Origin of the sequence: Pyramidobacter porci, from assembly GCF_009695745.1 — a bacterium.
Lineage (GTDB): Bacteria > Synergistota > Synergistia > Synergistales > Dethiosulfovibrionaceae > Pyramidobacter > Pyramidobacter porci.
On sequence record NZ_VUNH01000005.1, the window covers coordinates 1 to 57671 of the forward strand.

Annotated in this window: 45 protein-coding genes and 1 tRNA gene (1 of these 46 running past the window's edge); 2 read left to right on the top strand and 44 right to left on the bottom strand. The window is 60.9% G+C overall.

Translation table 11 applies throughout. The annotated features are described in order from the left end of the window. From FYJ74_RS05470 to FYJ74_RS05520, 11 genes are all read right to left on the bottom strand, one after another. Window positions 1-199 (bottom strand): GTP-binding protein (locus FYJ74_RS05470; protein ID WP_229769351.1); only part of this gene is annotated, 199 nt, incomplete at its 3' end. 31 nt (window positions 200-230) lie between these two features. Then, a complete protein-coding gene (gene fusA / locus FYJ74_RS05475; RefSeq protein ID WP_154528584.1) occupies window positions 231-2330 on the bottom strand; it encodes an elongation factor G in 2100 nt (699 codons plus the stop codon). Window positions 2331-2350: 20 nt separating this feature from the next. Further along, window positions 2351-2821 carry a 30S ribosomal protein S7 gene (rpsG, locus tag FYJ74_RS05480; RefSeq protein WP_078017087.1) on the bottom strand — a complete coding sequence of 157 codons (471 nt, stop codon included), beginning with the start codon at window positions 2819-2821 and terminating at the stop codon, window positions 2351-2353. A gap of 19 nt (window positions 2822-2840) precedes the next feature. Then, window positions 2841-3212 (bottom strand): 30S ribosomal protein S12, encoded by a 372-nt coding sequence (gene rpsL, locus FYJ74_RS05485; protein WP_009165707.1) that lies wholly within the window; start codon window positions 3210-3212, stop codon window positions 2841-2843. Between the two features lie 414 nt (window positions 3213-3626). After that, window positions 3627-8756 (bottom strand): DNA-directed RNA polymerase subunit beta', encoded by a 5130-nt coding sequence (gene rpoC / locus FYJ74_RS05490; protein ID WP_154528585.1) that lies wholly within the window; start codon window positions 8754-8756, stop codon window positions 3627-3629. Between the two features lie 115 nt (window positions 8757-8871). Next, window positions 8872-12561 (bottom strand): DNA-directed RNA polymerase subunit beta, encoded by a 3690-nt coding sequence (gene rpoB, locus FYJ74_RS05495; protein WP_154528586.1) that lies wholly within the window; start codon window positions 12559-12561, stop codon window positions 8872-8874. 247 nt (window positions 12562-12808) lie between these two features. Further along, a tRNA-Leu gene (locus FYJ74_RS05500) sits at window positions 12809-12895 on the bottom strand. A gap of 125 nt (window positions 12896-13020) precedes the next feature. Beyond that, the gene (locus FYJ74_RS05505; RefSeq protein WP_154528587.1) at window positions 13021-13989 is read right to left on the bottom strand and encodes an L-threonylcarbamoyladenylate synthase; all 969 of its coding nucleotides are present in this window, start codon (window positions 13987-13989) and stop codon (window positions 13021-13023) included. Beyond that, window positions 13976-15103, bottom strand: coding sequence for a tRNA guanosine(34) transglycosylase Tgt (gene tgt, locus FYJ74_RS05510; protein WP_326830879.1), 1128 nt, complete (start codon window positions 15101-15103; stop codon window positions 13976-13978). Before tgt ends, FYJ74_RS05505 begins: the two co-directional genes overlap by 14 nt. Beyond that, entirely contained in the window at window positions 15096-15887 is a 792-nt protein-coding gene (locus FYJ74_RS05515; RefSeq protein ID WP_154528588.1) for a TatD family hydrolase, read from the bottom strand. Before FYJ74_RS05515 ends, tgt begins: the two co-directional genes overlap by 8 nt. Further along, on the bottom strand, window positions 15884-16600 hold the full coding sequence (locus FYJ74_RS05520; RefSeq protein WP_154528589.1) for an alpha/beta hydrolase: 717 nt from the start codon (window positions 16598-16600) through the stop codon (window positions 15884-15886). The genes FYJ74_RS05515 and FYJ74_RS05520 overlap by 4 nt, the downstream gene beginning before the upstream one ends. Before the next feature lie 403 nt (window positions 16601-17003). On the opposite strand from FYJ74_RS05520, the gene FYJ74_RS05525 reads away from it, so the two are divergent. Continuing rightward, a complete protein-coding gene (locus tag FYJ74_RS05525) occupies window positions 17004-18053 on the top strand; it encodes an alpha/beta hydrolase (RefSeq protein WP_154528590.1) in 1050 nt (349 codons plus the stop codon). A gap of 101 nt (window positions 18054-18154) precedes the next feature. On the opposite strand, the gene FYJ74_RS05530 is transcribed toward FYJ74_RS05525, so the two are convergent. Beyond that, window positions 18155-18985 (bottom strand): pyridoxamine kinase, encoded by an 831-nt coding sequence (locus FYJ74_RS05530; RefSeq protein ID WP_154528591.1) that lies wholly within the window; start codon window positions 18983-18985, stop codon window positions 18155-18157. 380 nt (window positions 18986-19365) lie between these two features. Between FYJ74_RS05530 and FYJ74_RS05535 the strand changes: the two genes are divergently transcribed. Continuing rightward, complete coding sequence (locus tag FYJ74_RS05535) at window positions 19366-19881, top strand: GNAT family N-acetyltransferase (RefSeq protein ID WP_154528592.1); 516 nt, start codon at window positions 19366-19368, stop codon at window positions 19879-19881. Between the two features lie 126 nt (window positions 19882-20007). Here FYJ74_RS05535 and metG read toward each other — a convergent pair whose 3' ends face one another. The 32 genes from metG to FYJ74_RS05695 form a co-directional block, all read right to left on the bottom strand. After that, entirely contained in the window at window positions 20008-21963 is a 1956-nt protein-coding gene (metG, locus tag FYJ74_RS05540; RefSeq protein ID WP_154528593.1) for a methionine--tRNA ligase, read from the bottom strand. 118 nt (window positions 21964-22081) lie between these two features. Continuing rightward, window positions 22082-22897, bottom strand: a complete 816-nt coding sequence (gene rsmI, locus FYJ74_RS05545) for a 16S rRNA (cytidine(1402)-2'-O)-methyltransferase (protein WP_154528594.1) — start codon at window positions 22895-22897, stop codon at window positions 22082-22084. Between the two features lie 176 nt (window positions 22898-23073). Then, window positions 23074-23841 (bottom strand): tRNA1(Val) (adenine(37)-N6)-methyltransferase, encoded by a 768-nt coding sequence (locus FYJ74_RS05550; RefSeq protein ID WP_154528595.1) that lies wholly within the window; start codon window positions 23839-23841, stop codon window positions 23074-23076. Then, window positions 23832-27233: a chromosome segregation protein SMC gene (gene smc / locus FYJ74_RS05555; protein ID WP_154528596.1), complete on the bottom strand. Its 3402-nt coding sequence runs from the start codon at window positions 27231-27233 to the stop codon at window positions 23832-23834. The genes FYJ74_RS05550 and smc overlap by 10 nt, the downstream gene beginning before the upstream one ends. Beyond that, entirely contained in the window at window positions 27208-28710 is a 1503-nt protein-coding gene (locus FYJ74_RS05560; RefSeq protein WP_154528597.1) for an Rne/Rng family ribonuclease, read from the bottom strand. The genes smc and FYJ74_RS05560 overlap by 26 nt, the downstream gene beginning before the upstream one ends. A gap of 259 nt (window positions 28711-28969) precedes the next feature. After that, window positions 28970-29581, bottom strand: coding sequence for a TIGR03936 family radical SAM-associated protein (locus tag FYJ74_RS05565; RefSeq protein WP_154528598.1), 612 nt, complete (start codon window positions 29579-29581; stop codon window positions 28970-28972). Further along, entirely contained in the window at window positions 29578-31395 is a 1818-nt protein-coding gene (locus FYJ74_RS05570; RefSeq protein WP_154528599.1) for a TIGR03960 family B12-binding radical SAM protein, read from the bottom strand. The genes FYJ74_RS05565 and FYJ74_RS05570 overlap by 4 nt, the downstream gene beginning before the upstream one ends. 88 nt (window positions 31396-31483) lie before the next feature. Beyond that, window positions 31484-32638, bottom strand: a complete 1155-nt coding sequence (rodA, locus tag FYJ74_RS05575; protein WP_154528722.1) for a rod shape-determining protein RodA — start codon at window positions 32636-32638, stop codon at window positions 31484-31486. Further along, window positions 32638-32934, bottom strand: a complete 297-nt coding sequence (gene minE / locus FYJ74_RS05580) for a cell division topological specificity factor MinE (protein ID WP_154528600.1) — start codon at window positions 32932-32934, stop codon at window positions 32638-32640. The genes rodA and minE overlap by 1 nt, the downstream gene beginning before the upstream one ends. 18 nt (window positions 32935-32952) lie before the next feature. After that, complete coding sequence (gene minD / locus FYJ74_RS05585; RefSeq protein ID WP_154528601.1) at window positions 32953-33753, bottom strand: septum site-determining protein MinD; 801 nt, start codon at window positions 33751-33753, stop codon at window positions 32953-32955. Window positions 33754-34156: 403 nt separating this feature from the next. After that, window positions 34157-34825, bottom strand: a complete 669-nt coding sequence (locus FYJ74_RS05590; RefSeq protein ID WP_154528602.1) for a septum site-determining protein MinC — start codon at window positions 34823-34825, stop codon at window positions 34157-34159. Window positions 34826-34859: 34 nt separating this feature from the next. Further along, window positions 34860-36638 (bottom strand): penicillin-binding protein 2, encoded by a 1779-nt coding sequence (gene mrdA / locus FYJ74_RS05595; protein WP_154528603.1) that lies wholly within the window; start codon window positions 36636-36638, stop codon window positions 34860-34862. Beyond that, entirely contained in the window at window positions 36619-37101 is a 483-nt protein-coding gene (locus FYJ74_RS05600) for a hypothetical protein (protein ID WP_154528604.1), read from the bottom strand. The genes mrdA and FYJ74_RS05600 overlap by 20 nt, the downstream gene beginning before the upstream one ends. Continuing rightward, a complete protein-coding gene (locus FYJ74_RS05605) occupies window positions 37098-37874 on the bottom strand; it encodes a rod shape-determining protein MreC (protein ID WP_154528605.1) in 777 nt (258 codons plus the stop codon). The genes FYJ74_RS05600 and FYJ74_RS05605 overlap by 4 nt, the downstream gene beginning before the upstream one ends. A 12-nt stretch (window positions 37875-37886) precedes the next feature. Then, entirely contained in the window at window positions 37887-38933 is a 1047-nt protein-coding gene (gene mreB, locus FYJ74_RS05610) for a rod shape-determining protein (protein ID WP_320634256.1), read from the bottom strand. 46 nt (window positions 38934-38979) lie between these two features. Further along, on the bottom strand, window positions 38980-39699 hold the full coding sequence (locus FYJ74_RS05615; RefSeq protein WP_154528606.1) for a JAB domain-containing protein: 720 nt from the start codon (window positions 39697-39699) through the stop codon (window positions 38980-38982). A gap of 4 nt (window positions 39700-39703) precedes the next feature. Beyond that, the gene (locus FYJ74_RS05620; RefSeq protein WP_154528607.1) at window positions 39704-40333 is read right to left on the bottom strand and encodes an MBL fold metallo-hydrolase; all 630 of its coding nucleotides are present in this window, start codon (window positions 40331-40333) and stop codon (window positions 39704-39706) included. Next, window positions 40330-40788, bottom strand: coding sequence for a D-aminoacyl-tRNA deacylase (gene dtd, locus FYJ74_RS05625; protein WP_154528608.1), 459 nt, complete (start codon window positions 40786-40788; stop codon window positions 40330-40332). The genes FYJ74_RS05620 and dtd overlap by 4 nt, the downstream gene beginning before the upstream one ends. Window positions 40789-40791: 3 nt before the next feature. Further along, window positions 40792-43239 carry a RelA/SpoT family protein gene (locus tag FYJ74_RS05630; protein ID WP_154528609.1) on the bottom strand — a complete coding sequence of 816 codons (2448 nt, stop codon included), beginning with the start codon at window positions 43237-43239 and terminating at the stop codon, window positions 40792-40794. A gap of 72 nt (window positions 43240-43311) precedes the next feature. Further along, entirely contained in the window at window positions 43312-44970 is a 1659-nt protein-coding gene (locus FYJ74_RS05635) for a DHH family phosphoesterase (protein WP_326830892.1), read from the bottom strand. 63 nt (window positions 44971-45033) lie between these two features. Further along, entirely contained in the window at window positions 45034-45375 is a 342-nt protein-coding gene (locus FYJ74_RS05640; protein WP_154528611.1) for a lipopolysaccharide assembly protein LapA domain-containing protein, read from the bottom strand. Window positions 45376-45661: 286 nt separating this feature from the next. Then, on the bottom strand, window positions 45662-46540 hold the full coding sequence (gene secF / locus FYJ74_RS05645; RefSeq protein WP_154528612.1) for a protein translocase subunit SecF: 879 nt from the start codon (window positions 46538-46540) through the stop codon (window positions 45662-45664). Window positions 46541-46555: 15 nt separating this feature from the next. Next, the gene (gene secD / locus FYJ74_RS05650; protein ID WP_154528613.1) at window positions 46556-47959 is read right to left on the bottom strand and encodes a protein translocase subunit SecD; all 1404 of its coding nucleotides are present in this window, start codon (window positions 47957-47959) and stop codon (window positions 46556-46558) included. A gap of 86 nt (window positions 47960-48045) precedes the next feature. After that, on the bottom strand, window positions 48046-48495 hold the full coding sequence (gene yajC, locus FYJ74_RS05655; RefSeq protein ID WP_154528614.1) for a preprotein translocase subunit YajC: 450 nt from the start codon (window positions 48493-48495) through the stop codon (window positions 48046-48048). 97 nt (window positions 48496-48592) lie between these two features. Continuing rightward, window positions 48593-49264 carry a redox-sensing transcriptional repressor Rex gene (locus FYJ74_RS05660; RefSeq protein WP_154528615.1) on the bottom strand — a complete coding sequence of 224 codons (672 nt, stop codon included), beginning with the start codon at window positions 49262-49264 and terminating at the stop codon, window positions 48593-48595. Between the two features lie 16 nt (window positions 49265-49280). Next, the gene (gene eno, locus FYJ74_RS05665) at window positions 49281-50561 is read right to left on the bottom strand and encodes a phosphopyruvate hydratase (RefSeq protein ID WP_154528616.1); all 1281 of its coding nucleotides are present in this window, start codon (window positions 50559-50561) and stop codon (window positions 49281-49283) included. 216 nt (window positions 50562-50777) lie between these two features. Beyond that, window positions 50778-51074 (bottom strand): S4 domain-containing protein, encoded by a 297-nt coding sequence (locus FYJ74_RS05670; protein WP_244389511.1) that lies wholly within the window; start codon window positions 51072-51074, stop codon window positions 50778-50780. An 88-nt stretch (window positions 51075-51162) separates the two neighbouring features. Next, a complete protein-coding gene (gene dnaG / locus FYJ74_RS05675; protein WP_154528618.1) occupies window positions 51163-52902 on the bottom strand; it encodes a DNA primase in 1740 nt (579 codons plus the stop codon). A 111-nt stretch (window positions 52903-53013) separates the two neighbouring features. After that, window positions 53014-55092 carry a sodium-translocating pyrophosphatase gene (locus tag FYJ74_RS05680; RefSeq protein WP_154528619.1) on the bottom strand — a complete coding sequence of 693 codons (2079 nt, stop codon included), beginning with the start codon at window positions 55090-55092 and terminating at the stop codon, window positions 53014-53016. 167 nt (window positions 55093-55259) lie between these two features. Beyond that, on the bottom strand, window positions 55260-56336 hold the full coding sequence (locus tag FYJ74_RS05685; protein ID WP_154528620.1) for a M24 family metallopeptidase: 1077 nt from the start codon (window positions 56334-56336) through the stop codon (window positions 55260-55262). Between the two features lie 90 nt (window positions 56337-56426). Further along, window positions 56427-56702 carry a GNAT family N-acetyltransferase gene (locus tag FYJ74_RS05690; protein WP_326830881.1) on the bottom strand — a complete coding sequence of 92 codons (276 nt, stop codon included), beginning with the start codon at window positions 56700-56702 and terminating at the stop codon, window positions 56427-56429. A gap of 500 nt (window positions 56703-57202) precedes the next feature. Next, a protein-coding gene (locus FYJ74_RS05695) for a biotin transporter BioY (RefSeq protein ID WP_154528622.1) crosses the window boundary here: on the bottom strand, window positions 57203-57671 show its 3' portion. It continues 89 nt past the right edge of the window; only the last 469 of its 558 coding nucleotides appear in the window; its start codon lies beyond the right edge, outside the window; it ends in the stop codon at window positions 57203-57205.

Below are 57671 nucleotides of genomic sequence, written 5' to 3' on the forward strand. Positions count from 1 at the left end.
GGGAGATGTTGATGGTGATGCCGCGTTCTTTCTCTTCCGGCGCTTTGTCGATCTGGTCGAATTTGGTCTCTTCCGCGTAACCGGCTTTCGACAGGACGTGCGAGATCGCTGCCGTCAGCGTGGTCTTCCCGTGGTCGATGTGCCCGATCGTGCCGATGTTCAGATGGGGCTTGCTGCGTTCGAATTTCTCTTTTGCCATTGTTTTTTCCTCCCTAGGTTTTCCTAGAAACTTACTTCTTGCCAGCGGACTCAGCGCCGCTGGGGTTCAAGATCGTCTCGGCAACATTCTTGGGAACCGGCTCGTAGTGGTCGAATTGCATGGTGTAGTTGGCGCGTCCCGAAGTTTTGCTTCTCAAATCGGTGGCATAACCGAACATCTCGCCAAGGGGCACATACGCTTTGATGGCACGGGCATTCGCTCTCATTTCCATACCGTCAACACGGCCGCGACGGGACGAAAGATCGCCCATGACGTCGCCCACGTAATCCTCGGGGGTCACGACTTCGACCGACATAATGGGTTCCATCAGCGTAGGACTGGCCTTTCTCATGGCTTCTTTGAAAGCCATTGAAGCAGCAATCTTGAAGGCCATTTCCGAAGAGTCGACTTCGTGATAGCTTCCGTACACCAACTCAACCTTCACGCCGATGACGGGAAATCCGCCCAGAACGCCACTGCCCATGGCCTCTTCGAAACCCTTCTGACAGGCAGGGATGAACTCGCGCGGAATGACACCGCCAACGATATCGTCCTCAAACACAAAACCTTCCTGCCCGTCAGGCAGGGGCTCCATGTTGATAACGCAATCGCCGTACTGCCCGTGACCGCCGCTCTGACGGACGAATTTGCCCTGAACCTTTTCAACACGGTTCTGAATGGCTTCGCGGTAAGCAACCTGAGGACGGCCAACGTTCACGTGAACGCCAAACTCACGGCGCAGGCGATCGACGATAATGTCAAGGTGAAGTTCGCCCATGCCGGAAATCGTCGTCTGCCCCGTTTCTTCGTTGTCCTTGACGACGAAGGTTGGGTCTTCGTCGGAAAGAGCAACCAACCCCTTGGCCAGTTTGGCCTTGTCCTCGGTCGTCGCGGGTTCAACCGCCAGGGTGATGACAGGGGCGGGAAACGTCAGACTCTCAAGAACCACGGGATTGTTCTCATCACAGAGCGTATCGCCGGTGCGGGTGTTCTTGAGGCTTGGCAGGGCCACGATCATACCGGCACTGGCGTCATCAATGTCAATGCGCTTGTTGGAATGCATCAGAAGGATGCGGCCAATACGCTCGCGCTTGCGGCTTGCGGGATTGTAAAGAGTATCACCGGTATGAAGCGTGCCGGAGTAAATACGACAAAACGTCAGACGCCCGACAAAGGGATCAACGGCAATCTTAAAAGCCAAGGCCGAGAGCGGCTCGTCCATTTTAGGATGGCGTTCAATCACCTTGGCCTCATCATCAGGCGAAGTTCCCTCGACTGCGGGGATGTCAACAGGACTGGGCAGATAATCGATAACCGCATCAAGCACGGGCTGAATTCCCTTGTTTTTAAAAGCGCTGCCGCAAAAACAGGGCACAAACTTCAACGCAATTGTCTGACGGCGGATAGCTGCCTTCAGCTGTTCGACCGTCGGCTCCTGCCCTTCAAGATACATGTTCATGATCTCATCGTCGACGTCGCCCAGCTGCTCGATGAGGTTCTCACGATACATTTTCGCGTCGTCGAGCATGTCGGCGGGGATGTCGCGAAGCTCGGGATGCGCCCCCGACTCGTCGACATAAACGAGCTCCTTCATCTGAAGAAGATCAACGACACCCTGGAACGAATCCTCCGCGCCAATAGGCAGAACCACGGGAACAGCGCGGGCACCGAGACGATCATGAATCTGGCTCACAACGCCAAAAAAGTTCGCACCGACGCGGTCCATCTTGTTGATAAACGCGATACGAGGAACCTTGTACTTGTCGGCCTGACGCCAGACTGTTTCCGATTGAGGCTCGACGCCGCCGACCGCACAGAAGACGGAAACAGCGCCGTCAAGAACGCGCAAAGAACGCTCCACTTCAACTGTAAAATCCACGTGGCCGGGAGTGTCAATAATATTGATAAAACAATCCTTCCACTGGCAGGTAATAGCTGCGGAAGTGATCGTAATCCCGCGCTCGCGCTCCTGGGCCATCCAGTCCATGGTCGCGGTGCCGTCGTGAGTTTCGCCGATTTTGTAGTTCACGCCCGTGTAGAACAGGATACGTTCCGTGGTCGTGGTCTTTCCGGCGTCAATGTGAGCGGCAATGCCAATGTTGCGGATTTTTGTCAGATCTTTAGTCAGCATGAAACGTCACCAGAAGCCGACTACCAACGGTAATGAGCAAAGGCTCTGTTGGCCTCGGCCATCTTGTGAGTGTCTTCGCGCTTCTTGACGGAGCTGCCTTCGTTGTTGTAGGCGTCCATCAGCTCGCGTGCAAGACGCTCAGCCATAGGCATGCCTTTTTTGCTGCGAGCGTAAGAAATGATCCAACGAATGGCCAACGCCTGCGCCCGCGCGGGAGCGACTTCGACGGGAACCTGATAGGTCGCGCCGCCGACACGGCGGGAACGAACCTCGACCGCGGGCTTGACGTTTTCCATAGCCTTCTCAAACAGAGCCATGGGCTCGACTTTCAGCTTCTCGGAGGCCTTTTCGAGAGCGCCGTACATAATGCCTTCGGCAATGCTCTTCTTGCCGTCAAGCATCAGAGTATTGATGAACTTCGTGACGACAACGCTGTTATAGGTCGCATCAGCGATGGTTTCACGTTTTTTGATATGCCCTTTACGCGGCATGGAATTTCCTCCTTAATACTTACTTGGGGCGGCGAGCGCCGTACTTGGAGCGGCTGCGCTTGCGATCGGCAACGCCACCGCAGTCAAGAGCTCCGCGGACAATGTGATAACGGACGCCGGGAAGGTCCTTGACGCGACCGCCACGCACGAGAACCACCGAGTGCTCCTGCAGGTTGTGTCCGACGCCCGGAATGTAAGACGTAACCTCAATGCCGTTGGTCAGGCGGACACGAGCCACCTTACGAAGGGCCGAGTTGGGCTTCTTGGGAGTCACGGTGTAGACACGGGTGCAGACGCCGCGACGAACGGGCGAGTTCTGCAGCGCGGGAGACGCCGACTTGTAAGTCGCAGCGACGCGTCCCTTGCGCACAAGCTGATTGATTGTTGGCACGATATTTCCTCCTTCTTCCTTCCGAAAAAATTCTATTGAACTTCGCCGAAGAACGACTTCTCCGGCTGTCTTCCGTATGATGTACACCGGTCCGGGTTTGTCTGGATAAGTTCCGCGCGGGGAAGAAAACCAGCCTCTCTCGAGAGCATTCGTTTGCTCAAGCCCTAGGGCTCGATCCACGGCAGATTAAACCAAAATGGTCCCAGACGTTCACCTTTCCCGAGGGAAAGAGCGCGCATCCTTGGAATCATCGCGGTTCCCGATAAAAGGACACAGTTCACCCTCGCACGAAAGACACCAAGTGATAATAGCAATGGGGCGCGCTAATGTCAAGCTTTTAGCACGCCCCGCATCGAGCATTTTAAACCGATTCTTTCAGTATTTTAAACTTATAGATTTGTTTTCCTTAAATTCTTACTCGTCCGCCGGAACCTCAGCGCCCTCAGGCAGCTGTTTTTCCGCAGCGTCATCGGCGTTCTCCGCCTCGGAGGCAGGCACGAATCTGCTGGAAACCTTAAGACTCTGAAAGCGTTCGATCCCCGTTCCGGCAGGAATCAGATGACCAATGATGACGTTTTCCTTGAGCCCCATCAAATGGTCGACCTGACTGCGCACAGCGGCGCCGGCAAGGATCTGGGCGGTCTGCTGGAAAGACGCGGCGCTCAGGAAACTCTCTGTTGCCAAAGCGGCCTTGGTGATGCCGTGGATGAACTTTTTGCACAGAGGCGGAACGCGCAGCTTGCGCACATAGGACACGCGTGAAATCAGCGTCACTTCCTCGCTCTGCGGCGAGGCGGGGCGCAGACTCAACTTCGGCACGCGGCTGGCAATGATGCGGGCGGCGTGTTCTTCCGCGAGCGTAACGCCGGCAGGAATGCTGCCCCTACCTTCGCCAAGTTCGACGGCATCCAGAGTGACTTTGCCGACAACGGCATTGATGAGCGCCTGGGCCAGATACTCGTCAAGATGAACGGGTTTGTCGCTGTCGTGCAATGCCAGTGTCTTGATCTTGCCCTGCAGAATGGCCCGAATCACCGACGCGTCGACAATCCTGGGCATGTTGGGCACGGGGTTGCCTTCGGCGTCGAAAGCGGCAGTCAGAAGTTTGCCCCAGTGAGTGCTGATCAGGCGCTCCTGGAGGTAATCGATGACGTCGATGTGCTGGACGTTCTTCCAGATGCGGATGCTTCTGACGGGGTTGCTGCTGAGTTTTTGCACCAGCTCGCCGCTGACCAGATCGTTCGTTCTGGCGATCACCTTGCCGCTTATCGAGACGTCCTTGGCCAAATAGGCCGCGTCAGTAAGCTTGCGCAAAGTTTCTACGTCACGATAGAAATGGGGCTCTGAAGGCGTGGCCGTGATGCGAGTCAAGTCCTGCAGCGTCAACTCGCAAGAGTTGGGGATCACCGTGCCGTCGGCGCAGGTGATGGGCTCCACGGGCTGGAATCCTTTCAGACGCGCGCGGAAAGAAGCTTCGCCGACAATAACGTCCAGCGGACAGTCGTCGTCAAGCAAATGAAGCTTGGTCATCGGCGTGCCGGCTTTGAGAAGTTCCTCGACCAGCGGACGGTCGATGACAGTCTTCTGACGGCTTGTGATCTCCGACGTAGGATGGACGCCTTCCTGCCCAAGAAAAATCTTGCCGGAGAGCGTTCTGACGGCCTCTTCAAGATTGCGCTCGTTCTCCGCCGTCAGCTCGTCGATCTCTTTCTGCACGTCGGCAGCCCAGACCAAATCGCCCGCCACCAGCGAAGTGTCGCCTTCGTCGATGACGCGCAGACGATTGATCGGCGCGACTTTGCGCAAAATAACCTCGATGTGCTTGTTGTTGATGGAGACGCCCTGCGAACGGTAAACTTCCTGGATGCTGTCCACCAAGTATTTCTGCACGGCTTCCTGCCCCTCGACTTCGAGCAGCTGCTGGGGGTCGATGTAGCCGTCGGTGATCAGGGTATCCGATTTGACTTCATCCCCCTCCTCCACCAGAATGCTCTGAGAAGCGGGGATGCTATAGGTAACCTTTTGCACAACGTCACTGTCGTTGGGAGTGCCTTCGATAATGACTTTGCGCTTGCCCTCGAGCTCGCGCACTTCGGCCACCTTGCCGTTGAGCCCCGCCAGATAGGAGACCTTTTTGGGCCGGCGCGCTTCGAAAAGCTGTTCGATGCGAGGAAGCCCCTGGGTGATGTCCTCTCCGGAAATGCGCACGCCGCCGGTATGAAACGTGCGCATGGTCAGCTGAGTGCCCGGCTCGCCGATGGACTGCGCCGCGACGACGCCGACCGCTTCGCCGATGTTGACCATCTTGCGGCTGGACAGATCGACGCCATAGCATTTTTGGCAGATGCCGTAAGGCGACTCGCAGCTCAACGGGCTGCGGACCCAGATGTGTTCGCGGATGTTCTCGATTTCAAGGGCCTTGTCCGGCGGAATCAGTTCGTTCTTGCTGATAATACGTTCGCCGCTGACGGGATCGTCAATGTCTTCAAGGCTGGTGCGCCCGGCAATGCGTTCGCTCAGCGGGATGACGACCTTGCCGTCGCTCTTCATCGGCTCGATCTTGATGCCCTTGCCGGTGTGGCAGTCTTCTTCGAGGACGATGATGTCCTGAGCGACGTCGACCAGACGGCGGGTCAGATATCCCGATTTGGCCGTGCGCAGAGCCGTATCGGCCAGCCCCTTGCGGGCTCCGTGGGTGGAAATGAAATATTCCAGCATGTTCATGCCTTCACGGAAGTTCGTGGTAATCGGATAGTCGATAATGCGTCCCGTCGGGTCGGCCATCAGGCCGCGGATGCCGGCCATCTGCGCCAGCTGCCCTCTGCTGCCTCGGGCGCCGGACTCGACCATCATGCGGATGGGATTGGTAACGGCCATGTGATCCATGATGGAGTCGCCGATCTTGCCGGCAGCGCCGGACCACAGTTCTTCCTTCTGACGCAGATACTCGTCTTCGGTGAGAATGCCCATCTCGTATTGTTCGCGGATGCGTCCGTCGATATCCAGCGACTCGTTGACGAGCTGCTGCTTTTCGGGCGGAATGACGATGGCCTGCATCTGGAAGCTCAGGCCGCTGAGACAGGCCCAGTGATAGCCGAGGTTCTTGATCGAATCGAGCGTGTCCACCATCTCGATGTGGCTGAGGTAATCGTAGGCCTTGTCGAGCATGGCGCTGAGGTCTTTCTTGCCCATCTGGAAGTTGACGAAGCGCAGGCGCGGATTGAGGTGCAGATTGAAAAGGGCGCGCCCTGGCGACGTGATCAGCCACTTACGGGTCTTGGGATCGAGGAAATCGCTGTCCTCCATGCCTTTTTTGGTGAGCGGCTTCCATTCGGGATCCCAACGCAGATAGATGCGCGTGTTGACGTGCACCGCACCGTGATCGAGGGCGGTCATCACATCGTCGAGACTGTCGTAATAGGTGTTCTCGCCTTTGAGGCCGGACACCATGTTGGTAATGTAGTACACGCCGAGCAGAATGTCCTGGGTGGGCGAAACGATCGGCTTGCCGCTGGCGGGGGAAAGAAGGTTGTTGGCAGCCAGCATGAGCATGCGGGCCTCGGTCTGCGCCTCGATGGACAACGGCACGTGGACGGCCATCTGGTCGCCGTCGAAGTCGGCGTTGAAAGCCGTGCACGCCATGGGGTGCAGGCGGATGGCCTTGCCTTCCATGAGAATCGGCTCGAAAGCCTGAATGCCCAGACGGTGCAGCGTCGGGGCGCGGTTGAGCATGACAGGATGGTCCTTGATGATCTCTTCGAGGATGCCCCAGATCTCTTCGTTGCCGCGCTCGATCATGCGCTTGCCATTTTTGACGTTCGTGGCGATGCCTTTCTCGACCATCTTCTGGATGACGAACGGCTTGAACAACTCCAGCGCCATTTGCTTGGGGAGACCGCACTGATACAGGCGCAGGAATGGGCCGATGGCGATAACGGAACGGCCGGAATAGTCGACGCGCTTGCCCAGCAAGTTCTGGCGGAAACGGCCCTTCTTGCCGCGCAGCAGGTCGGTGAGGCTCTTGAGGGGGCGGTTGCCAGCGCCGAGCACGGCTTTGCCCATGCGGCCGTTGTCGATCAGGGCGTCGACGGACTCTTGAAGCATGCGCTTTTCGTTGCGGACGATGATCTCGGGGGCCTTGAGCTCCTTCAGCTTGCTGAGGCGGTTGTTGCGGTTGATGACGCGGCGATACAGATCGTTGAGGTCAGAGGTGGCGAAGCGGCCGCCGTCGAGCTGAACCATGGGACGCAGATCGGGGGGGATAACGGGCAGCACTTCGAGCACCATGGACTGAGGCGCGCAGTCGCCTTTGCGGAAATCCTCCACCACCTGAAGACGCTTGACGATCTTGCGGCGCTTCTGTCCCGTCGTTTCGGAAAGTTCCTCGCGCAGCTCTTGGACGAGATGGTTCAGATCCATGGCACAGAGTTTTTCGCGCACGCCTTCGGCACCGATGCCGGCCTTGAATTTGGGATCGTAAGCTGAGCACAGGTGCTGTTCGCGCTCGATGATGATGTCGGAATCGGAGAACGGCGATTCGCCCTCGTCGATGACCAGATAGCAGGGATCCTCGACGACGACGCTCTCAAGCTGCGAGGTGAAGCGGTGCGGATATTTTTCCTGGAACAGCGTGTGTTCCGACTGGGAGAGAATCTGTCCCTTACTGTAGGGCAGACGAGTCACCGAGGTGACGATGTAGCTGTCCTGAGTGCCCGTTTTGCGGCGCTCGGCCGCCACTTCGCTGCCGCCGCGCAGGGCAGCCAGATCGGACTCGGAAATGCTGTCGCCGGGCTTCCACTTCATTTCGCCTGCGGACTCGGCGGCGAGGCCTTCGGCCGTCAGAACGGGAACTTCGTCGGCCGTGACGCCGTCGAGAGAGACGATCGTGTAGGCCGGCTCCGCCGAGAAGGATTCTCCCCCCCATTCAGACTGGTAGCGGGCCAGCTGGTTGGCGCTGATCACGTCGCCGACGGAAAGCGGCACGTCGTCGGTGGAAAGGATGCGGTACGCTTCTTCGGCCTTGAATTTGGGGTCGTAATGAGTGTGGACGCGCATCTCCGATTCGGAGATCACGTCGTCCTTGGCGGCCAGGTCGGGGCGCTTGCCCTCGATGACGACCTTGTACGCCGCCTCGCGCTTGCGCAGCGGCGCGAAATAGACAACACGCTCCAGCATTTTGGTGGGAGTGCCCAACAGCAGGCTGAGGCGGCTGGGAATGCCGCGCAGATACCAGATGTGCACGACGGGGGCCGCCAGCTCGATATGCCCCATGCGCTCGCGGCGCACGCGGTTGTCGGTGACTTCGACGCCGCAACGGTCGCAGACAACGCCCTTGAACTTGGGGCCGCTCTTCTTGTATTTGCCGCAGGCACACTCGTAGCTTTTGGTCGGTCCGAAGATACGCTCGCAGAAAAGGCCGTCGCGTTCGGGACGCAGCGTACGGTAATTGATCGTTTCGGGCTTTTTGACTTCGCCGTGGGACAGATCCCGGATCTGCTCGGGAGTGGCCAGGCGCAGACGGATTCCGACGATTTCTTTATTCATAAGGAGAATCACTCCATTTCTATCCAATAAATGACGAAAAGACGAATACGAAACCGAAAAAACGTTCGGAAGCGGAAGGAAAAGCAGCGGCGTCTCTGCCGCTCTTTTTTGCCGTTTATTCGTTCAGATTGGGCATTTCCTGCGCTTCGGGATCCGCCGCGTTTCCGCCGCCGGCGTTCTCTTCATCCGCATCCGGCAGCACCCCGAACTCATCCTCGCCGTCGGGCTCTTCGGCATTCCGCTCTGCCGGCTGAGCGGGCAGATCCCCTTCGGCGGCAAACATCATGTCGTTGGCGGTGATGTTGTCGATGTCACTGGGACGGCGCGGGCCATCGTCATCGTCATCGATCGGAAGCGGCCCGGAGGTGCCGTCGCTGTAATCGATGGAAACGGTCAGGCCAAGCCCTTCCAGTTCTTTGACGAGCACCTTGAAGCTCTCGGGCACGCCGGGCTTGGTGAGGTTCTGTCCCTTGATGATCTTCTCGTAGGTCTTGAGGCGGCCGCGGATATCGTCGGACTTGACGGTGAGCATTTCCTGAAGCACGTGCGCGGCGCCGTAGCCTTGCAGGGCCCAGACTTCCATCTCGCCGAAGCGCTGGCCGCCGAACTGGGCCTTGCCGCCCAGAGGCTGCTGCGTGATCAGGCTGTAGGGGCCGACGGAACGGGCGTGCAGCTTGTCGTCGACGAGGTGGTTGAGCTTGAGCATGTACATGACGCCGACGGTGCTGGGCTCGGCCATCAGGTCGCCGGTGCGGCCGTCGCACAGGCGGATCGTGCCGCCCGACGACAATTTGCCGCGCAGGCCGGGATCGCGGTCGGAAATTTCCTGCAGCATCTTGTAGATCTCCTCTTCCGTGGCGCCCTCGAACACGGGAGTGCCGACGTGCCAGCCGTTCTTGAGCGCCACGAAGCCGAGGATGACCTCGAGCACCTGGCCGAGGTTCATGCGGCTGGGAACACCCAGAGGATTGAGGCAGACGTCAACGGGCGTGCCGTCGGGAAGGTAGGGCATGTCCTCCACGGGCAGGATGCGGGAAACGACGCCCTTATTGCCGTGACGTCCCGACATCTTGTCGCCGACGGTGATCTTGCGCCACTGGGCCACGTAAACTTTGATAACTTCGTTCACGCCGGGGCTGAGCGACTCGGGGTTGTCGACGTGGTTCAGGCGTTTGACGGAAACGACTTTGCCGCGCGTGCCGTGGGGCAGGTGCAGCGACGTGTCGCGCACTTCGCCGGCTTTCTCGCCGAAAATGGCGCGCAGCAGTTTTTCCTCGGGGCTGTGGTCAGCTTCGCCCTTGGGCGTGACCTTGCCGACGAGGATGTCGCCGGGGTTGACCTCGGCGCCGATGCGCACCACGCCGTCCTCGTCGAGGTTGCGCAGCGCGTCTTCACCGACATTGGGAATGTCGCGGGTGATCTCCTCGGGGCCAAGCTTGGTGTCACGGGAATCGATCTCGTACTCTTCGATATGGATGGAAGAAAAATAGTCTTCCTTGACAAGTTTTTCGCTGAGCAGGATGGCGTCCTCGTAGTTGTAGCCTTCCCACGGCACGAACGCAATGAGGACGTTGCGCCCCAGCGCCAGCTCGCCGCCGTCGACGGATTGGCCGTCGGCCAGCAATTCGTCGGCCTTTACCTTGTCACCCACGTCGACTGTGGGACGCTGATGGATGATGGTGCCTTGGTTGGAGCGCAGGAACTTGTCGAGTTCGAATTCGTGACGGGCGCCGCTGTCGTCGGTCACTTCGATGCGGTCGGAATCGACATAGGTGACGGAGCCGTCGCAGGAAGAGTAGACGCAGCAGCCGGAATCGCGGGCCACGCGCTCTTCGATGCCGGTACCGACAAAGGGAGCCTTGGGCAGCAGCAGCGGCACGGCCTGACGCTGCATGTTCGAGCCCATCAGAGCGCGGTTGGCGTCGTCGTGCTCGAGGAACGGGATCAGCGCGGCGGAAGCCGACACGACCTGTTTCGAGGATACGTCGAGGAAATCCACCTGTTCGGGAGCGATCTTGACGATATCGCCCTTGTAGCGGGCGTACACAGCGTCTTCCGTGAGGCGCCCCGTTTCCGGATCGAAGGGCGTGTTGGCGCGGCCGACGTAATAGTTGTCCTCCTCGTCGGCGGACAGATAGACGACGTCTTCCGCCTTCGTGGAGACCGCGCCGTTTTTGACGGGGCGGCGCGGCGTGATCAGAAAGCCGTACTCGTTGAGGCGCGCGTAGGTGCCCAGCGAAGTCACCAGACCGATGTTCGGACCTTCGGGCGTTTCGATGGGACAGATGCGGCCATAGTGAGTGTAGTGAACGTCGCGGGCTTCGAATCCGGCGCGCTCGCGACTCAGACCGCCGGGACCGAGGGCCGAGAGGCGGCGGCGGTGCGTCAGCTCCGAGAGAGGATTGTTCTGATCCATGAACTGCGACAGCTGCCCCGAACCGAAGAACTCGCGCAGAGCGGCCGCCAGCGGACGCACGTTGATCAGGTCGCGAACCATGGCCTTGCTGAGGTCGGCCACCGTGGTCATGCGTTCTTTGGCGATGCGTTCGAGGCGCAGCATGCCGATACGCAGCTGGCTCTGCAGCAGTTCACCGATGGAGCGGACGCGGCGGTTGCCGAGATGGTCGATGTCGTCGGTATATTCCTCGCCGATTTCGGGGAACGTCACGTCGTCGCGCTGCTCTTCCGTGTCGCGCAGGGCGACCAGCCCCTTGACGATGCGGATCAAATCGTCGAGCGTGAGCAGGTACTCGTCTTTTCTCAAATTCAGGCCCAGGCGGCGGTTCAGCTTGTAGCGGCCGACACGCCCCAGCGTGTAACGGCGCACGTCAAGGAACAATTCGTCGAAGTATTCGCGCGCGCCCTCGATGCGCACGGGCTCGTTCGGCCTCATGCGCCGCAAAATTTCCAGCAGGGCTTCGTCGGTGCTGTTGGTGTTCTCCTTCTCGAGGGCGGAGACAAAGATCGGGGCTACGTTCCACACCTTGAGCGACGTGCGTCCCTGCTCCCAGAGCAGCTCGAGTCCGTCTTTGTCAAGTCGGGTCCCTTCATGGAGCAGCACCTGTCCGCGGGAATCGGTAACCGACTCGGCCAGCAGGCGGCCGGCCGCTTCTTCCGTGACGATGTCCAGATCTTCCACAACGCCGCCGAACGCCTTGAGCAGCTCCTCGTTCGTGCCCAGGCCGAAGGCTTTGAGCAGCAGAGTAGCGGGCAGCTTGCGGCGGCTGTCGATGTTGACCGACAGCGAATCGCCGGCCATGACGAACTCCACCCAGGCGCCGCGCTCGGGAATGATCTTCGCCGAATAGTTCTGCGCGCCCGAGGCGCCTGGCTCGGACTTGAAATAGACGCCGGCGCTGCGGGCCAACTGGTTGACGACGACGCGCTCGGTACCGTTGATGATGAAGGTGCCGCGCGGAGTCATGACGGGAAAATCGCCGAGGTAGATCTCCTCCTCGCGCACTTCCTGCGCACGGTCGTTGTGCAGGCGCACTTTGGCCCTGATAGGACGGTGCCACGTGCAGTCGCGGCGTTTTGCCTCCTCCTGGGACATGGAAGGTTCGTCGATCTCGTAGCCCAGAAACTCAAGACGAAAACTGCCGTCGAAATTGCTGATCGGGGAAATCTCGTCGAGAAGCTCCTGAAGGCCTACGGACTCGCGATCCCCAGGCGCCGCGCCTTCCTGGAAAAAACTGCGGTAGGACTCGCGCTGGACTTCCACCATGTCGGGAAGCGGAATCACATCGTGTCCGCTGCCGAAAATCAGACGCTGACGCCCCTTGCTCACCGGAACAAACTCAGCCATGCGGTGCTCAACCTCCACACATTCAGAATAAAAGTCTCACTAGAAAGAAAATTTCGACATGAATTTCTTCACTTTCGGCGTTCAGTGAACTTAAGTGGTTAATCTGTCGTTCGCAGACTTCGCCGCCGTTTACAAAAAGGGCGACACGGCGCAAAAAAGGCTGCGCAGAATACAAAAAAAGGCTGCACCAAGCAATGCTTGATGCAGCCCTCGCGTATCGGTGACATTGCCATCTTCAAAAAAAAGATGGTGCCCGAGGGGAGACTCGAACTCCCACAGGCTCGTGCCCACTAGAACCTGAATCTAGCGCGTCTACCAATTCCGCCACCCGGGCGTTTCCTGAACACGTGGTTATTATACAGATCTTTTCGATTTTGACAAGCCCCCAAAATTTTTTTGCCGGGTTTTTTTCAAAAAAATTTCTGACTCCCGCACGGGAGGTCGGAAATTTTTTTCGCTTCAGAGCAGCCCCGCGGCGCGGGAAATGCGGTCGCGCAGGGCCCGGCCGATGCCGCCGAGCGGCGGCCACTGGGCGACGATGGGCAGACCGTCCTTTTCCAGCTCGCGCAACGCCGTGAAAAGTCCGTGGGCGTACGCTTCGAAGCTGTCGAAATGGATCCGGCGCGCCGGCGTTCTTTCGGGAAGCGCCACGCCCATGTACGTGAACTTTTCCGGCCAGTCGAACGCCGCGCCCGGCTCCCAGACGCGCACTTCCACGACGGGCGCGTAATGGCGGTAGCGGGTCCCCGGCGAGCGCTTCAATTCGTTGACGCCGACGGGCAGCGCCACTTCGCCGAGAAATTCCCGCAGCTCTTCCATGGCGACGCCGCCGGGGCGCAGCAGCACCGGCACAGCGCCGCTCACGTCGAGCACGGTCGATTCGACGCCGACGCGGCACTCGCCGGCGTCGAGGATCATCGCCGCGGCGGAGCCGATGTCTTCGGCCACGGTCCGCGCGTTCGTGGGGCTGGGGCGGCCGCTGCGGTTGGCGCTCGGACCGGCCACGGGTACGCCGCAGGCGGCGAAGAACGCCAGCGCCGCGGGATAGTCGGGCATGCGGCAGCCGACGGTCGCCAGCCCGCCGCGCGCCTCCTTCGACACGCAGTCGCGAGCCGGCAGCACCAGCGTCAGCGGCCCCGGCCAGAAGCGCTCCATCAGGCCCCGGGCGCGATCGTCGACGTACGCCGCCGTCTCCGCCGCTTCGGGGCCGGGAAAATGCAGGATGAGCGGATTGTCCGAGGGACGCCCCTTGGCGGCGTAAATTTTCTTCACCGCTTCGCCGTCCAGCGCGTTGCCGCCGAGGCCGTAGACCGTCTCGGTGGGAAAGGCCACCAGCTCGCCGGCGCGGATCAGCGCCGCGGCGCGGGCGATCACTGTCGGATCGGGGTTCCAGAAATCGACGGGAACGATGTTGTCATACTTTTTCAAGATAAGCGCCGCCTTCGTACCGCGTCATAAACTCGCGCCGGTATTCGCCGAAGCGTCCCTCGACGATGGCCTGCCGCGCGCCGGCCACGAGCTGGACGAGGAAATGGACGTTGTGCCACGAAAGCAACCGCACCGCCAGGATCTCGCCGGCCCGATAGAGATGGCGCACGTAGGCGCGCGTGAAGTTGCGGCAGGCGTAGCAATCGCACTCGGCGTCGATGGGCGAAAAGTCCTCGGCGTAGCGCCGGTTCTTGACGTTCATCCTGCCGTCGCGGGTGAACACGGTGCCGGTGCGGCCGTTGCGCGTCGGCAGCACGCAGTCGAACATGTCGACGCCGCGGGCGATGCCCTCGATCAGATTGGCGGGATGGCCGACGCCCATCAGATAGCGCGGCTTGCGCTCCGGCAGATGCGGCATCAGAGCGTCGAGGCAGCGGTACATCTCCGCGTGCGACTCGCCCACCGACAGGCCGCCGACGGCGTAGCCGGGGAAATCCATCCGCGCCAGCTCGTCGGCGCAGGCGGCGCGCAGGTCGTCGAACAGCGCCCCCTGCACGATGCCGAACTGCGCCTGGTCGGCGCGGGTATGAGCGGCTTTGCAGCGCGCCGCCCAGCGCAGCGTGCGCTCCACCGCATCCTGCGCCTGTTCGCGCGAGCAGGGCAGCTTGACGCACTGGTCGAAGCACATGGCGATGTCGCTTCCCAGCTTTTCCTGAACCTGCGTGGCCAGCTCGGGCGTCATCAGGTAGCGCGTGCCGTCCAGATGGGACTGGAACTCGACGCCGTCGTCCATGACCTTGCTGATGCCCGCCAGCGAAAACACCTGGAAGCCGCCGCTGTCGGTGAGGACGGGGCGGTCCCAGTTCATGAAGCCGTGCAGCCCGCCGGCCTTGGCGATCAGGTCGGGACCGGGGCGCAAAAACAGATGGTAGGTGTTCGACAGGATGATCTCGGCCCCGATCTGCTTCAGTTCGTCGGGGCTCATGGCCTTCACCGTGGCCTGCGTGCCCACGGGCATGAAAACCGGCGTGGGGATCACGCCGTGCGGCGTGACGAACTCGCCGGCACGCGCCCCCGTCTCCGGGTCCTGGGCGATCAATCGGTATTCAAACACGTGTTTTTTCCTCCAGACCGAAAAATTCCGCGTTGTTGCGCCAGACCTGGGCGGTCAGTTCGTCCAGCGCCATGTTTTTCACTTCGGCCACCTTGCGGTAGACCAGCGGCACGCGCGACGGCTCGTTAACCGTGCCGCGGAACGGCTTCGGCGACATCCAGGGCGAATCGGTCTCGCACAGGATCGCTTCCGCCGGCAGCTCGCGCACGACGGCGCGGATATCCTCCGCTTTGGCGAACGTGACCATGCCGGTGACGCCGATCTTCCAGCCGCGGTCAAGCGCCCTGCGCGCGTCGTCGAGCGAGCCGGTGAAGCAGTGCAGCTCCGCCTTTTCCGGCGCGCGTTCCGCCGTCACCAGCGGCCAGAAATCGTCGTAGGCGTCGCGCACGTGGAAGACCACGGGCTTGTTCAGCGCTCGGGCCGCTTCCAGCTGCTGCGCCAGCTTGTCGATCTGCGCGGCGCGCGGCGACAGGTCGTAATAGTAGTCGAGCCCGATCTCGCCCCAGGCTTTCACTTCGGGAAGCGCGGCCGTGTCCAGCAGCTCCCGCGGCAGTTCGCCCGCCGGCAGATCCTTGACTTCGTGCGGATGGATCCCGACTACGGAGAACAAACCGTACGGCTTGTACCGGCGGCAGATTTCCAGCGCCTCGGCGCTGTCGGCCAGCGTGCTGCCGATCACCGCCATGCGAACGACGCCCGCGCCCCTCGCCCGCTCCAGCACCGCGGGAATGCCGCCGCGCAGCTCCGGCGAGTTGAGATGGCAGTGGCTGTCGACGTAGTTCATGATAAAACCTCCAGCCGGGCAAGCGCTCGTTCTTCCCAGCGATGCATGAAAGCCGTTTGTTCCGGCGTATGGAACCAATGTTCTCCTGTTTCCATCACCGTCACGCGGGCACCCGAAGCCGTCGCGAACTTTTCCACGGCGCCGCGGTCCGTCAATTCGTCACGGCCTGCCAGGAGAATTTCGCACGGTTGACGCCAGACGCTTGCCGGATGCTGACGCGCGTATTCGTAATACAGCCATGAAAGCTCCTCCCCCGTCGCCGTGCGGATGATTTTTTCACGGCGCAGACGCTCCTCGCTCACTCCGGCACGCTGCATCATCCTGCGGATCAAGCCGGCCATATCAAGCAACGGCGAAACGAAAAGGGCGCCCGCCAGTTTCTCGTCGGCACAAGCCAGCATGCCAAGCCACGCGCCGATGCTAACCGCGCGCAAAGCAAACGATTTCCACCGGCAGCGCGCCCAATGCGTCACAGTCTCAAGTTCCGGTACAGCCTTCCAGGGGACAAGGCCGTCCCGTTCTCCACGCCGCTCGCCGTGCCCCGTCAGATCGAGCGCCGCCGTCTGCCAGCCCCGGCTCGCCGCCAATTCCGAAAAATCGCGGCACTCTTCTTTGCAGCCGTCCCGGCCGTGGATCATCACAAACGCCTTTTCAGCCGTCTCTCCGCGGATCAAAACGGGAATGCCGCCGATCTCGAGCCGTTCTTCTCTCATCCTCGCGTCCATCGTTCCGTCCATTTCTTTTCGCAAAATATTCCACGCAGGACATTCATCGTTAAATAAGGCCGACGTCGGCCATCGCCGCTGCACGTCAAAAATCGGATGCTTATCGTTCATTGTACCCCAAACGCCGTCAAACCGAAAGCGGAGCGAACGAACGGCTTTCGTGCGCGCGTTCAAAAAGCTTCACCCTCCGCTTTCCCCGTGAAGAACGGAGCTCGTCGAACGTATTATGCTTCAAATGAATTGCCAGCCATGAAACCAAGGTATTTGCTATATATTCGCGACATCCCTATAATGCAACCGTACGCTCGGCAGGAAATGACGCGCACCGCGCGGTCCGGCGGCGTACGATGCGCCCGGCGCAGCGCGCCGGCATACGAAAGGAGAAAACGTCATGAAAATCGGTAAAAAATTCACCTTGGGCGCGCTCTTCGGCGCCATGTCGCTGGCAAGAGCCGCCTTCGCGGCGGAAGCAACGGCCGCCGCGCCGCAGCTGGAACAGGAATGGGACAAGGTTTTCCCCAAAAGCGAGAAAGTGGAGCACAAAAAAGTCCTCTTCAAAAACCGTTACGGCATCGCTCTGGCCGCCGACATGTACATTCCCAAGGACAGCAGCGGCAAAAAGCTTTCCGCCCTCGCCGTCTGCGGTCCCTTCGGCGCCGTCAAGGAGCAGTCCAGCGGGCTGTACGCCCAGACCATGGCCGAACGCGGATTTCTGACCGTCGCCTTCGATCCGTCCTTCACCGGCGAGAGCGGCGGCGAACCCCGTTATGTGGCTTCGCCCGACATCAACACCGAGGACTTCTCCGCGGCCGTCGATTTTCTGTCCGTTCAGGACAACGTCGATCCGGAACGGATCGGCGTCATCGGCATCTGCGGCTGGGGCGGCATGGCGCTGAACGCGGCGGCCATGGACACCCGCGTCAAGGCCACCGTGGCTTCCACCATGTACGACATGAGCCGCGTCACCGCCAACGGCTACTTCGACCAGATGGATGCGGAAGGCCGCTTCAAGCTGCGTCAGCAGCTGAACGCCCAGCGCACCGAAGATTACCGGAACGGAAGCTATGCCCTGGCCGGCGGCCTGCCCGACGTCCGCCCCGCCGAGCCGCAGTTCCTCGTCGATTATTACGATTATTACAAGACGCCGCGCGGCTATCACAAACGCTCCCTCAACAGCAACGGCGGCTGGAACGTCACGTCCGCGCTCTCCTTCCTCAACATGCCGCTCCTCGCCTACGCTTCCGAGATCCGTTCCGCCGTGCTGCTCGTCCACGGCGAAAAGGCGCATTCCCGTTACTTCAGCGAGGACGCCTTCAAAAAACTTACCGGCGGCAACAAGGAGCTCATGATCATCCCCGGTGCCAGTCACACCGACCTGTACGACCGCCCCGAAACGATCCCCTTCGACACCATCGAGGCGTTCTTCAAAAAGAATCTGTAAAAAAACGCGACGCAAAAACGCCGCCCGCTCCGAAGCATCCTCCGAGGCGGGCGGCGTTTTTTGCCGCGAGGCCAAGAAAACTCTGCCGAAACGTTCCGGCGCTACTTGAGCCGTTCGGTCAGCTCGCGCAGGAGCGGCTCGAACTTGACGCCGTACCAGTGCGAAGGATCCTGCGAGGTGAACCGAATGCAGTGCAGCGTGAAGTCGGCGGCGGCAACGGCCGCGTCGTAGGCGGATTTTCCGCCCGTCAGCGTGCCGGCGAACACGGACGCGAAGACGTCGCCGGTGCCGTGGCAGCCCTTCGGCAGCTTTTCGTGGCGGTAATAGAGTTTCTGCACGCCGTCGTCCACCACGACGCCCGTCGTCGCGTCGTCGTAACTGACGCCCGTCAGCACCACGGTTTGGGCGCCGGCTTCGCGAAGCGCGGCGAGCAGGGCGTCGACGTAGCTTTCGTCGTACCGCTCGCGGTATTCCATGCCGGAAAGCAGGGCCGCCTCAGTGATGTTGGGCAGGATCAGATCGGCGGCGAAGACGAAGCCGCGCATGGCCTCCACGTAGGCCGCGTCGAAGCCGGGATAGAGCCGTCCGTTGTCGGCCATGGCCGGATCGGCGATGCGCAGGCCGCCGGGCTGAAGCAGCGTGCCGTAAATTTCCTTGAGGTATTCGGTCTGCGAAGCGTTGCCCAGATAGCCGCTGTACACCGCGTCGAAACGGATCTGTTCGCGCTTCCAATGTTCGACGATGCGCGGCATTTCCGCCGTCAGGTCGTGGAACGTGTAGCCCGTAAAACCGCCGGTGTGCGTGGAAAGCACGGCGGACGGCAGGATCGCCGTTTCCAGCCCGCAGGCGGACAAAATGGGCAGGGCCACGGTCAGCGAGCACTGCCCGACGCAGGAGATGTCCTGCACCGTCAAAATCCTTTTGTACGACATGTTCCGTTCTCCTTTTTCCATTTTATTTCCTTCTGCCGGAAACGCAAAAAAGCACTCGAAGCTTTCCGGCGCGAAACGATCTTGAGACGCGGTTCATATTATAGAATATGGGGAAACGCCATGCAATAATAAAATTGAATGGCGAACGCTTTTGTTTCTATCCCATACTCTCCTATGTAAGTTTGCATTGAAAAGTGTCATTGAACATGCCGGGCGCCGCCAACTTTATGCAGTTTTTGACACAACATCAAAAAGGACTGGAGAATCCCGGGCCCTTTTAACGAAAACCCATCAGGCGTCATATTTCACGCAATCCATCCTTCATCATGTATAATCGGCAGTACAAGTCATAGATGTCGGAAAGGAGGATCAATGAGCACATGATATTTCTAGAAACGCCGCGATTAAGACTGCGCAATGTCACAGAAAAAGACGCGGACATAATGCACGAGTATCGAAATAATAAAATATGCAACCGATACCAGCGCGGTCAGACAAAAGAACGAACTGGAATAATCGCTTTGATTAAAAGGCGAAAAGATGACGAAATGACGCTGTCAGCCCCATTTATGATAGCGGTTGCTTTAAAAGACAGCGATGAAATGATTGGCGAGATTGCAGCGATTCCCAAAGACGATTCAATTTCACTCGGATACACTTTTTCCTGCAAACACCATCGAAGAGGCTATGCATTCGAATCATTAAATGCCTTGATAGAAACACTCCATAAAAGATACCCTGAATGCGTTTTTATCAGTTATACAGACACAGAAAATAAGCCGAGCATGGAACTGCTCAAAAAACTCGGCTATAAAGATATGGGGTATTCTTCTCAGTTATCATCGCGGATCTTCAGCAAATACGCAAAAGAAGAAAAATACCGGAAAAGCCAATAGCCGAATAACGGCTATTGGCTTTTCCGGCGTTTTCTCCTAGTTCCCATCAGGAATCAGCGTTGCGTTGAGATTGGGGTTTCGAACTCCTCCAACGCTTTGCCACAGAGGTTATTTCAATAAAAATCCCTAGTGCACGCGGCTGCCCAGCGGGATGTCCTCCACGGGGGCGAGCAGCGAGAGCTTTTCCTCGGGCGTGTGGGGCGCGCCGGAGCCGGCGGCGAGGAGCATGCCGTTGCTCATGACGCCGCACATCTTGGCGGGTTTGAGGTTGGCCACGACGACGATGCGGCGGCCTTCCAGATCCTCGGGCTTGTAAAAATCCTTGATACTCGACACGATCACGCGCTTTTCGTAGCCGAGGTCGAGGTCGAGCTTGTAGAGCGAACGCGACTTGGGGACAGGCTCCACGTGGACGATCTGCGCGACGCGCAGCTCCACCTTGGCGAAGTCGTCGATGGAAATTTCCGGCTCGTGTTCGCCGGGGTCGGCGGCAAGGCCTTTTTTGGCGTTCGCGCGCGCTTCGGCCTGCTTCTTCCACTCGTCGAGGTCGATGCGGGGATAGAGCACGCCTTCGCCGCGGCGGACGGTCGGGCGCGCTTCGCCCATGCCGCCCCAGCGGTAGTCGCCGAAGCGCTGGTCTTTCACGTCGCCGCTCAGGCCGAGCTGCGCCCAGATCTTGACGGCGGTCTTGGGCATCACGGGGGCCAGCATCAGCGCGGCGAGCTTGAGTTCTTCGGCCAGCGTGGCCAGCACGGTGTCGAGACGGTCGGCCAGCGATTCGTCCTTGCCGAGTTTCCACGGCATGGTCTCGTCGATGTACTTGTTGGCGCGCCCGATCATGCTCCACAGAGCCTTGAGGGCGTCGTCGAACTGATAGTTGTCCATGAAGGCGCGGTACTCGGCGAAGGCCTCCAAAGCCTGATCGCGCACTTCCGCGTCGAGGGGTTCGAGCGCCGCGGGCGCGGGCACTGTGCCGCCGCGGTACTTCTCGATCATGGTGACGGTGCGGCTGAGCAGGTTGCCGAGGTCGTTGGCCAGATCGGAGTTGATGCGCTGCACAAGCGCGAGTTCGGAGAAATCGCCGTCGAGGCCGAAAGTGACCTGGCGCAGCAGGAAGTAGCGGAACACGTCGGACCCGTAGAGAGCGACCATCTCGTGCGGATCGACGACGTTGCCCTTGGACTTGGACATCTTCTCGCCGTCGCGGGTCCACCAGCCGTGCGAGTACACGCAGGCGGGCGGCGTCAGGCCGAGAGCGAGCAGCATGATCGGCCAGACGATGCAGTGGAAGCGGATGATGTCCTTGCCGACGAGGTGGTTGACGACGGGCCAGAACTTTTTCATCTTCGCCTCGTCGCTGCCGTAGCCGCAGGCAGTGAGATAGTTGATGAGGGCGTCGAACCAGACGTAGATGGTGTGCTCTTCGTCGCCGGGAACGGGGATGCCCCACGGCACGCTGGTGCGCGAGATGGACTGGTCTTTCATGCCCATGCGCAGAAAGCTGACCACCTCGTTGTAGCGGACTCTCGGCTTGATGGCGTCGGGATGTTCTTCATAGAACTTGAGCAGCCGGTCGGCGTAGGCCGAGGTGCGCAGGAAATAACTTTCCTCCTCCATCTCCTTGAGCGGGCGGTGGCAGTCGGGGCAGGTGTGGTTCTCGCCCTGGCTGGCTTCGGGCACGTAGGTCTCGCAGGGCACGCAGTACCAGCCCTTGTACGTTCCCTTGTAGATGTCGCCCTGATCGAGCAGTTTTTTGAAGATCTGCTGTACGACTTTGACGTGGCGCGCTTCGGTGGTGCGGATGAAGTCGTCGTTGCTGGCGTCGATGAGCGGCAGCAGATCGCGGAAATTCTGCGCCAGCTCGTCGGTGAGCTGCTGCGGCGTCATGCCCTTTTGGGCGGCGCTTTCGCTGACTTTCTGGCCGTGTTCGTCGGTGCCGGTCAAAAAGAACACGTCGCAGCCGTCCATGCGCTTGTAGCGCGCCATGGCGTCGGCGGCGATGGTCGTGTAGGCGTGCCCGATGTGGGGCACGTCGTTGACATAATAAATCGGCGTGGTGATGTAGAAATTCTTTTCAGCCATTGTTCATGCCTCCATTGCCTGTAAAAAATGCGGCCGTCGGGGCCGCTTCATCCCGCGACAAAAAACATTCCGCCGCGATTCCGTACGCGGCGGAATGTTTTATTATTGTAACAGATTTTCAGCTATGCGGCTCAAGAAGCCACGATTTGATTTTGTTCTTCGGCATGCCGAACCGCGATGCAAGCTCTTCGGCGATCCGCTTCACGGGGGCCCCTTCGGCGCGCAACCGCAGCGCCTCTTCCCGCCAGGCGCCGTCGGACGGCGGCGTTTCGGCGGCGCCTTCGACGACGAGGACCAGCTCACCCTTCACGCCATCGGATACCGAAGCGATGATCTCGGAGAGCGCGCCGCGGCGCGCTTCCTGATAGACTTTGCTGATCTCGCGCACCAGCGCGGCGCGGCGGTCGCCGAGCACGGCGAGGAAGTCTTCGAGCTGCTTCGCGGCCTTGTGCGGCGAGAGGTAAAAGACCATCGTGTAGGGATGGCCTTTCAGTTTTTCCAGCGCCGCGACGCGCTCGCCCTTTTGGTCGGAAAGGAAGCCGACGAACGAAAAAGGATGCGGCTCCAGCCCCGACAGCAGCACGGCCGGCACGAAGGCCGTCGCGCCGGGCAGAACGTCGACGGACAGCCCCGCTTCGACGGCGGCTTTCAAAACGACGTAGCCTGGGTCGGACATGCCGGGCGTGCCGGCGTCGCTGATCACGGCGATCTTTTCGCCGTTGGCGAGGCGCGCCAGCAGTTCGTCCACGCGGGACTGTTCGTTGAACTTCTGATAGCTCATCAGCGGGCGCTTGATGCCGTAATGGTTCAGCAGCAGGCCGCTGCGGCGCGTGTCCTCGCAGGCGATCAGGTCGGCGGACTTGAGCTCTTCCAGCGCGCGCAGCGTGATGTCGCCCATGTTGCCGATGGGCGTCGGGATCAGGATCAGCGGCATCGTTCCAGCTTCCTTTCTCTGTCGTAAAACAAAAGCCACCGCGGAGACACAGAGAAAAACATCGAACTTAAAAAGAACGCATGGGACAAACGTCACATTTTTCAGGTTTTTCTTCGTGTCTCCGTGTCTTGGCGGTAGCCTTCGTTTTTCTCCGCTCCGCCGCGGTGGATTTTGTTTTACGGCAGCGGCGGCGCGGGCGCGTAAAAGCGCCTCAGCTCGGGGGTGTAGTCGCCCTTTTCGTCGTAAATGAACAGCGGCGGCGGCACGGTCACGGCCGCCCCTCCGCTGCGCCGCGCCTCGACGAGGAACACGGAGGCGTTTTTGCCCGGCGCGGGATGGACCATCAGCAGTTCGCGCGGTTCGAGGCGGCGCGCCCGCAGCAGCGCCAGCGTTTCGGCCAGGCGCAGCGCGCGCATGACCATGAAGAGGCGGCCGCCGTTTTTCAGCAGGAAGCGCGCCGCGTCGCACACGTCGGTCAGCAAGCACATCTCGCCCTGGCGGGCCAGCCGGTTCGTTTTCGCCTCGGCGCGGCGGCCGAAGCCGGGGTCTTCATAGGGCGGATTGACGACGACCGCGTCGAAGCTCTGGTGATCGTAGAGGCGGCGGTGCTCGCGCAGGTCGCCCGTCTCGAAGCGGGCGTTCGCCGTCAGTCCGTTGCGCGCGGCGTTTTCCCGCGCCAGTTCGATCAGCCGGGACTGAACGTCCAGCCCTTCGAAACGGCTTTGCGGGAAACGTTTTGCCAAGATCAGCGAAACGCCGCCGTGGGCGCAGCCCAGTTCGAGCACGCGCTCGCCGGCGCGCGGCCGGGCGAAGCCGGCCAGCAGCACCGTGTCCATGTTGACGCGCGGCCCTACGTCGGGCTGACGCATATGCAGAAATCCGTAGAGAATCGCCTCGCCGTCCGCAGGCGGGGCGATCTCTTTTTTAACGCGGTCTAGTCCCATTGGTCTACCTTGACGGAAACGATCTGCGACAGCCCGGGTTCGGACATGGTGACGCCGTACATCACTTCGGCGTGTTCCATGGTCTGGCGGCGGTGGGTCATGGCGATCACCTGCAGGTTCTTCGAGTAATCGGCCACCATCTGTGCGAAGCGCGTCAGATTGGCCTCGTCGAGCGCCGCGTCCACTTCGTCGAGCACGGCCAGCGGCACTTTGGCCACTTCCATAGAGGCGAACAGCAGCGACAGCGCCGTCAGCGACTGTTCGCCGCCGGAAAGCTGGGCGAGGAACAGCGGCTTCTTTCCGGGCGGACGGGCGACGATCTCCACGCCGGCTTCCCAAAGGTCCATTTCTTCCTGCGCTTTCAGATGGGCTTCGCCGCCGCCGAAAAGGCGCTGGAACAGTTCGTCGAAGCGGCGGTCGATCTTCACGAGCGCGCCGTTGAACATCGTTCCCGCCTGTTTGTCGGTGCCGGCGATCAGGCCGCGCAGTTCGTCCATGCCCTGCTGCACGTCCTTGAGCTGGCCGCCGAGGAAGTCGAGGCGTTCGGCCAGCGACTGCTCTTCCGACAGCGCGCCCATGTTCACGTCGCCGAGTTCCTTGAGCGAGCGCTCCACGTAGCGGCAGCTGTTCTCGAGCTTGTCGACGCTCTCGTCGCCGGGGACGAAATCCGCCGGATAGGGATATTTCTCCTCGTTGTCGGCGATCAGGCTGTCAAGGCGCTCGCGGGACTTTTCGATCTCATTGCGGGCCATCAGCTCGTCGCGGGTGAGCGCGTCGAACGCGGTCTGGGCGCGTTGGCTGCGCAGCAGCTGGCGCTCCATGCGCCGCGCCGCGTCAGCGTTGTGCTTGTCCAGCTCGGCGATCTGATCTTGCACGGCTCGTTTTTCGGCCTCGCGCCCGGCCTTTTCCTTCAAGATCGTTTCCTGCCGCCCGGCCAGTTCGGCCAGCTTTTGCACGATGCGCCGCGACTCCTCGGAGTTGGCGCTGAGCGCGCGGCGCAGGTCGCTCACGGCGCGCACGCTCTTTTCCAGTTCGCCCTTTTTGGCCGTCAGGCGTTCGCCGGTCAGCAGCCCCTGCGTGCGCAGCTCGGCAAGGCGGGCGCTTTCGGCGTCGTCGCCGGCGGACAGCGGCAGGGCGTCGATCCCGGCGCGGGCCTGGGCGGCGCTTTCGCGCATCTTTTTCGCCTCGGCGCGGCAGTGGTCGATGCGCTCCGCCGAATTGCTGTCTTCCTGAAGCAGAGCGTTCAGTTCCTCGGTCTGCTCGCGCAGGGCGCGGCGCAGCGCTTCGGTCCGCGATTTCTGTTCGGAAGCGGCGGCGCGCTGTTTTTCCAGCGCTTCTCCGGCTTTCGCCTCGGCGCGCTCGGCCGCTTCGAGGGCGTTGGCGATCTCCGACTGCGCTTTTTTGTCGGCGGCGATCCGTTTTTCCGTCTCGTCGATCATGTTGCGCAGCGTGATCGCTCCCGCGGAACGGGCGTTCTTGCCGCCGCTGACGGTGCCGGAAGGCGAAAAAACTTCGCCGTCGAGCGTGACGATCGGGTAACGCGCCGTCGCCGCCAGACGCGCGCCGGTGTCGTAATCCTTGACGACCAGCAGGTCGCCGAGCAGGTGCTCCATGGCTGGCAGCCAGCGTTTGTCCGGAGCGACCAGATCGATGGCCCAGCCCAGCACGCCGCTTCCCGCGGGCGCTTTCCCCGGCCGGGGACTGCGGCAGCGCTCCAAAGGCAAAAATGTCGCGCGCCCGCCGCTGCGTTCTTTGAGCAGATCGATGCCGACGCGGGCCTGCGCCATCGTGTCGACGAGCAGCCAGTACTGGCGGCCGCCCAGATAGGCTTCGAGGCAGGGAGCCAGCGAGCCGTCGCAGGAAAAGCCTTCGACGGCGGGGATCGTCTCGATCTTCAGACGCCCGAGCTTGACGGCGGAGAGCACCATCTGCACGGGGCGCGGATAAAGCCCCGCTTCGGCGCGCTGCAAAAGGCTGTCGAGTTCGGCCTCGCCCTTGGCGATGGAGCGGCGCACGCTCTGGGCGCGGATCGCCATCTCCTGGCTCTGGGCCGCCGCCTCGCCGCGTTTTTTCTCCAGCTGTTCGAGCGCGTCTTCGAGCGCTTCCAGCGCCTCGTCGGACTCGGTCATTTTCGAGACCATTCCGTCGCGTTTGGCGCGCAGGTCGTCGAGCACGGCGGAGCGCTCGCGGCTTTGCAGGCCCAGCGTTTCGGCGCGGGCTTCCATCTGCCGCGCTTCTTCCAGCAGGCCGGCTTCGCGTTCCAGCAGTTCCCGACGTTTGCGGCGCGTCTCTTCCAGCGCGGCGTCGCGGCTTGCCAAGCGGTCTTCCAAATCGTGGATCTGCACGTCCAGCGACGACGACTCCTGCGTCAGCCGGCCGGCCTGGACAGCCAGCTCGCTGCGCAGAATTTCTTCTTTTTTCAGCTGTTCTTCAAGACGGTCGCGCTCTTCGCTGGCGCGGCGCGCCGCGAATTCGCTCTCGCTCTTTTCCGCGTTGAGCGCCATCTCGCGGCGCAGCGCGTCGTCGAGGCGCGGCGTCAGTTCCTCCAATTCGTCGTTCAGCTCGCCGCGGCGACGCGCGTATTCGCTGCCCCGGGCGCGCAGGCGTTCGAGGGCGTTTTTCCACAACGACGCCCAGCGTTCCGCCGACTCGAGCTGCGAGGCGGCCTCTTCATGCTTCCGTCCGAGCGTTTCTAGCCGCGTTTCTTCGTTGCAGCGCCGATAATGATACAGAACGCGGCGCAGGTCTTCGAGGCGTTCCTGATAGTCTTTGGCCTTGCGCGCGCTTTGAAGATCCGGCGCGATCTCCTCGCGGCGCGCCCGCAGCTCGCCCATCAGTGTGTGCAGGCGCAGCAGCTCGTCGCCGGACTGTTTCAGCTCGTCGAGGGCGGCGTCGCGTTTTTTGCGGTACAGGTCGATGCCGAAGAGTTCTTCCAGCTGCAGGCGGCGCTGGAACGGCTTCTGCAGGACGGCCGCGCCCACTTCGCCCTGACCGATGAAGGCCGAACGGTCGCCCTCGAGACGCCACTGCTGTTTGAACTGCGTCAGATCCTGGATGCGCATGCGGGCGCCGTTGACGTAAACCGTCCCGCCCGCGGCGTCAAGATGGCGGCGCAGACTGCCGCGGGCGCCGCCGTCGTTGAGATCGAGCGTCACGTCGGTCTCGGACGCCTCGGAAAGGCCGGCCGATCCCTGAAAGATCAGGTCGCTCTGGCGGGTGATGCGCAGACGGGCCGCACCGCTCTCGCCGAGAACCCAGCGCAGCCCGTCCAGAATGTTGCTCTTGCCGCTGCCGTTCGGGCCCACGATGGCCGTGAAGCCCGGCGCGAAAGGAAGCTCGTGCGTGCCGCCAAAACTTTTGAAATTTTTAAGGGTCAGTCGTTCGATAAACAACGCTGGTATCTCCTCTGCTGCGCATCAGTTCGAGGCGCGATTCAATGCTGTTCAGCGAGCCCTGCAGGTCGAGGCGGAATTTTTCCAGCGGCATGTCCAGCCGCCCGCGCAAAAAAATTTTCCGGCCGAACGTCTCTTCCCACAGACTCAGGTAGACCTGCGCCGCGTAAGCCGCCACCGATTCGTTGACGTCCACGAGCACGGCCTCGGCGCGTCCGGAAAGGAAGACCTTGCGGATGAAGCGCTTCAGCATCAGCGCCAGCGAATCCTCCTTCAGCACCCGCGAACCGGAGCCGCACAGCGGGCAAGGACGCGTCAGCACCGATCTCAGATCGGCCCGTGCGCGCTTGCGCGTCATCTCCACCAGGCCAAGCTGAGAGATCCCGTAGACGCGCACGCGGCAGCGATCCGCCGCGAAGACCTCGTCAAGTTTCGCCAGCAGCGCCTTTTTGTCCTCTTCCGGCTCCATGTCGATAAAATCGACGACGACGATGCCGCCGATGGAGCGCAGCTTCAGCTGCCAAGCGATCTCTTCGGCCGCTTCGAGGTTAGTGGCCAGCACCGTCTCGCGCAAATTATGCCCGCCGGTGTACTTGCCCGTGTTCACGTCGATCACCGTCAGCGCTTCCGTCTGATCGACGACGAGATAAGCGCCGGACTTGAGCCAGACCTTGTTGTCCAGCAGCGCGTCGATTTCCTTTTCGACGTCGTAATATTCGAACAGCGGGATGTTGCTGCGGTGGAATCCCAGCGCCGGCGTTTTCTCCGCGGCGCTGTAACGTTCCAGATAATCGCCGACGCGGTCGTATTCCTCCTGATTGTCGACGACGATCTGCGACACTTCGGAGCTCAGCTCGTCGCGCAGCACGCGCCCGACCAGTCCCATGTCCTTGTAGAGCAGACAGGGAGCCGTTTGCTTGGCGGCGCTGTCCTCGATGTCGCGCCAGAGCTTTTTCAGCCGCTCGAAATCGTCGGCCAGCGCGTCGGCGTCTACGCCTTCCGAGGCCGTGCGCAAAATCACGCCGTAACCGGCCGTGTCCAAGGCGCGGATTGCCTCCTTGAGACGGCCTCGCTCCTCTTCCTTGACGATGCGTTTGGACACCCCCACGTCGCGGCCGCCGGGCACGAGCACAAGATAGCGCCCGGGCAGCGAAATGCGCGCAGTCACGCGGGCGCCCTTGTTCTTGCGCGCCGTCTTGACGACCTGCACCAGCACTTCGCCGTTCTGCTGCACCTTCACGCCGCGCGCGTCGTTCAGATAAAGAAAACCGTTCCGTCCGTCGCCGAGGCCGACGAACGCCGCGTTCATGCCGGGCAGAACGCTTTCCACGCGCGCTTTGTATATTTCCCCGCTCTTCTGGCATTCCCACATCCGTTCGACGAAGAGCTCGCTCAGGCGGCCGTTTTCCACGATCGCCACGCGGGCTTCTTCAGGGTCGATGGTGTTCGCCAGGATGAGTATATCCGGCTGGTTCATTTCCACGCCTCCGAAAATACAGGATTTTATCGAAAACCGCCTGGAGCGAAAGCCGCCGCGGCGCGAAAAAAGCGCATGAAAATTTGCGCCCGCGTCCGGCCGGATTTTCCGCGCGTCATGTTCCACGTGGAACGTTACGCCTCAAAACGAGCCGCCGAGACCGTTCATGCTATGTGCTTTTTGTTTCATGCCGTCGCCGGCGCTCCGTTTTTCGCCGCGGGAATTTTTTCAGGAAGCGGAGGTCTTCGTTTCCGGCGGTTCACAGCAACGGCGCGATCTCGCCCTTGTCGGCGCGCCAGCGCCCCAGACAGAGCCGGGCGATGCAGATCTCCGGCCAGCCGGAGATCGCTTCGCGGGCGACCAGCGCCTTGACGAGCGCGCCGGGACCGGTCTGCGACGGATCGTGCATGACCAGTTCGAGTCCGTCGCCGCATTCGTGCAGCTCCAGCAGAATCTCCCCGCCGAACTCCTCCGACAGGACGCGCTTCACCGCCGGCAGCTTGTCCATATCGCGCGGACAGAGCCAGTAAGAAGCGGCGTCAAAACACTTGTTCAGCGACATGGCGTCGGGCGCAATGCGGACAGCCCTGAGAAAACGGAACCCCGTCGGCGCCTGGGCGTTCATTTTCTCCAGCGCTTCCTCGGGCGAGACGTTCTCTTCGAACCAGATCTCCGCCGCTTCGCACAGCGAAATCACGCCCACCGGCAGCGCCGGCCCCATGACGATGTGCGGATGCGGCGACATGCCCTGCGTCAGGGCGACTTTCAGCCCGGCGCGGCGGGCGATGCGGCCGAAAAGCTGCGGCAGTTCCACGTGGCGCACGAAGCAGGCAAAATTCCGCTTCTCGAAAATCACGCGGAGGCGGCTCATGCGTTCGCCTCGCTCCACTCGCAGCCGCGCCGCTCCCAGCCGCAGGCGTTGCAGCCGAAAGAGCGGCAGTCGCGGGTGACCTTCGCTTCCCGCGCGCGGCGATATTCGCGCAGCAAAAACGATTTGGACACGCCGGTGTCGATATGGTCCCACGGGAACGCCTCGTCTTCGGCGCGCTCTCGCTGGGCGTACCACGCCGGATCGATGCCGGCGCGGGCAAACGCTTCCATCCAGCGCTCGAGACTGAACGTCTCGCTCCAGCTGTCGAAGCGCTCGCCCAGCCGCCACGCTTCGAGGATCGCGCGGCCGACGCGGCGGTCGCCGCGCGCCAGCACGCCCTCGATGAAGGACTGCTCCGACTCGTGGTATTTAAAGCTGATCGCGCGCGATTTGACCTGCTTCTTCATAAAAGCGCCCTTGCGCGCCAGCTCCTCGCGCGTGTTCTGCGCCGCCCACTGGAACGGCGTGTGCCCCTTCGGCACAAAACCGGCCACGGACACGTTGATCGCCGCGCGTTTGCTGTGGCGGCGGCCGATCGAAGCGGCGCGTTCGGCCAGATCGACGATGCCCCGCAGGTCGTCGTCGGTTTCCGTGGGCAGCCCCATCATGAAGTAGAGCTTGATCTTCTGCCAGCCGTGCTCGAACGCCGCGTTCAGCGCCGCGTCGAGATCGGCTTCGGTCACGCCCTTGTTGATTACGTCGCGCATGCGCTGCGACCCGGCCTCGGGCGCCAGCGTCAGACCGCCCTTTTTCATCACTTCCAGCCCCGCCGCCAGGCCGACGGAAAAATTGTCCACGCGCAGGCTCGGCAGACTGACTTTGATCCCGTCGTCGTGAAGGTTCGACAGCGATTGGAGCAGCGTTCCGATCTGCGGATAATCGCAGCTGGCCAGCGAGACCAAGCTGCACTCTTCCCAGCCCGTCTGACGGATCAGCGCGCGGATGCACTTGTCGACGACTTCCGGACTGCGCTCGCGGATGGGCCGGTAGATCATGCCCGCCTGACAGAAACGGCAGCCGCGCGAACAGCCGCGGAACAGCTCCACCGCCACGCGGTCGTGGATGATGCCCGAAGCGGGGACGATCATGCCCTCCGGCGCGATTGCGTCCATGTCGCGGCAGATCAGGCGCTTTCGCGGCAGCGGGAACTTCGATGCAAAATGCGCGCCCGACTCGTCGTAAGTACACGACGTCAGCGCGGGCACATATGTGCCGTCAAGCTCGGCCGCGGCGCGCAGCCGCTCGATCCGCGCCCGTCCTTTCGTCTTTTTCAGCAGATCGAACAGCGGCGGGTTGACGACCTCGCCGTCGCCGAGGCAGAAAATATCGATAAAATCGGCCACAGGTTCCGGCACCAGCGCCGCCGGTCCGCCGGCCATGACGATCGGATCAGCGTCCGCCCGGCGTGACGCCAGCAGAGGCACGCCGCCCAGATCGAGCATGGTGAGGATGTTCGTAAAGCTCATCTCGTGCTGAAGCGTAAAGCCCAGCCCGTCGAAATCTTTCAGCGCCCGCCCCGATTCGATCGACCCAAGAAGCAGCCGCGCTTCGCGCAGCGACTGCTCCATGTCGATCCACGGACAGTACGCGCGTTCCGCGTCGACGCCGTCCATGTTTTTCGTACAGGGATAGAGCAGCTGAAAGCCGAGATAGCTCATGCCCACCTCGTACACGTCGGGGAAACAAAAGCACACGCGAAAATCGGCGTTTTCCTTCGGCTTCGTGCGCCCCCATTCGGAGCAGGCGTACCGCGACGGCCATTTCGCCCCGGCGATCAATGGCCAGCGCGGATCGTCAAATTCTTCAAATCGCAAAATCAATCATCCTTAATCGAGTAAAGAAGCTCACGGCGCGGCGGCAAAAAAGAATCTCCGCGCTCTGAATCGCAAGTTCATAAGCGCGTCAGGAACGACGCACCGAATACGGCGTCCGCGAATCCGGCACCGCGTTTTCGCGGCGGCTGATCTCGTTTTGTGCGCCCAGCTTCACCGTCACGCCGATCGCCAGTACCGTCGCCAGCAGCGAACTGCCGCCGTAGCTCATCAGCGGCAGAGGCAGCCCCGTCACGGGAAGCAGCCCCATGCTCATGCCGATCGCTTCGAAACTGTGAAACCACAGTGACGCCGACAACGACGCCACAAGGATCTTGACCGTCACGCTGCGCGCCCTCAGGGCAACGCGGATCATGCGCCAGAGAATAAACGACAGCAGCGCCAGCACAAAAAGCCCGCCCACCAGACCGAATTCCTCGGCAAAAACGCTGAAGATGAAATCGGTATGCGGCTCCGGCAAAAAGCGCAGTTTGCTCTGCGCCCCCTGCATGAACCCCTTGCCGAAGAAACGCCCCGACCCCACGGCGATGCGCGACTGGATCACGTTGTATCCGGCGCCGAGAGGATCCAGCTCCGGATTGATGAACACGAGAATCCGCTTCTTCTGATACTCCTTCAGAAACATCCAGCCCAACGGCAGCAGCGCCGCCGCGCCACCCACCAACGAGAGCAGATAGCGCTTCGGCGCGCCCGCCACCAACAGCGCCACAAAGATCATGACGCCGTAGACCAGCGCGCTGCCGAGATCGGGCTGCACGAGTACCAGCAGCGCGGAAACGCCTCCGAGCGCCAGCGCCCCGGCAAAATTTTTCAGGTTGTACGGCGGAAAAAGCGTCAGATGATGCGCCATCACAAAGGCCAATCCCAATTTGACAAATTCCGCCGGTTGGATTTTGAAGAATCCCAAGTTGATCCACGACTGAGCGCCCTTGGCCCGATGTCCCATCACGAACAGCAGCAGCAACAGCAGACAGCAGCAGCCGTAGAGCCAATAGGAAGCGTCGAGAAAAAACTCGTAATCCAGCCGCAGCATCACGGCCAGCATCACGGCCGCCACGGCGCCCCAGATCAGCTGACGCCCGGCATAAAATCTGCCCAGGCCTGCCGGTCCGCCGGCAGCGCTGTAAATCGTCGCCACGCCGGTCAGATACATGAGTCCGACGGCGATCAGCAGCGGATAATCCAGCGCACCCAGCGTATCCCGCCAGGAACCATGGTCGTTCATCACGCGTTGTTTTTCTCGGCCACCCTGCCTATGGCCGTAGAGGCCCGCTTCATGCCCTTCACGGGCACGGAAACTTCGAGCGCCACCATGTTCTCGTCATCGTTCAGGTCGATATCGATTCCTGTGTTGTCAACGTCCATGTATTTGCTGATGACTTTAAGAATGTCCTCGCGGATCGCCGCCATGATCTCGGGAGAGATATCCTTGCGGTCGTGCATGAGCACAATCTGCAGACGTTTTTTGGCGTTGTCCTTGGATTTCGTCCGTTTGAAGATCCGGTTCAGAAAATCAGTCATAGATGCCATCGCGATCACCTACTTACGGCCAAAGAAATGGCGAAGGCTGGCAAGGAAGCCTTTGTCCATGTTCTCCACGTCGAGGAAGGGGACTTCCTCGCCCAGCAGACGGCGTGCAATGTTGGTAAAAGCCGTCGCCGCCGGAGAGTTGGGCGAAAGCGTCAGAGGCTCGCCGTTGTTGGACGAACGCAGCACCAGGTCGTCCTCGGGCACCACGCCGACCAACGGGACGGAAAGGATGTCGAGCACGTCGCTGACCCCGAGCATGTCGCCTTTGCGCATCATCTTCGGCACCAGACGGTTGATGATCAAATGGATTCGCTCTTTGCCCTGGGCCTCGAGCATGCCGATGATGCGATCGGCGTCGCGCACGGGAGCCACGTCGGGCGTGGTCACCACCAGGGCTTCGGAGGCGCCGGCGGAAGCGTTTTTGAATCCCGATTCGATGCCGGCAGGGCAGTCGAAAAGGACGAATTCAAAGTCCTTCTTCAGCTCGTCGCTGAGGGCTTTCATCTGCTCTTCACTGACGCAGTCCTTCTGACGGGTCTGAGCCGTGGGCAGCAGGTAAAGTCCATCGACGCGCTTGTCGCGGATCAGAGCCTTTTTCAGCTCGCAGCTGCCCTCGACGACGTCGACCAGCGTATAGACGATGCGGTTTTCCAATCCGAGGATGATGTCGAGGTTACGAAGTCCCGTATCGCCGTCGACGACCACGACTTTTTTGCCCAGCTTGGCCAAAGCCATGGAGATGTTGGCCGTCGTCGTCGTCTTGCCGACGCCGCCCTTTCCTGAGGTCACTACGATCACGCGTCCCGCCATGGGGGATCTCCTCCTTTGAGTTCTTTCCGTCAATGCCGTTTTCTTCCCTGTCTCCGATGCAGACCGTGACGCTCCGAAGACGTCGGGCTGTTCCGTTTTCTTTTCAGCCGGCGCCGCCTGGACAGCGTCGAACTGCCTTGTCCCCTTCGCAGACCGCACCGCCGCTTTGGGAACGTCAGGCTGATGTGCTGCCGCTACGTTTTCTTCAGCGACGGAAACAACGGACTGTCCCGTCTCGTTTGCGAGCCGTGCCGTTTCGGAAAGTTCTGACTGCTTTTCGTTCTCCGCAGCCCGCGCCACGGCTTGGGCTTGACTCTTTCTCGCCGCAGCGATCAAAGCCTGCCTTTTTTCCAACCTATTCTGCTTCTTCTGTCTGTCTTTTCTGCTCATCAGGACTGCCTTTCTATTTTTCCCACGAGATATCGCCAGCTACAAAGACACCGCCCTCCACGACAATTCGTACGGGTTTGCCCCACCAGGGCGAAGCCCCGGGCTCCATGGCGTTGCTGATCATGGAGCCGATGCGCAACTGATTGGTCTGGTAGCTCAAGGTGATCACCGAAGCGCTGTTATCGCCGTTACAGCCGGCATGCACTTGCCCCTGAATGGCGCCAAGAACGATAATCGAGCCGGTGGCATTGATCTCGGCGCCGTGATGCAGGTCACCCAGCATCAGCACATCGCCGTCATGCTGCAGCGCCTGTCCGCCGCGCAGAGGAATCGAGACGATCTTGAGAGTTCCCTGCGTCACCATAGGACGCTCCGAACCATCGACTTTAAATCCCAGCGACGCCAGATTTTCTTTCGTCGACGGCTCTTCCGCGCTCCACAGCGAGACGGAAAGATTCATCGGGAAAATCACGTCGCGCAGCAGATCAAGCAGCCAGTTTTTCGGCACCTGAAGTTTCTTGAAATCAAAGACGATCTGATGGCCGGTCACCATGCTCCCGGCATCGCGCAGCTCTCGCAGCACGTCCGAGATGCCCGGCAGGATCGCGCCTTCAAAGGCCACGCACACCGATGTGCCGCGTCCTTTGAAGCTGATTTCCTTCTTCTGTGAGGCAAGTTCCATCTATTTTTCCCATTCCTTTCACTGAAATGCGGATTTATCTTTCGTTCGTGCCGCCATTTCCGTTCAGCAGAAAGCTCAGCAGCCGTCCGACCAGAGGTCCGGCCACCCGCCCGCCGCTCTCGCCGCCTTCGATGAAGCAGACGACGGCATAACGCGGCTTTGACGCCGGGGCATAACCGGCAAACACAGCGTGATCCTTGCCGTGATCGTGCTGAACCGTACCGGTTTTGCCCGCAATTTCCACACCGGACACTGCGGCGCGATGACCGGTGCCGCCTTTGGCAACCACCGCCCGCAATCCGGCCTTGACCAATTTCAGATATTCCTGACGAAGCCCGGTAGGCTGTCCTTCCACTTTGGCCGTTTTCAACACGTGCGGACGATAGAAGATGCCGCCGTTGGCGATGGTCGCGTAAACGCTGGCCATCTGCAGCGGCGTAAGCAGTACAAATCCCTGCCCGATCGACATGTTGACCGAGTCGCCTCGAAACCAGCTTTGATGCATCACGTCCCTCTTCCACTCGGGACTGGGCAAAAGGCCCGAAGCCTCACCGGGAAGATCGATCCCCAGCGGACGTCCGAGACCAAAGCGTTCTCCCGCTTCATCGTACTTTTTTACGCCGACCATCTGGCTGGTCTCGTAAAAATAGACGTCGCACGAATCGCGCAGCGCACGCACAAAAGTTTCCCGCCCGTGTCCGCCGCGCCGCCAGCAATGATACAAATTACTGCCCAGGCGAAAAACTCCGGAACAGTGAACCGACGTGTTTTTGTCTGCCACACCGGACTCAAGCGCCGCATAGCCGGTTACCGCTTTAAATATGGAACCGGGCGAGTACTGCCCGCTGATGGCCCGATTCAACAAGGGGCGAGAGCTGTCGAGATTCAGGCCGGCCCATTCAGTCCCAGACACCCCCCAAGCCAGCGGATTCGGATCATAGGAAGGATTCGACCACATCACGACCACTTCGCCGTTGTTCACGTCGAGAGCCACCATCACGCCATTGTAATCCTTCATGAGATCCGAGGCATAGCTCTGTGCGCTCAGATCGATCGTCAGCGTCAGATCCTGTCCGATGCCCGGCATCGTCTCATTCAACGTGCGGCGCTGGCGGCCGCGGGCGTCCACTTCTACCGCCCGTTCGCCAATGGAACCGCGCAAAACGTCTTCATAATATTTTTCTACGCCGGACTTACCGATCACGTCGCCGCCGATGTAGCTTTTGTTTTCACCAGTTTCGACGCTGCGCAGCTCCTGTTCGGAAATCTCGCCCACGTACCCCACCACATGGGAAGCCAGGGGGCCGGCAGGGTAGGTACGGCGCCACACCGGCAACGGGAACAGCACTTCGGGAAATTCAGGATCTTCCATCAGGCTGGTCATTTGCAGCATCGTCAGATTCGAGACCAGCGAAATAGCCCGATACGGAGCCCAGTAAAGGTTTTTGATGCGCTGTTCGAGTTTTTCCGGATCGTGAGGCAGACGGGCACGCTGCAGAGCGCCAAGCAGTTTTTGTTTGACCTCGTCGCGCTGCAGGTCCAGCGGATAGCCCATGATATCAAAAGTCATCACGTTCAACGCCAGAGGCAATCCCTTGCGGTCATAAATCTGTCCGCGAGCCGGCGGCATGCGGATCAGCCGAAGGCGGTTTTTCAACGCCAGCCCTACGTAGCGGTCGGACCAGAGCACCTGGAAAAGCGCCAGCGCAGCAGCTAAAACCACAAATGATCCGGTCGCGACGGCACACCAGAAATTCAAGCGCGTGTCAGACAGCAGGCGCTGAGTCGGTTGTTCAGAAAGATTTGTCGTCATGAAGGTGAGACCTCAAAAATGCTGAAAAGATTAGCACCACGGCGTTCGCGATCCATTGCACGCCGATGACGAGCCCAATTCGACCGGCCAGGACGCCGGCATCCCAGAAGAGCAGCCGCGACAGCGTCATCACAGCGCAGAGCAGCGTCGTGATGACCACATAGGGCGGCGTCCGACGGTTGGCCGCGGGAATCTGAAACCACGCCCAATGCGCAACCAAAACTGCCGCCGTATAAAGAGCTCCATATAATCCCGGCACTCCGATCCAGCGCAGGTCCATCAGCAGGCCGCCGCACAGCGCCGCGGCGAACCACCGCCAAGGCACGCTCAGTTGCTTCTCCTGGGTCACACACCAGATCAGCATCATCAGATAGATTTCCGGCGCCAAAAAAGTCTGAGTCATCATGATCTGCACAATGTCCTGAGCGTACCAGCCGAAAATCAGCGCCAGAAAATTTTTCATGGCTGCAAACCTCCCAGCACAGACACATATTGAAGTCTGAACAGATCGGCTCCTGTTTTGACGCGAAATTCGTCGACGCCTGCCGTCACCGTCCGCCGTTCGGAAGTCAGCTCGCCCACCGGCAAGCCGACCGGCAGGCGGCTGCCCAAAACGGTCAGGATTTTCATTCCCGGCTTGTAATCACCGTCGGAAGGCAAATACCTAACCCACACGCCACCTTCGTTGTCTCCCGTGACAACGCCGATTTCACGCGTTTCTTCCACCACCACGGGAACATAGAAGCCGGCGCTGGTAATCAAACGTACCCAGGCGCTGCCGCCGCGCTGCGAAGTGATTACGCCGACCAGATCGGAGCCGTCGAGCACGGCGCAGCCGGGGGCGTATTTTTCGTCGCCGGTACCGATGCGAAGTTCTTCCCACCACATGCCGGGATCACGAAAAACGATCGGAAAACGATTGCCGGGACGGGCACGCCGTTTAAACTCCGCCGAGATTTCCTCTCCCGCCTGCAGACGCAGCGCGCGATTCTCTTCGCGCAACTCCTCCAGCTCCATCAGCAGATCCCGACGTTCAGAGGCCCAACGACGAAATCGCTCGACGCGATCGATCACAAAGACTGCCGGTTTCTCAAGCGGGGCCAGCATCGATGCGGTTATATCCATGGCATGGCGCGTCCGCTCGCTTCCAGTCGCTCCCAAGGCGAGAAGCACACAGGCGACGATGCAGATCAGGCCGATAACCAACTCCCGTTCAAAGTTCCAACGCTCTGCCATGACCGGAACTCGTCAGAGCTGACTCTTGTGGACGGTCGTGAGGATCCTTTTCATTTCTCCTAAATTCTGCAGCGTCAGCCCCACGCCGTTGGCGACCGCGTGGATGGGCTCTTCGGAAAGGATCACGGGAGCGTTCAGCACCCGCGTCAGCCTTTCCGGCAGACCGCGCAGCTGCGAAGCGCCACCGGTCAGCACGATGCCGTTGTCAACGATGTCGCGGGAGAGCTCCGGCGGCGTCTGTTCGAGGGCCACTTTCACCATGTCTTCGATGCGGGACACGATCGGCAACAGCACCTCGCGGACTTCCACCGAACTGACGCGGCTCACCTTGGGCAGGCCGTCGGCCAGGTCACGCCCTTTCACTTCCATCTCAAGCTCTTCCTTGAGCGGCAGCACCGAACCAATCTCGTTTTTTACGTTTTCGGCCGTGCTTTCGCCGATCAGCAGCGCGTGTTTCTGCCGGAACAGGCCGATGATCGCTTCGTCCATGCTGTCGCCGGCGATGCGCAGCGAATTGCTCACCACCAGGCCGCCGAGAGAGATGACGGCCACTTCGCTGGTGCCGGAACCGATGTCGAGCACCATGCTGCCCTCCGGCGCGTTGATCGGCAGACCGGCACCGAGCGCCGCCGCAAGCGGCTCGTCGAGAATGTACGCTTCGCGCGCGCCGGCGCCCAAAGCGGCGTCGACGACGGCGCGGCGCTCGACCTCGGTCACCCGGGCGGGCACGGAAACAACGACCTGCGGATTGGAAAAATGTCCGACCGCGCAGGCTTTGGAGATAAAATGGCGCAGCACGGCTTCGGTCATGTCGAAATTGGCGATGACGCCGTCGCGCAGCGGTCGGATCACCGAGACGCCCACAGGCGTTTTGCCGATCATCGCTTTCGCCTCGTGACCGTAAGCGATCACTTCCACGCCGCCGCGCGGCAGTTTGCGCACCGCCACACAGGAAGGCTCGTCGAAGACGATTCCCCGGTCGCTCTGAAAAACGACGACATTGGCGGTACCAAGATCGATTCCCACGCCAACACCGCCGGATCTTCCGAAAAGAGCCACGATTGTTCCTCCTCACCAGTTCTTTTCCGCGCGGAAAAGAACGATTTCACGGTTTTACCGCGGCAGCATTCAGCACAAGATCTTTGCCCGTGCTGCCGTCGCCACAAATGCGCCGGATTCTGCCGCCGCCGGCAATGTAATGTCCGTAATAACCGATCTGAAGTACATGGAGCATCTGCGCCACGGAACGCGACAGAAAAAGATCGTCGTCGCTCGGCGTCAGGTCGCCGTCAGGATGGTTATGCACAAGCGCCAGCGCCGCGCAGTTCAGCCGCACGGCACGGCGCATCAGATAGGGAGCGTCCAGCACGGCGCCGTCGACGCCCCCGAACGAGAGGCGCTCGTCCGCAATAGGAACGTCTTTACGATCCAGATAGATAGCGATGATGAACTCGCGTTCGTCTGCCGACAGCTGCATGGTCCAAAAGTCAAGACGGCTTTTCAGGTCGTCGTGACGTCCTTCTTCGCTGGTCGCCCGCCGCCCCAGCTCAAGCGCTGCCAGAAGCGTCACCGCCTTGGCCAACCCGATGCCCTTGACGCTGTCACGAGGGTAGCTTCGCCCCGCCAGCTCCAAGGCGTGAGCGCGGGAGAGATTTTTCAGAGAGCCGTATTTGTTCAGCAGCTCCCGCGACATTTCGATCACGTTGCAGCCCTCGCGCCCCGTACCAAAAAGAATCGCCAGCAGTTCCTCCGTCTTCAGCGCTTCGGGGCCGCGGGTCACAAGCCGTTCGCGCGGACGTTCGCTGGCGTTCATCTCGAGTGCCATCGGCTCAGTCCTTCAAAAAAGGGTTCCACTCACGCTCTTTTTGGAGCGTCGTCTCGGGACCATGGCCGGGAAGCACGGCCATGTCGCCCACAATGGCGTTGAGACGAGCCAGCGAACGGGACATGGCCTCACTGTCGCCGCCGGTCAGATCGGTGCGGCCAATGCTGCGGGCAAAAAGCGTGTCGCCGGAAACAAGCAGTTTTTCCCCGTCCTGTTCGGCAACGTAGCAGGTGCTGCCCGGCGTATGCCCCGGCGTGTGCAGCGCCGTCAGCGAGATGCCGCCGACGGAAAAAACGTCGCCGTCGCGCACAAGGCAGTCGGGCTGCACCGCCTCGATCTCGTAGCCGAACTCGCCAGCCAGGTTCCGATTGGGATCCGCGAGCAGCGGTTCGTCGTCCGCCGGCGCGTACAGCACGGCGCCGGTCGCTTTTTTCAGCGCTGCGCAGCCGAGGATGTGATCCATATGGCAGTGGGTCAGAACGATCGCCGCCAACTTCAGCCGTTCGTTGCGCAGGTAAGCAAGCACATCGGCTGGATCGCCCCCGGCGTCGATGCAGAAGGCCGTACCGCGGCCGTCGTCGATCACGTAGGAATTGGTCCACAGCGGGCCAAGAGGAATGCGTTTGTAATTCATGGCTCTTTCTCTCTCTCCGGAGTATCGATAATCAACGTGACAGGTCCGTCATTGACGATATTCACCGTCATCATGGTCTGAAACACGCCCGTCTCGGCGGGAATACCCCGAGAGCGGACGCATTCGACAAATTTCTCGTAAAGCGCGTTCGCCTGCTCGGGCCGTGCCGCCTCCGAAAAGGAGGGGCGGCGGCCGCGGCGGCAGTCGCCGTACAGCGTAAATTGGGAAACGATCAGCATCGCTCCGCCCACGTCGACCAGCGAGCGATTCAATTTGCCGTTTTCGCCTTCGAACACGCGCAGTTCCGCGATTTTATCAGCCAACCAGCAGGCGTCGGCTTCGGTGTCGCCGTGCGTCACGCCCAGCAGCACGCAGAAGCCCCTGCCGATAGAGCCGACGCGGACGCCTTCGGAATCGACGGAGGACGAGGTCACCCTCTGCACCACAGCTCTCATGCTCTACCCCCTGTATACGTTGATCACGTCGCGGATGCCGTTCAGACGGGCAATGATGGAATACAGCTGTTCCAGATCCTGCACGGCGATATCCATTTTCATGCGCGAATTGCCGCTGCCCATCTGACTGGCCATCACCGACGTGATATTGATGCCGCCGTTGCCGCAAACCTGTGCGATGTCGCCGAAAAGGCCGGGGCGGTCGAGCGCGTCGATGACGATGCGCGCGTCGTACTTCTTTTTGTCCGTGTTGCCCCAGGACACGGGAATCAGGCGGTCAGGCGCGGCTTTTTCGAGGCGCGGGCAGTTCTCGCGATGGACCATGATGCCGCGCACCTTCGTGGAAAATCCCACGATGGCGTCGCCGGGCACGGGCTGGCAACAGTGAGCCAACGTCACGACGATACCGGATGCGCCTTCGACGATCACGTCGGCCCCTTTTTGAGCAAAACTGTGAGGCTTCTGCCCTACCGCTTCCGGCGTCTGCGGCACCGCGTCGGCGACGGGCGTGTTCAGCGCCACGCAGACTCTCTGTGCGATGCCCGCCGGCCCAATCGCGCCGGAACCGATCGCCGCCAGCACGTCGTCGGCGTTATTGCAGCTCACGTCGTGAGCGATGCGGCTGATGCAGGGAATGACTTCGTCCACGGGTTTGAAATTCTCGCCGAGGCGCGTCTTCAATTCCCGCTCCAGCAGTTCGCGGCCGCGCTGGATGTTCTCGTTTTTTTCCTGCGAATCGAGGCGCTTGAAGTAGCTGCGGATACGGCTTTTCGCCTTGCTGCTCTTGACGAAATTGGCCCAGTCGCGCGAGGGCTTTCCCTGCGGCGAAGTCATGATCTTGACGATGTCGCCGTTGTGCAGCACGTAATCGGCGGCGACAATCCGGTTGTTGACCATGGCGCCGACGTACTGCTCGCCGATACGACTGTGCACGGCATAAGCGAAATCCACAGGGCAGCTGCCGCGGGGCAGGCTCTTGACGTCGCCTTCGGGCGTGAAGACGAACACGTCCGAGGTCAGCACGTCGTCGCGCAGGCGCTCCATAAACTCCTGACTGTTGGTCTCCGGCCCGTTCTCGAGGGTCTTGCGGATCCATTCGAGCTTCTGATCCAGCTCGTTGATGCGTCCCTGTCCTTCCTTGTACCGCCAGTGAGCGGCCACGCCGTACTCGGCCAGCCAGTGCATCTCCCAGGTACGGATCTGCACTTCCAGCGGCTCGCCCTGCGGCCCCATGACCGTGGTGTGAAGGGAACGGTACATGTTGTTCTTGGGGTTGGCAATATAATCGTCGAATTGTCCGGGGATGGGCTTCCACAGCGTGTGGACGATACCGAGGACTGTGTAGCACGTCGTCACGTCGTTCACGATGACCCTCAAGGCCAAAAGGTCGTAAAGCTGTTCCACCGACAGTTTCTTGCGGTTCATCTTTTCAAAGATGCTGTAAAAGTGCTTGGCCCGCCCCTTGATGTGAGCTTCGATGCCTATCGACCTGAGCCGCTCGCCCAAAGCCTCCATGGCCTGGTTGACGATGGCTTCGCGCTCCGGCAGGCGCTTTTTAACGCGCCGCTTGATGTCGTAATACATGGTCGGATCGTAATACTTGAAGGCAAGATCCTCGAGCGTACGCTTGACCTGATAGATGCCGAGCCGGTGCGCCAGCGGCGCGTAAATCTCCAGCGTCTCCTTGGCGATGCGCTGCTGTTTGTCGCGGCGCAGGGCGCCGAGGCTGCGCATGTTGTGCGTGCGGTCGGCCAGCTTGATAAGGACGACGCGGATGTCCTTGGCCATGACGAGGAACATCTTGCGCAGGTTTTCCGCTTGATAATCCTCGAACGTCTTGAACGGCAGCTTGCCCAGCTTGGTGACGCCGTCCACGAGCATTTCCACGGTCGCCCCAAAACGGTTTTTCATCTCGTCGGCGGTCACGGGCGTGTCCTCGAGCACGTCGTGCAGCAGACCGGCCTGCAGCGTTGGCAGATCCATGCGCATGTCGGCAAGGATGGACGTGACGTAAACGGGATGAATGACGTAAGGCTCGCCGGAGGCGCGCATCTGATCGCCGTGTGCCTGCGCGGCAAACACCAACGCCTCGCCAAGCTGTTTGAGATCGTCATGCGACAGGTAACGCGACGCCTTGCCCCACAGCTCCTTCCAGGCAAAACTGACGGTTACCGAACGCTGCGGCGCCGGCAGGCGCCCCATGTAGCTGTCGCGTAGCATATTCTGCTCTTTTTTGAGCGCCGCGCCGGAGTCATCCCGCGCCGGGACGGCGGCGCCTTCTCCGTCGGGAATCGAGGGATTGACGCGGGAAACGGCGAACTTGAAAGTTTCCGTCTCGGGACGGCGCGGCGCTTCCACAGTTCCCTGCGCGACGGGCGCGCCGAGCTCTTCCGTATTCTTTTTCCGGTTGCGCTCAGCCGCGGCGACAGCCGCGTTTTCCGTCAATGCCATGTTCCTCACTCCCTCGGGCTTTTATTTTTTTCCGTGAAACGCCGGCCGGCGCTTTCGCTGTTTTTCATGAAATCAGGCCACCACAATGCCTTCAACGATGTACTGCAGGCTGACGCGCCCCTGCCACAGATTCGGGCGGGGACGGTAAATCCAGCCACGGATGCCTTCCGTGCGTTCGATCTGCTCGGCGCCGTTGAAGGCGAGCAGCGCGTTGCCGCCGAAGAGCACGCGGGTATGCAGGCCGCGCTTGCCCAGCGGCGCGTAGGTCGTGCGGGCGTCCAGCGGCACGAAAAAAGCCGGCAAAGGGTTGCCGTTGCCGAAAGGCCCGATGCGCTGCACCTCGTCCCAGGCCGCGCCGGTGATCCGATCGGGCTCGAACTCGATCACCTCTTCGGGCGTTTTTTCGACTTTGATATTCTGGAGCAGACTGTTCAGCTCCCGCTCCAGACGAGGCCACTTGAGCTGATCGACGGAGAATCCCGCGGCGCTTTTGTGCCCGCCCCAGGCGTCGAGCAGATCGTCGAGGCTTTTCAGCAGTTCCACCGCATTGGCGCCGCTGGGCACGCGCAGAGTGCCGCGGATCCCGCCGCCCGACGGCGCGGCCAGCGCGAAAGCCTTGTTGTGCTCGCTGCACAGGCGGCTGGCGATGGCGCTCAAGATCCCCACCGGCCAGCTGCCGTTGAACAGGACCTGCGACCGCTCGCCCTGCTCCAAACCGGCGTTGATGCTCGTGCAGATCGCCGCGGAAATGTCGCGGCGGCGGCGGTTGAGATCCAGCAGCTGATCGACGCTGCGCTGCAGTTCCAGAGGCGATCCCAGCCCCGAAAGCACGTTGACCGCCACGTCGGCCACCTGCACGCGCCCGGCGGCGTTGAGACAGGGGATCACCTTCATGGACAGACGGTTTTCGTCGATCATCGAGTCGGGTTCGTTCGGGCACAGGGAGCGCAGCAGCTCGCGCAGCCCGCGGCGCGGCGCGCGGCGCATCATTTTGATGCCTTCGCGCGTCAGCGAGCGGTTCAGCGGCCCCAGCGGCATGCAGTCGGACACCGTGGCCAGCGCTGCCAGCTGAAGCATGCCGGCCAGGCGGCTCTCGGGCAAAATATGCGACTGCCAGGCCCAGCACCACAAAACGGCCGTCGCGCAAAGCCGTTTGGCCTCGGCGTCGCCGTCCATCTGGGGATTGACCAACGAGTCGATCCGAACGATGTCGCCCTCCACGGCGTGATGGTCAAAGATCAAGACGTCCATCCCGGCAGCGCGCGCCATCTCTACGGCTTCCACGTCTTTCGAACCGCAGTCGGCCACGATCAGCGTCTCGAAACCGTCGGCGATGATGCGGCGCATGTTTGCAGGATGCAGGCCGTAGCCCTCGGAACGGCGGTCGGGAATGTAATAGACCGCTTCGGCCGCGCCGCTCTGCTGTGCCAGTTCGAGCGCGATCACCGTGGACGAGACGCCGTCCACATCGTAATCTCCGTAGACGAAAACTCTTTTCCCGGGCACCGCTTTCAGCCACAGCTCCCGCGCCGCCGAGGCCGCGCGCCCGAGAAAAAGCTCGTCCAACTGCCTGCGAAGATCAGGGACGTTCAGCAGCTGCCGGAACTGTTCTTCGTCCGCAGCGCGGCTGTCCAGCACCGCGGCGGCCAGCTCCGAACATTCCAGCCGGCGGGCGAGGTCGCGGGTCTTTTCGCCGGGCTGGTAAATATCCAAATCATTGAACGAACACACAGGGATCAACGCAAACAGTCCTTCCTCGACGAAACCGCCGCACCCGGCGGCCGTTTTTTTGATTTACAGCGACGTGCCGTTTTCGATGAAAGTGATCTCTTCCTGAGACGCGCCGGCGGCTTTCATCGCCGCCAGCAGCGCGCCGCGTTCTTTCTCCAGCGCGGCGATGCGGCGGCGGGCGCGCTCGATCTCACGACGGCTGCGGAATCGCCCTTCCCACGAAGCGGCCAGCGAGATCAGCCACATCACGACGATACCGAAAAAAAACAGAAAAATCTCCCAGAGTCCCTGAGGCAGCGCAAAATCCCAGGCCAAAAAGCGCACCGCCAGAATATCCTGATTCTGCACCGCGTAAGTCGCCGCCCAGACGGCGACAAAGCCAAGCCCCAGCCCGTAACTTCTCATCAGGCACTCCCCCTTCGCCGCGCCTTTTCAGACGCGGTGAAATTTTGCGTCGGACAAAAACGGCGGCCGACAATATCAGGAACATTTTACCAGATTTGCGCGCACAAAACCGCTGTAACATCAAGTTTTCTTCACGACGAAACGACTTTTCCCGCCCGCGCGGGGATTTTCTCTCGCACAACGTTTTTTCGCCGCGGCAAAAAGCGCCGAACGAAATCCGCCGCCTCAAAATTTTCACGCGAAAAAAACCCGTCCGGATCTTTCCGAACGGGTTTCGTTGTTCATGTTATTTTTCGGGAGAGATCTCATGCCACAGGCACAGGATCGACGTTGTCACGCAGACGGAACTGAAACCGCCGACGATGATGCCCGCCATGATGGCCAGCGAAAAGCCGGCCAGGACCGGACCGCCCCAGACGTAGAACGCCAGCACCGGGAAAAACGTGGTCAGCGACGTGTTGATCGTGCGGGCCAGCGTCTGGTTGATGGAATCGTCCAGCAGCTGCGGCATTCCCACCTTTGGCAGGCTGTGCCAGTTTTCGCGCACGCGGTCCAAAATGACGATGGTGTTGTTCAGCGAATAGCCGATCGTCGTCAGAATGGCGGCGATAAACGTCATGCCCAGCTCCACGTGCAGCAGGCTGAACAGGCCCAGCGTCAGCAGCGTATCGTGGATCAGCGCCAGCACGCTGACCAGCGCGAAGCGGAAGCGGAAGCGGAACGTGATGTACAGCAAAATGCCCGCCAGCGCGATCGTCGAGGCCAAAATGGCCTGATTGCGCAGCTCCGATCCGACCGTGGGGCCGACCATTTCGAAGTTGACCAGCTTGACGCTGCCCGTATGGAGCGCGTCCACCGCCTTGATGATCTTGTCGCGCAGTTCGGCCGGCGTCAGCTCGCTGCTGCCCTGCAAACGGATCATCACGCCTTTGTCGCTGTACGACTGGATCACGGCGCTGCCGTAGCCGACTTTCGCCATGGCTTCGCGCACCTGTCCGACCTTGACCGCTTCGGGAAATTCGATCTGGAGCAGGTTGCCGCCCGTGAAGTCGATGCCGAGGTTGAAGCCGCGGGTCGCGACCAGCCCCAGACTGCCGAGCACGAAGAACGCCGCGATCGCCAGCCAGACCTTACGATAACGCATAAAAGGGATATTTCGTCTCATTTTTCGCTCCGCTCCTTACTTGCGCGCCTGAAAGGTCTTGCTTCCGTAGTTCACCATGAGCTGCAGCAGCACGCGGTTGACTACCAGCGCGCTGAAAAGGCTGGCAATGATGCCGAGCGTCAGCGTCATGGCGAAGCCACGCAGAGGGCCGCTGCCGTAATAATACAGAACGGCGGCGGCGATGACCGTGGTGATGTTGGAGTCAAGGATAGTCGTCAGAGCGTTGCTGAATCCCGAAGTCAGCGTCGCGTTGGGCGTTTTGCCCGCGCGCATTTCTTCCCTGATGCGCTCGAAGATCAGGATGTTGCTGTCCACCGCCATGCCGATGGTGAGGATGATGCCGGCGATGCCGGGCAGCGTCAGCGTCGCCTTGAACGCCATCAGCAGCGCGAAAAGCACCAGCAGCGTCGTGCACAGCGACAGGTCGGCCGTGACGCCCCACAGGCGGTAGTAAACGAGCATGAAAAGGAACACGGCCGCCAGACCGATCATTCCCGCATAAGCGCCGGCGTTGATCGAATCGGAACCCAGCGACGGGCCGACGGAACGATTCTCGAGAATGGACACGTTCACGGGCAGAGCGCCGGCGCGGAGCATGACCGCCAGCCCTTTGGCATCCTCCACGGAAAAATGTCCCGTGATCTGCGCTTTGCCGCCGGAAATGCGCTCGTTGACGCGGGGGGCCGAGATGACCGAGCCGTCGAGCACCATAGCCAGCTGACGGCCGACGGTCGCCTCCGTCGCCTTTTCAAAAAGTTCCGAGCCAGTGCTGTTGAACTCGAGGGAGACGTCGGGGCGCCCCAGCTGATCGAAACCGGACGTGGCGTTGCTCAGCTCGTTGCCCGTCAGCATCGGCTTGCCGAGCAGGTAAATAGAACCGTCGTCGTCGCCGGCGACGATCTGTCCCTCTTCGCCCTTGAAGTTCTTGGCCTGTTCCATGGCCTTGGCCTGGCTCTCTTCGAGCTGAGCCTTGTAATCGTTCCAGCGTTTGACGGCGGCGTTGAACTCCTCGTCGCTGTCGTAGTTCTTGCGCTCCGCCTGCGGCGGCAGAGGCGCGGCGCTGTAAAGCGTCCGCACCACTTCGCGGAATTCCAGCAACGCCGTGCTGCCGATCAACCTCAAAGCCGCCTGAGGGTCTTCCACGCCGGGAAGATCGACGATCATGCGGTCGGCGCCCTGCTTCTGCAGCGTCGGCTCGGTCAGGCCGTACTGATTCACTCGTTTTTCGAGCACCGTGCGCAGACGGTCAAGGCTGTCGGGCGTCAGCGGCACGTCCTCGGTGCCGCTGGCCTGAAGCACGATATGAGCGCCGCCGCGAAGGTCCAGGCCCAAATTCACTTTGCCGCGCAGAACCACGACGGCCGAAATTGCGATGACGGCCGCCATGAAAATCAGCCGCCAACGATCCTTTCTCAACATTTTTTATACCTCCCAGAAGAAGTCATTCCTGCAATAAGCAAAAAAGAGGCGGACGGGGTAATCCATCCGCCCCCAGCAAAAATGCCTTATTGTTTGTCCTCGGCCGCAGGCGCTTCTTCGGGCGTGACAGATTCTTCGGGCTTCGCAGCCTCTTCGGCCTTGGGGGCCGCCTTGGGGGCTTCGGGGCTGATCTTCGTGGAGATGGAGCTCTTCAGCACGCGCGCGACCAGACCTTCGGCGATTTCGATGATGACGCTGTCATCCTTCACTTCGCGGACGATGCCGAAGAAGCCCCCGGCGGTGATGACACGGTCGCCGCGCTGCAAGCTGTTGACGAGACTGTCGTGGGTCTTCTGACGTTTCTTCTGAGGGCGAAGAATGAAGAAATAAAAGATCACCACGAAAATAATCAGCGGGAAAAACGCCTGCAACGCGCTGCCGCCTTGAGCAGCTGGAGCAGCCGCAGGAGCGTCGGCCGCAAAGGCCTCACCGGCGGAAAGAAGGGCAAAAAGCGAAGCGAACAGAGTCTTTTTCATGTACTGAAACCTCCTAAAAATTTTTTCTCTCAACTAAAGAACACGGGGCATATTTTAACATGCGAAGACATGTTTTTACAAATAGCGGGGCCGGAGCTCAAAAGCTCTGCTTTTTCTTCTGTTCAGAGGCCTTCAGCTTGAAAAGCAGTTTCTCCAGTTCGATGAAGATATCCACGTCTTTGACCTGAACGCCGGGCGGCGCCTGCAGGACCGCGGCCGAAAAGTTAAGCGCGCCTTCGATCTTCCCGGTGCCGGCAGCCGCGTCGAGCACTGCTTGGGCCGCCTGCTGCGGAACGGTCAGGATCAGCACGGAGATGTCCTTTTCCGCAATGACCCGCGGCAGATCGTCGATATGATAACAGAGCTTCCCCGCGTAGCTGCGCCCGACCTTGTCGGGGTTGGAGTCGAAAACGGCCGTTACCTCGTAGTTTTCGCTGAGGAACGAGCGGTGGTTCAGCAGGGCTTCGCCCAGACGGCCGATGCCCACCAGACCGATGCGCCACACTTCAAACGGCGCCAGGATGCCGGCCAGATCTTCCAGAAGACGGCTGACGTCGTAACCGACGCCGCGCTTGCCGAATTCGCCCAGATAGGACAGATCCTTGCGGACCTGGCTCGACTTCAGACGCAGCATTTCGCCGATTTCCTTGGAAGAGACCACCGGCACGCCGTCGTCCACAAGACGCATCAGCAACCGCCGGTACGCGACGAGACGACCGACGGTCGGATCGGTGATCCGCTCCTTTTTCGACGGGATCGGGAATCCCATGTCGTTCACGTCCGTTTCATCTGGCGCAGCGGAAGGCGGACAGCCCGGCGTAGGGCGCTTCGCCTTCCAGCGCCTCCTCGATGCGGAGCAGCTGATTGTATTTGGCGATGCGGTCCATGCGGGCGGGAGCTCCCGTCTTGATCTGCCCGGCCGCGGTCGCCACGGCCAGATCGGCGATGAAGCTGTCGTCGGTCTCCCCTGAACGGTGCGACACGACCCAGCTGTAACCGGCGCCGCGGGCCATGGCGATGACGTCGAGCGTCTCGGAGACGGAGCCGATCTGATTCAGCTTGATCAGGATCGAGTTGGCCGCGCCGCTCTCGATCCCCTTGGCGAGGCGTTCGGGATTGGTGACGAAAAGATCGTCGCCGACCAGCTGCACACTGCCGCCGATTTTTTCGGTGAGCAGCTTCCAGCCGTCCCAGTCCTCCTCGTTCATGCCATCTTCTATGGAGACGATCGGGAAGTCGGCGCAGAGCTGCGCGTAGTAATCGGCCAGCTCGGCGGCCGTGAAGTCGCGCCCTTCGCCCTTGAAATGATACTTCCCTTCGGAGTACAGCTCGGAGATGGCCACGTCGCAGGCGATCGAGATCTGCGTGCCGGGTTCGTAGCCGGCCGCTTCGATGGCCTTGACGAGATATTCGAAGCCCATGCGGTTGCTGGAAAAGTTCGGAGCGAAGCCGCCCTCGTCGCCCAGACCGGTGCTGAAGCCTTCCTTGACGAGGATCTTTTTCAGGGCGTGATACGTCTCCGCCCCCATGCGCAGCGCCTCGCGGAACGATTCGGCGCCGTGGGGGACGATCATGAATTCCTGAATGTCGAGGTTGTTGTCGGCGTGCGCTCCGCCGTTGATGACGTTCATCATCGGCGCGGGCAGCGTCTTGGCGTTCATACCGCCGATGTAGTCCCACAGAACCATGTCGTGGTTCATGGCCGCGGCGCGGGTCACGGCCATGGAAACGCCGAGGATGGCGTTCGCCCCCAGCCGGCCCTTGCTGGGCGTTCCGTCGAGATCGAGCATGGCGCGGTCCACGGCGCGGAGATCGTCGGAGTCCATGCCGCAGATCTCGGGCGCGATCACGTCGTTGACGTTTTTGACGGCGTTCAGAACGCCTTTGCCGCCGTAACGGCTGCCGCCGTCGCGCAGCTCTACCGCTTCGAACGTCCCCGTGGAAGCGCCGGAAGGCACGCCGGCGCGAGCGATCTCGCCGGTCTCGAGGCCGATTTCGACCTCGACCGTGGGATTGCCGCGGGAATCCAGGATTTCTCTTGCATGTACGCCTACGATTGCGCTCATCTTATATCCAAACTCCTTTCAGAATTTTTTCGTGTACCGAAAACAAAAACATCGCCGCAAAGGGGCAGAATTGTTAACTGTTAGAAGAAAGAACAAACAGAAAAAAACAGCGTCTGACACGGAAACGCCTGGCGGTTTGCTTTCGGACAAAATGTTCCGCGCCAAATATTTTATTTGAACAAAGAGCGGCCGACCGTTCACGCGAGCCGCAGTGTCTTAATGCCCGCCTGCGCTTCCTTCCCAAGGATTCTCGTCGGGTTCGACTCTCCGCTCGCCGCGCATCTCGCAGGCGACCGTACCGCGGCGGCGAAGCGCCGCTTCGTCGTCCACGAGAACGGCGGCGGCAATGACGCGCCGGGGAAAAGCCACCTCGATCAGGTCGCCCGCTTTGACGTCGCTGGCCGGCTTGACCTTCCGCCCGTTGACGCGCACCGCGCCGACCTCGATCATTTCCTGCGCCGCGGTGCGGCGCTTCACCAGCTGCGAAAGCTTCAAAAATTTGTCCAGCCGAATCACGCGCATCGCCTCGTTTTCAAAGATCACAACGATGTTTTATTATAGCAGTTTTTTCACAAAGTGTTCATTTTTCATGAGGAAGCTATTAACGTTTCAATTCCGCGGCCAGAGTCCAGTACTCGGCCAGCTCCTCCGGCGAGGCTTCGCCGCGGAACATCATGGCTTTGAGTTGAATGTAGCGAGCCTGTTTGACGCGGCGTCCCTGATCGGCGCTCAGTTTTTGCCATTTTTCCATGTCGGTGCCGGACAGCGTGTCGCAGAAGGACGCGCCGCCGGAGAGCGCCGACATGGGGAAATGATCTCCCATTTCCAGCCAGAGGTGCTCAAGACTTTCCGGCTGTTCGCCCGTCAGCAGCGCGCCGGCGATGCCTTTGAGGCGGGGATCCTGAAACATGCGGATCACTTCCGCCACAGACGCCGATACGCGCAGCTCGCGGCTGATCCAAAGCAGATAAAGCAGTCCCATTTCCGCCGGATCGCAGCTTGGCGGCGTTTCCGCATCGGCCGTTTCGAGATCGAGGGGCTGTACGTCGCCGGCCAGGCTTTCTTCCGTGCGTGAACTGAGGCGACGCCCGCGACGCAGCCGGTTCAGTTCCGACGCCAGCTGATAATCGGGCAGCCCGACGGCGTGGGCAATCTCCTGCATATAAGGGGCCAGTTCCACGGCCGTCAGCTGCGCCATCCCTTCCAGCAGCTCTTCGGCCGCTTTGGCCTGGCCGCCTTTTTCGGCCGCGGCCTTGAAAAGGCCGATGTGATGGAGCACCAGCGGCTGGGCGTTCTCCACCGCTTCGTTGAAAAGATCCTCGCCGCCTTCGCTCTGCAGCATCTCGTCGGGATCCTTGCCGCCGGGGAACCGCACCACGAACACCTGAAGCCCGGCGCGCTGCAGAACGTACATACCGCGCAGGGTCGCGTTCTGTCCGGCCGTATCGGAGTCGTAGCAGATATAGCATTTGTCGGAGAATCGTTTCAGCAGCAGCGCCTGCTCTTCCGTCAGCGACGTGCCCAGCGAGGCGACGGTTTCCCTGTGGCCGTGCATGTGCAGGCGGATGGCGTCCATATAACCTTCGACGAGGATCGAACGCCCTTTTTCGCGGATCGCGTTTTTGGCCTTGTCCAGCAGGTAAAGGTTTTCCTTCTTGTTGTAGAGCGGTCCCTCCGGACTGTTCAGATATTTGGCGCCTTCGCCGTCGACGATGCGGCCGCCCAGAGCGATGGCGCGCCCGGAGACGTTGCGGATGGGAAAGATCACGCGCCCGCGGAAGCGGTCGTAACAGCCCTTCTCGCCCTGAATCACCAGGCCGCATTTGAGCAGCTGTTCCTGCGTGACGCCCTCGCGGCGCAGCGCGTCGTTCAGAGCCCGCCACGCCGACGGTGCCCACCCCAGTTCAAAGGCGTCGGCATCCTGCGAGGACAGATTGCGGCGGCTCAAATAGCCTTTACCGACGGCGCCGGCCGCGCCTTTCAGTTCGGCACGGTAAAAGTCGACGGCCATTTCCATGACCGAATAAAGATCCGTCGTCTGTCCGCGGTTTTTCCGCCGCGGGATCTCGATGCCGGCGCGCCGTCCCAGATACTCGAGCGCTTCGGGAAAGCTCAGCCCTTCCTTCTCCATGACGAAACTGAAAACGTCGCCGCCCTTGCCGCAGCCGAAACAGTGCCAGGTGCCGCGATCGGGCGAAACGATGAACGACGGCGTCTTTTCGTCGTGAAAAGGACAAAGCCCGCTGTAATTGCGTCCTTTTTTGACGAGCCGCACCGAATCGCCCACAAGCTCCACGATGTCGACGGCATCCTTTATTTTTGCGACGATTTCGTCGGCCATAAACGTTCACCTCTTCAGATTTTGAAATCCACAGAAAAAGCGGAGAGAGCTTTTGCGCCCTCCCCGCTTTTCATTTTAGCTTTTTCTTTTCGTCCTGTCGAGAACGCGCCCTTACTTCATGATCAGAGGAGCGATGACAAGAGCCACGACGGTCATCAGCTTGATGAGAATGTTCAGGCTGGGACCGGCGGTATCCTTGAACGGATCGCCCACGGTGTCGCCGACGACGGCCGCCTTGTGGTTGGCGGAGCCTTTGCCGCCGTGCACGCCGGATTCGATGTACTTTTTGGCGTTGTCCCAGGCGCCGCCGGCGTTGGACATGTAAACGGCCAGCATCACGCCGGTGACGATGGCGCCGCCGAGCAGACCGCCCAGAGCTTCGGCGTCAAGCGCAAAACCGACAACGACGGGGGCGATGATAGCCAGCAGACCAGGCACGATCATCTTATGGAGCGAAGCGTCGGTGGAAATGGCGACGCATTTCTTGTAATCAGGCTTTTCGCTGTAATCCATGATGCCGGGATGATCCTTGAACTGACGGCGCACTTCCTCGACCATCTTGCCGGCGGCTTCCTGCACGGCGGCGATCGTCTGGGCGCTGAACAGGAAAGGCAGCATGCCGCCGAGGAACAGGCCGACCATGACGTGAGGATTGTTGAGGTCGATCGACTTGAGGCCGGCCGCCTGAGCGTAGGCGGAGAACAGAGACAGAGCGGTCAGAGCGGCGGACCCGATCGCCAGCCCCTTGCCCATGGCGGCAGTGGTGTTGCCCACGGCGTCAAGCTTGTCGGTGATGTTGCGGACGCCCTCGGGCAGCTCGGACATTTCGGCGATGCCGCCGGCGTTGTCGGAAATGGGGCCGTAAGCGTCGACGCTGAGGCTCATGCCGGTGATGGAAAGCATGCCCACGGCCGAGCAGGCCACGCCGTACAAGCCGCTGAAGAAATAACTGATCAGCGTCGCGGCGCAGATCAAAAGCACGGGAATGACCGTCGAGGTCATGCCCAACGAGATACCGCCGAGGATGACGGTGGCAGCTCCGGTCTCGGTCGTGTCGGCGAGCTTCCGCACCGGTTTGTAGTCGGCGGAAGTGTAGTATTCGGTGATCATGCCGATAGCAACGCCGGCAACGACACCGGAAACCACGGCGAAGAAGATGCGAATGTCCTGAAGCAGGATCAGCGAGAGAATCAGCGCGCCGACGATCTCGATGATGCCGGTGATGTAGGTTCCCAGGCTCAGGGCCTTGGCGGGATCGGTGGCGTTTCCGGACTGCATGAACTTGAACAGGTACTTGCAGGCGAACTGCCCCATTTTGCTGTCGTTCTCCTCGGCCAGGCTGCCAGTGACGCAGGCCGAGCCGAAGATCGCCGCGGCGATGCCCAGAGCGGACAGAGCCAGAGGATAGAGCACGCCCATGAGCCCAAGCGTTTCGTTGGAGCCGGCGACGGTCGTCACAAAACCGACGGCCATGGCGGCGATGATGGAATTGACGTAGGACTCGAACAGGTCGGCCCCCATGCCGGCGATGTCGCCGACGTTGTCACCGACGTTGTCGGCGATGGTGGCGGGGTTGCGGGGATCGTCCTCGGGGATGCCGGCTTCGACCTTGCCCACAAGGTCAGCGCCGACGTCGGCGGCCTTGGTGTAAATGCCGCCGCCGACGCGGGCGAACAAGGCGATGGACGAAGCGCCAAGGCCGAAGCTGGTGATGACGTTCGCGTCGCGGAACAGCACGTAGGAAAGCACCACGCCCGCCAGACCGACGCCGACCACGGTCATGCCCATGACGGAGCCGCCGCGGAAGGCGACACCCAGCGCGTCGTTCATGCTCTTGGTGGCCATGAAGGTCGTGCGGCCGTTGGAGCGGGTGGCGACGATCATGCCGCAGTAGCCGGTCAGGGCGCTGCACAGCGCGCCGAATACGAAACACACGCCCGAGGGAATGCTCAGGAAGGTGCACAGCAGAGCGCCGACGACCACGACAAACGGCGCGAGCCATTTGTATTCGCTGTTGAGAAACGCCATCGCGCCCTCGTGAATGATGTCGGAGAGCTCAGACACTTTTTTGTGCTCTTCGTCGACGACAATGTTCTTGACGAAACCATAGGTAATGAAAGCGTACCCCAGAGCGAGCACAGCGCTGCCGAGGACTACCAGCAGCAGTACCCAAAACAGAAACGATACCATTACGCAAACCTCCTTGAAATTGAGAACCATTCTTTTTCAGGTGTATCTTCCATAAAAGCCTGATTATTATATGCGGCGCGCTGACGAAATACAAGCGATAAAAAACTTTTTCCGCACAGGAAAGGCCGAAAGGCGGCGATTTTTATTCCCGCACTCCCGGCACGGCGTCATTCAATGATCTGCAACTCCTTGGAAACCTGGTTGAGGATCTGCACGCCCGTCTCGGTGATCAGGCACAGATCTTCGATCCGCACGCCCGTCTCGCCGGGAAGGTAGATGCCCGGCTCGCAGGAAAAGATGTTGCCCGGCCTGACCTGTTCCGTGTTGGCGCTGCTGACGTCGCCCCATTCGTGCCCCTGCTGGCCGATGGAATGCCCAAGACGATGAGTGAAATAGGGACCGTACCCGGCCTCGGCGATGACCTTGCGGGCGATGCCGTCCAGATCGCAGTAGCGCACGCCGGGCTTCATCGCCGCTTCCGCAGCTTCGTTGGCGCGGCGCGTGATCTCGTAAATTTCACGGTCCTTGTCGTTGACGCTCTTGTAATAATAGGTGCGCGTCATGTCAGAGCAGTAGCCGTCCTTGATACAGCCGATGTCAAAGAGCACGCACTGCCCCGGCTCGAGCTCGGTGCCGTCGGGAGAATGGTGCGGATCGGCGGCGTTGGCGCCGAAGCTGACGATCGACGGGAACGAGAGGCCGTCGGCCCCCAGATCGCGGTAGATGCCGGCCAATTCATCGGCCAGTTCGATCTCAGTCACGCCTTCGCGCACACGCTCGCGGAGGGCCAGCATGGCCCGATCGTTCATCAGCGAGGCGCGCGTCATCAGGGCGATCTCTTCGGCGTCCTTGCAGGCGCGCACATGGTCCACGCAGGGGGAAGCGTTCACGTAGCCGGAAGCGGCGTTTTTCTCCTGAAGTTCGAGCAGGAACTCGGCGGGCATTTTTTTGTCCACTCCCAACGGCCGGGAGCGGTCGATCAGGGGCAGGACCTTGAGCGCGCCGCGTTCGGTATCGTCATAGGGGACGATGTTTTCCGCCGCTACGTGGGGGGCGAAGAACAGCCGGTTCAAAAACAGCGCCGGCTTCTGTCCCTCGCGCAGCAGAAGGGCCAGAAAGCGTTCGCCGGGACGAAAGTCGTCGCCGGTCACGTAGGTCAGCGAGAAAGGATCGCTCAGCAGGGCCTGCGTGAGCCCCGCTTCTTTCAGACTGGCCATGATCTTGTCGATGCGCCGTTGATTCATGATTTCTTCTTTACCTCCCCGGGCTCTCCGCCCCAGAAGACTTTCTCCACACGCCCGGCCACTGCCAAGGCGTCGTCCGTAAGTTGCACCTCAGCTCCTGACGGAGCTGTGCTCCCTCTTCTCCTCAAACTGACGAAGCACATAAGAACACGTCGGCACGATCTTGGCGCCGCGCTCACGGGCCGCCCGGACCAGTTCGTCCACCAGGCGCGCGGCGATGCCCTGCCCGCCGTAAACGGGATCGACTTCGGTATGGTATGCGGTCCAGACAGCGCCGTCCTCAGCGTAGGCGCACATCCCCACGCACTTTTCGCCGTCGTAGGCGGCCGCGCGTTTCTTCGTTTCCTCAAAGACGATTTCGATCACGGCAACGCTCCTTTCCATCGTTTATGACGTTATTGTATCATGAAGTTTTTTTTGCGGGAAAAATATCCCGCCGGCCGAACCGATCTGGCGGAGGTTCATCCCCTTCACGGCGCGCGGCCGACCGGCAGTCTATGCGATCGCCTGGCTGACGACAGCCCCTGCTTGGGCAACCGCGGCCCCGATGACAGCCTTTCCCGTTCGTCGGCGGACGCACCGATTCCGCGGTTCCGTTTTAAATTGAGAAGCGTTTTCGTTGACTGATATGTTTTTCCATGGGAAAGCACCATTGAAAACGCCGCGCTGACGCGCGGCTGTGCCGTAAAAAGCATGCGGCACGCGATTCCATGCAGTTTTCGACGCGCCTTCGGCGCTCTGAAAAGGGCGAAGAATCTGTGCCCTTTTTAACGAAAACGAGGATGACAATGTTCCACGTGGAACACCGTCTACGCAAAACGCCTGCCGGCTCGGCAGCCGTCAGGCGTTATATGATGTTCTAAATTTTAACGTTCCGGGGACTCTCCCTGTGTCCCGGCGGCGCGCAGGCGGCGACGCAGCAGGCGGCCAAGCAGGATTGCCAGCACGATCTTCAGAACGTCGACGGGAATGAACGGGTAAACCGCCGCAGCCATGCAGGCGTCGAAGTTCAGCTTCGCGACTTTCGCCAGCCACGCCGCGCCGAACAGATAGAGCGCGCCCAACCCCAGCAGCATGCCGGCGAACTGCATGACGACGCCGCTTTCCCAGCGGTCGGTGAACCAGCCGCTGATCGCCGCCAGCGGGATGAAACCAACGAGGAAGCCCCCCGTAGGCCCAAGCAGTTTGCCCGCCCCGCCGGCAAATCCCGAAAACACGGGCAGCCCGACACAGCCGATCAGCAGGTAGAGGACGACGGCCAACGTGCCGCGCCGGGCGCCAAGCGCATACACCGAAAGGTAGACGACGAACACCTGAAGGGAAAAAGGGACCGGC

Excerpts from the sequence above, each read along its gene's own strand:
- fusA (WP_154528584.1), bottom strand. The coding sequence starts at position 2,330 with ATGCTGACTAAAGATCTGACAAAAATCCGCAACATTGGCATTGCCGCT.
- rpsG (WP_078017087.1), bottom strand. The coding sequence starts at position 2,821 with ATGCCGCGTAAAGGGCATATCAAAAAACGTGAAACCATCGCTGATGCG.
- rpoC (WP_154528585.1), bottom strand. The coding sequence starts at position 8,756 with ATGAATAAAGAAATCGTCGGAATCCGTCTGCGCCTGGCCACTCCCGAG.
- rpoB (WP_154528586.1), bottom strand. The coding sequence starts at position 12,561 with ATGGCTGAGTTTGTTCCGGTGAGCAAGGGGCGTCAGCGTCTGATTTTC.
- FYJ74_RS05515 (WP_154528588.1), bottom strand. The coding sequence starts at position 15,887 with ATGAACTACGTCGACAGCCACTGCCATCTCAACTCGCCGGAGCTGCGC.
- FYJ74_RS05520 (WP_154528589.1), bottom strand. The coding sequence starts at position 16,600 with ATGAGAGAAGAACGGCTCGAGATCGGCGGCATTCCCGTTTTGATCCGC.
- FYJ74_RS05525 (WP_154528590.1), top strand. The coding sequence starts at position 17,004 with ATGAAAATCGGTAAAAAATTCACCTTGGGCGCGCTCTTCGGCGCCATG.
- FYJ74_RS05530 (WP_154528591.1), bottom strand. The coding sequence starts at position 18,985 with ATGTCGTACAAAAGGATTTTGACGGTGCAGGACATCTCCTGCGTCGGG.
- FYJ74_RS05535 (WP_154528592.1), top strand. The coding sequence starts at position 19,366 with ATGATATTTCTAGAAACGCCGCGATTAAGACTGCGCAATGTCACAGAA.
- metG (WP_154528593.1), bottom strand. The coding sequence starts at position 21,963 with ATGGCTGAAAAGAATTTCTACATCACCACGCCGATTTATTATGTCAAC.
- rsmI (WP_154528594.1), bottom strand. The coding sequence starts at position 22,897 with ATGCCGCTGATCCTGATCCCGACGCCCATCGGCAACATGGGCGACATC.
- FYJ74_RS05550 (WP_154528595.1), bottom strand. The coding sequence starts at position 23,841 with ATGGGACTAGACCGCGTTAAAAAAGAGATCGCCCCGCCTGCGGACGGC.
- FYJ74_RS05560 (WP_154528597.1), bottom strand. The coding sequence starts at position 28,710 with ATGAACCAGCCGGATATACTCATCCTGGCGAACACCATCGACCCTGAA.
- FYJ74_RS05565 (WP_154528598.1), bottom strand. The coding sequence starts at position 29,581 with ATGAGCCGCCTCCGCGTGATTTTCGAGAAGCGGAATTTTGCCTGCTTC.
- rodA (WP_154528722.1), bottom strand. The coding sequence starts at position 32,638 with ATGAACGACCATGGTTCCTGGCGGGATACGCTGGGTGCGCTGGATTAT.
- minE (WP_154528600.1), bottom strand. The coding sequence starts at position 32,934 with ATGACTGATTTTCTGAACCGGATCTTCAAACGGACGAAATCCAAGGAC.
- minD (WP_154528601.1), bottom strand. The coding sequence starts at position 33,753 with ATGGCGGGACGCGTGATCGTAGTGACCTCAGGAAAGGGCGGCGTCGGC.
- FYJ74_RS05590 (WP_154528602.1), bottom strand. The coding sequence starts at position 34,825 with ATGGAACTTGCCTCACAGAAGAAGGAAATCAGCTTCAAAGGACGCGGC.
- mrdA (WP_154528603.1), bottom strand. The coding sequence starts at position 36,638 with ATGACGACAAATCTTTCTGAACAACCGACTCAGCGCCTGCTGTCTGAC.
- FYJ74_RS05600 (WP_154528604.1), bottom strand. The coding sequence starts at position 37,101 with ATGAAAAATTTTCTGGCGCTGATTTTCGGCTGGTACGCTCAGGACATT.
- FYJ74_RS05605 (WP_154528605.1), bottom strand. The coding sequence starts at position 37,874 with ATGGCAGAGCGTTGGAACTTTGAACGGGAGTTGGTTATCGGCCTGATC.
- FYJ74_RS05615 (WP_154528606.1), bottom strand. The coding sequence starts at position 39,699 with ATGGCACTCGAGATGAACGCCAGCGAACGTCCGCGCGAACGGCTTGTG.
- FYJ74_RS05620 (WP_154528607.1), bottom strand. The coding sequence starts at position 40,333 with ATGAATTACAAACGCATTCCTCTTGGCCCGCTGTGGACCAATTCCTAC.
- dtd (WP_154528608.1), bottom strand. The coding sequence starts at position 40,788 with ATGAGAGCTGTGGTGCAGAGGGTGACCTCGTCCTCCGTCGATTCCGAA.
- FYJ74_RS05630 (WP_154528609.1), bottom strand. The coding sequence starts at position 43,239 with ATGGCATTGACGGAAAACGCGGCTGTCGCCGCGGCTGAGCGCAACCGG.
- FYJ74_RS05640 (WP_154528611.1), bottom strand. The coding sequence starts at position 45,375 with ATGAGAAGTTACGGGCTGGGGCTTGGCTTTGTCGCCGTCTGGGCGGCG.
- secF (WP_154528612.1), bottom strand. The coding sequence starts at position 46,540 with ATGAGACGAAATATCCCTTTTATGCGTTATCGTAAGGTCTGGCTGGCG.
- secD (WP_154528613.1), bottom strand. The coding sequence starts at position 47,959 with ATGTTGAGAAAGGATCGTTGGCGGCTGATTTTCATGGCGGCCGTCATC.
- yajC (WP_154528614.1), bottom strand. The coding sequence starts at position 48,495 with ATGAAAAAGACTCTGTTCGCTTCGCTTTTTGCCCTTCTTTCCGCCGGT.
- FYJ74_RS05660 (WP_154528615.1), bottom strand. The coding sequence starts at position 49,264 with ATGGGATTCCCGATCCCGTCGAAAAAGGAGCGGATCACCGATCCGACC.
- eno (WP_154528616.1), bottom strand. The coding sequence starts at position 50,561 with ATGAGCGCAATCGTAGGCGTACATGCAAGAGAAATCCTGGATTCCCGC.
- dnaG (WP_154528618.1), bottom strand. The coding sequence starts at position 52,902 with ATGGCCGACGAAATCGTCGCAAAAATAAAGGATGCCGTCGACATCGTG.
- FYJ74_RS05680 (WP_154528619.1), bottom strand. The coding sequence starts at position 55,092 with ATGGTATCGTTTCTGTTTTGGGTACTGCTGCTGGTAGTCCTCGGCAGC.
- FYJ74_RS05685 (WP_154528620.1), bottom strand. The coding sequence starts at position 56,336 with ATGAATCAACGGCGCATCGACAAGATCATGGCCAGTCTGAAAGAAGCG.